Origin of the sequence: Tropicimonas sp. IMCC34011, assembly GCF_003390865.1 — a bacterium.
GTDB lineage: Bacteria > Pseudomonadota > Alphaproteobacteria > Rhodobacterales > Rhodobacteraceae > Tropicimonas_B.
Genome location: NZ_QMEJ01000005.1, coordinates 57,672 through 113,484, shown reverse-complemented (window position 1 = coordinate 113,484; position 55,813 = coordinate 57,672). Strand labels below are relative to the sequence as shown.

Annotated in this window: 52 protein-coding genes, 1 pseudogene and 2 riboswitches (2 of these 55 only partly in view); of the genes and pseudogenes, 19 read left to right on the top strand and 34 right to left on the bottom strand. The window is 67.2% G+C overall.

Going from position 1 to position 55,813, the window contains the following annotated elements; translation table 11 throughout:
- Positions 1–186 carry the 5' end (the start) of an ABC transporter permease gene (locus DQG15_RS14905; protein WP_116086574.1) on the bottom strand. Its footprint begins 582 nt before the window's first position, so the window shows 186 of its 768 coding nt (coding positions 1–186); the start codon lies at positions 184–186; its stop codon lies beyond the left edge, outside the window.
- 54 nt (positions 187–240) lie between these two features.
- Complete coding sequence (locus DQG15_RS14900; RefSeq protein WP_116086572.1) at positions 241–864, bottom strand: YkoF family thiamine/hydroxymethylpyrimidine-binding protein; 624 nt, start codon at positions 862–864, stop codon at positions 241–243.
- A riboswitch (TPP riboswitch) is annotated at positions 858–969 on the bottom strand. Its footprint overlaps the gene before it by 7 nt.
- A gap of 180 nt (positions 970–1,149) precedes the next feature.
- Positions 1,150–1,282: riboswitch (FMN riboswitch) on the top strand.
- 68 nt (positions 1,283–1,350) lie between these two features.
- Here DQG15_RS14900 and DQG15_RS14895 point away from each other — a divergent pair.
- Together DQG15_RS14895 and DQG15_RS14890 are read left to right on the top strand one after the other, a co-directional pair.
- Entirely contained in the window at positions 1,351–1,815 is a 465-nt protein-coding gene (locus DQG15_RS14895) for a 6,7-dimethyl-8-ribityllumazine synthase (protein WP_116086570.1), read from the top strand.
- 119 nt (positions 1,816–1,934) lie between these two features.
- Positions 1,935–2,543 (top strand): exopolysaccharide biosynthesis protein, encoded by a 609-nt coding sequence (locus DQG15_RS14890; RefSeq protein WP_116086568.1) that lies wholly within the window; start codon positions 1,935–1,937, stop codon positions 2,541–2,543.
- 99 nt (positions 2,544–2,642) lie between these two features.
- Here DQG15_RS14890 and DQG15_RS14885 read toward each other — a convergent pair whose 3' ends face one another.
- The 5 genes from DQG15_RS14885 to ectA all read right to left on the bottom strand — a co-directional run bounded on the left by DQG15_RS14885 (position 2,643) and on the right by ectA (position 7,193).
- The gene (locus tag DQG15_RS14885) at positions 2,643–3,083 is read right to left on the bottom strand and encodes a Cu(I)-responsive transcriptional regulator (RefSeq protein ID WP_116086564.1); all 441 of its coding nucleotides are present in this window, start codon (positions 3,081–3,083) and stop codon (positions 2,643–2,645) included.
- Between the two features lie 346 nt (positions 3,084–3,429).
- Entirely contained in the window at positions 3,430–4,887 is a 1,458-nt protein-coding gene (locus tag DQG15_RS14880; protein WP_116086562.1) for an aspartate kinase, read from the bottom strand.
- A 3-nt stretch (positions 4,888–4,890) separates the two neighbouring features.
- On the bottom strand, positions 4,891–5,289 hold the full coding sequence (locus DQG15_RS14875) for an ectoine synthase (protein ID WP_116086560.1): 399 nt from the start codon (positions 5,287–5,289) through the stop codon (positions 4,891–4,893).
- Between the two features lie 6 nt (positions 5,290–5,295).
- Positions 5,296–6,582, bottom strand: coding sequence for a diaminobutyrate--2-oxoglutarate transaminase (gene ectB / locus DQG15_RS14870; RefSeq protein WP_116086558.1), 1,287 nt, complete (start codon positions 6,580–6,582; stop codon positions 5,296–5,298).
- A 59-nt stretch (positions 6,583–6,641) separates the two neighbouring features.
- Complete coding sequence (gene ectA / locus DQG15_RS14865; RefSeq protein WP_116086556.1) at positions 6,642–7,193, bottom strand: diaminobutyrate acetyltransferase; 552 nt, start codon at positions 7,191–7,193, stop codon at positions 6,642–6,644.
- Positions 7,194–7,428: 235 nt separating this feature from the next.
- Here ectA and DQG15_RS14860 point away from each other — a divergent pair, with 235 nt between their 5' ends.
- The gene (locus DQG15_RS14860; protein ID WP_116086554.1) at positions 7,429–7,935 is read left to right on the top strand and encodes a MarR family winged helix-turn-helix transcriptional regulator; all 507 of its coding nucleotides are present in this window, start codon (positions 7,429–7,431) and stop codon (positions 7,933–7,935) included.
- A 4-nt stretch (positions 7,936–7,939) separates the two neighbouring features.
- Here the strand turns inward: DQG15_RS14860 and DQG15_RS14855 are convergent, their stop codons facing one another.
- Positions 7,940–8,926, bottom strand: coding sequence for a D-glycerate dehydrogenase (locus DQG15_RS14855; protein ID WP_116086552.1), 987 nt, complete (start codon positions 8,924–8,926; stop codon positions 7,940–7,942).
- Positions 8,927–9,026: 100 nt separating this feature from the next.
- On the opposite strand from DQG15_RS14855, the gene DQG15_RS14850 reads away from it, so the two are divergent.
- The 3 genes and pseudogenes from DQG15_RS14850 to DQG15_RS18665 form a co-directional block, all read left to right on the top strand.
- A complete protein-coding gene (locus DQG15_RS14850) occupies positions 9,027–9,620 on the top strand; it encodes an SH3 domain-containing protein (RefSeq protein ID WP_232830874.1) in 594 nt (197 codons plus the stop codon).
- A 104-nt stretch (positions 9,621–9,724) separates the two neighbouring features.
- Positions 9,725–10,279: a membrane integrity-associated transporter subunit PqiC gene (locus DQG15_RS14845; RefSeq protein ID WP_116086550.1), complete on the top strand. Its 555-nt coding sequence runs from the start codon at positions 9,725–9,727 to the stop codon at positions 10,277–10,279.
- Positions 10,276–10,511 (top strand): annotated as a pseudogene (locus tag DQG15_RS18665) (hydantoinase/oxoprolinase N-terminal domain-containing protein); the annotation flags it as partial. The gene DQG15_RS14845 and the pseudogene DQG15_RS18665, both read left to right, overlap by 4 nt.
- Positions 10,512–10,714: 203 nt before the next feature.
- On the opposite strand, the gene alc reads toward DQG15_RS18665, so the two are convergent.
- Positions 10,715–11,734, bottom strand: coding sequence for an allantoicase (alc, locus tag DQG15_RS14835; RefSeq protein ID WP_116086548.1), 1,020 nt, complete (start codon positions 11,732–11,734; stop codon positions 10,715–10,717).
- Between the two features lie 221 nt (positions 11,735–11,955).
- Between alc and DQG15_RS14830 the strand changes: the two genes are divergently transcribed.
- On the top strand, positions 11,956–13,191 hold the full coding sequence (locus DQG15_RS14830) for a urate hydroxylase PuuD (protein WP_116086545.1): 1,236 nt from the start codon (positions 11,956–11,958) through the stop codon (positions 13,189–13,191).
- Positions 13,192–13,215: 24 nt separating this feature from the next.
- Here the strand turns inward: DQG15_RS14830 and arsJ are convergent, their stop codons facing one another.
- From arsJ to hppD, 6 genes are all read right to left on the bottom strand, one after another.
- Positions 13,216–14,481 (bottom strand): organoarsenical effux MFS transporter ArsJ, encoded by a 1,266-nt coding sequence (gene arsJ, locus DQG15_RS14825; RefSeq protein WP_116086543.1) that lies wholly within the window; start codon positions 14,479–14,481, stop codon positions 13,216–13,218.
- Complete coding sequence (locus tag DQG15_RS14820; RefSeq protein ID WP_116086541.1) at positions 14,478–15,476, bottom strand: ArsJ-associated glyceraldehyde-3-phosphate dehydrogenase; 999 nt, start codon at positions 15,474–15,476, stop codon at positions 14,478–14,480. The genes arsJ and DQG15_RS14820 overlap by 4 nt, the downstream gene beginning before the upstream one ends.
- Positions 15,473–16,294, bottom strand: a complete 822-nt coding sequence (locus tag DQG15_RS14815) for a helix-turn-helix domain-containing protein (RefSeq protein ID WP_116086539.1) — start codon at positions 16,292–16,294, stop codon at positions 15,473–15,475. The genes DQG15_RS14820 and DQG15_RS14815 overlap by 4 nt, the downstream gene beginning before the upstream one ends.
- 101 nt (positions 16,295–16,395) lie before the next feature.
- On the bottom strand, positions 16,396–17,808 hold the full coding sequence (locus DQG15_RS14810) for an FAD-binding oxidoreductase (protein WP_116086537.1): 1,413 nt from the start codon (positions 17,806–17,808) through the stop codon (positions 16,396–16,398).
- A gap of 87 nt (positions 17,809–17,895) precedes the next feature.
- Entirely contained in the window at positions 17,896–18,255 is a 360-nt protein-coding gene (locus DQG15_RS14805; protein WP_116086535.1) for a Rieske 2Fe-2S domain-containing protein, read from the bottom strand.
- 28 nt (positions 18,256–18,283) lie between these two features.
- Complete coding sequence (hppD, locus tag DQG15_RS14800) at positions 18,284–19,390, bottom strand: 4-hydroxyphenylpyruvate dioxygenase (protein ID WP_116086533.1); 1,107 nt, start codon at positions 19,388–19,390, stop codon at positions 18,284–18,286.
- Positions 19,391–19,743: 353 nt separating this feature from the next.
- Between hppD and DQG15_RS14795 the strand changes: the two genes are divergently transcribed.
- Positions 19,744–20,619: a helix-turn-helix transcriptional regulator gene (locus tag DQG15_RS14795; RefSeq protein WP_116086531.1), complete on the top strand. Its 876-nt coding sequence runs from the start codon at positions 19,744–19,746 to the stop codon at positions 20,617–20,619.
- A gap of 43 nt (positions 20,620–20,662) precedes the next feature.
- On the opposite strand, the gene DQG15_RS14790 is transcribed toward DQG15_RS14795, so the two are convergent.
- Entirely contained in the window at positions 20,663–22,801 is a 2,139-nt protein-coding gene (locus DQG15_RS14790; protein ID WP_116086529.1) for a TonB-dependent siderophore receptor, read from the bottom strand.
- Between the two features lie 361 nt (positions 22,802–23,162).
- Here DQG15_RS14790 and DQG15_RS14785 point away from each other — a divergent pair, with 361 nt between their 5' ends.
- The 7 genes from DQG15_RS14785 to fosX all read left to right on the top strand — a co-directional run bounded on the left by DQG15_RS14785 (position 23,163) and on the right by fosX (position 30,147).
- Positions 23,163–24,158, top strand: coding sequence for an iron-siderophore ABC transporter substrate-binding protein (locus DQG15_RS14785; RefSeq protein WP_116086527.1), 996 nt, complete (start codon positions 23,163–23,165; stop codon positions 24,156–24,158).
- A complete protein-coding gene (locus tag DQG15_RS14780; protein ID WP_116086525.1) occupies positions 24,155–25,195 on the top strand; it encodes an iron ABC transporter permease in 1,041 nt (346 codons plus the stop codon). Before DQG15_RS14785 ends, DQG15_RS14780 begins: the two co-directional genes overlap by 4 nt.
- Positions 25,196–26,245, top strand: coding sequence for an iron chelate uptake ABC transporter family permease subunit (locus tag DQG15_RS14775; protein WP_116086523.1), 1,050 nt, complete (start codon positions 25,196–25,198; stop codon positions 26,243–26,245).
- On the top strand, positions 26,227–27,054 hold the full coding sequence (locus DQG15_RS14770) for an ABC transporter ATP-binding protein (protein ID WP_116086521.1): 828 nt from the start codon (positions 26,227–26,229) through the stop codon (positions 27,052–27,054). Before DQG15_RS14775 ends, DQG15_RS14770 begins: the two co-directional genes overlap by 19 nt.
- Positions 27,051–28,133, top strand: a complete 1,083-nt coding sequence (locus DQG15_RS14765) for a siderophore-interacting protein (RefSeq protein ID WP_116086519.1) — start codon at positions 27,051–27,053, stop codon at positions 28,131–28,133. The genes DQG15_RS14770 and DQG15_RS14765 overlap by 4 nt, the downstream gene beginning before the upstream one ends.
- Before the next feature lie 52 nt (positions 28,134–28,185).
- Positions 28,186–29,652 (top strand): MDR family MFS transporter, encoded by a 1,467-nt coding sequence (locus DQG15_RS14760; protein WP_116086517.1) that lies wholly within the window; start codon positions 28,186–28,188, stop codon positions 29,650–29,652.
- Positions 29,653–29,745: 93 nt separating this feature from the next.
- Positions 29,746–30,147 (top strand): FosX/FosE/FosI family fosfomycin resistance hydrolase, encoded by a 402-nt coding sequence (fosX, locus tag DQG15_RS14755; RefSeq protein WP_116086515.1) that lies wholly within the window; start codon positions 29,746–29,748, stop codon positions 30,145–30,147.
- Positions 30,148–30,371: 224 nt separating this feature from the next.
- Here the strand turns inward: fosX and DQG15_RS14750 are convergent, their stop codons facing one another.
- The 8 genes from DQG15_RS14750 to DQG15_RS18750 all read right to left on the bottom strand — a co-directional run bounded on the left by DQG15_RS14750 (position 30,372) and on the right by DQG15_RS18750 (position 38,533).
- The gene (locus tag DQG15_RS14750) at positions 30,372–31,184 is read right to left on the bottom strand and encodes an ABC transporter permease (RefSeq protein ID WP_232830873.1); all 813 of its coding nucleotides are present in this window, start codon (positions 31,182–31,184) and stop codon (positions 30,372–30,374) included.
- A 92-nt stretch (positions 31,185–31,276) separates the two neighbouring features.
- Positions 31,277–32,215: an ABC transporter permease gene (locus tag DQG15_RS14745; protein WP_116086511.1), complete on the bottom strand. Its 939-nt coding sequence runs from the start codon at positions 32,213–32,215 to the stop codon at positions 31,277–31,279.
- The gene (locus tag DQG15_RS14740) at positions 32,212–33,654 is read right to left on the bottom strand and encodes an alkaline phosphatase family protein (protein WP_116086509.1); all 1,443 of its coding nucleotides are present in this window, start codon (positions 33,652–33,654) and stop codon (positions 32,212–32,214) included. The genes DQG15_RS14745 and DQG15_RS14740 overlap by 4 nt, the downstream gene beginning before the upstream one ends.
- Positions 33,651–34,358, bottom strand: a complete 708-nt coding sequence (locus DQG15_RS14735) for a glycerophosphodiester phosphodiesterase (RefSeq protein WP_116086507.1) — start codon at positions 34,356–34,358, stop codon at positions 33,651–33,653. The genes DQG15_RS14740 and DQG15_RS14735 overlap by 4 nt, the downstream gene beginning before the upstream one ends.
- Positions 34,355–35,191, bottom strand: a complete 837-nt coding sequence (locus tag DQG15_RS14730) for an ATP-binding cassette domain-containing protein (protein ID WP_116086505.1) — start codon at positions 35,189–35,191, stop codon at positions 34,355–34,357. Before DQG15_RS14730 ends, DQG15_RS14735 begins: the two co-directional genes overlap by 4 nt.
- Positions 35,188–36,222 carry an ABC transporter ATP-binding protein gene (locus DQG15_RS14725; RefSeq protein WP_198665168.1) on the bottom strand — a complete coding sequence of 345 codons (1,035 nt, stop codon included), beginning with the start codon at positions 36,220–36,222 and terminating at the stop codon, positions 35,188–35,190. Before DQG15_RS14725 ends, DQG15_RS14730 begins: the two co-directional genes overlap by 4 nt.
- Before the next feature lie 2 nt (positions 36,223–36,224).
- Entirely contained in the window at positions 36,225–37,790 is a 1,566-nt protein-coding gene (locus tag DQG15_RS14720; protein WP_198665167.1) for an ABC transporter substrate-binding protein, read from the bottom strand.
- 350 nt (positions 37,791–38,140) lie between these two features.
- Positions 38,141–38,533 (bottom strand): helix-turn-helix domain-containing protein, encoded by a 393-nt coding sequence (locus DQG15_RS18750; RefSeq protein ID WP_116086501.1) that lies wholly within the window; start codon positions 38,531–38,533, stop codon positions 38,141–38,143.
- Between the two features lie 83 nt (positions 38,534–38,616).
- Here DQG15_RS18750 and DQG15_RS14710 point away from each other — a divergent pair, with 83 nt between their 5' ends.
- On the top strand, positions 38,617–40,104 hold the full coding sequence (locus tag DQG15_RS14710) for an amidohydrolase family protein (RefSeq protein WP_116086499.1): 1,488 nt from the start codon (positions 38,617–38,619) through the stop codon (positions 40,102–40,104).
- Between the two features lie 115 nt (positions 40,105–40,219).
- On the opposite strand, the gene DQG15_RS14705 is transcribed toward DQG15_RS14710, so the two are convergent.
- The 6 genes from DQG15_RS14705 to DQG15_RS14680 form a co-directional block, all read right to left on the bottom strand.
- Entirely contained in the window at positions 40,220–40,981 is a 762-nt protein-coding gene (locus tag DQG15_RS14705) for an SDR family NAD(P)-dependent oxidoreductase (RefSeq protein ID WP_116086497.1), read from the bottom strand.
- A complete protein-coding gene (locus tag DQG15_RS14700; protein ID WP_116086495.1) occupies positions 40,978–41,880 on the bottom strand; it encodes an NAD(P)-dependent oxidoreductase in 903 nt (300 codons plus the stop codon). The genes DQG15_RS14705 and DQG15_RS14700 overlap by 4 nt, the downstream gene beginning before the upstream one ends.
- Complete coding sequence (ilvD, locus tag DQG15_RS14695) at positions 41,877–43,589, bottom strand: dihydroxy-acid dehydratase (protein WP_116086493.1); 1,713 nt, start codon at positions 43,587–43,589, stop codon at positions 41,877–41,879. Before ilvD ends, DQG15_RS14700 begins: the two co-directional genes overlap by 4 nt.
- Positions 43,590–43,622: 33 nt before the next feature.
- Positions 43,623–45,248 (bottom strand): TRAP transporter large permease subunit, encoded by a 1,626-nt coding sequence (locus tag DQG15_RS14690; protein WP_232830872.1) that lies wholly within the window; start codon positions 45,246–45,248, stop codon positions 43,623–43,625.
- A complete protein-coding gene (locus DQG15_RS14685; protein WP_116086491.1) occupies positions 45,245–45,793 on the bottom strand; it encodes a TRAP transporter small permease subunit in 549 nt (182 codons plus the stop codon). The genes DQG15_RS14690 and DQG15_RS14685 overlap by 4 nt, the downstream gene beginning before the upstream one ends.
- Positions 45,794–45,858: 65 nt before the next feature.
- Positions 45,859–46,938, bottom strand: a complete 1,080-nt coding sequence (locus DQG15_RS14680) for a TRAP transporter substrate-binding protein (RefSeq protein ID WP_116086489.1) — start codon at positions 46,936–46,938, stop codon at positions 45,859–45,861.
- A 198-nt stretch (positions 46,939–47,136) separates the two neighbouring features.
- On the opposite strand from DQG15_RS14680, the gene DQG15_RS14675 reads away from it, so the two are divergent.
- Positions 47,137–48,033 carry a LysR family transcriptional regulator gene (locus DQG15_RS14675; RefSeq protein WP_116086487.1) on the top strand — a complete coding sequence of 299 codons (897 nt, stop codon included), beginning with the start codon at positions 47,137–47,139 and terminating at the stop codon, positions 48,031–48,033.
- 15 nt (positions 48,034–48,048) lie between these two features.
- Here the strand turns inward: DQG15_RS14675 and DQG15_RS14670 are convergent, their stop codons facing one another.
- The 4 genes from DQG15_RS14670 to DQG15_RS14655 all read right to left on the bottom strand — a co-directional run bounded on the left by DQG15_RS14670 (position 48,049) and on the right by DQG15_RS14655 (position 53,616).
- Entirely contained in the window at positions 48,049–49,014 is a 966-nt protein-coding gene (locus tag DQG15_RS14670; protein WP_116086485.1) for an ABC transporter permease, read from the bottom strand.
- Entirely contained in the window at positions 49,011–49,964 is a 954-nt protein-coding gene (locus DQG15_RS14665) for an ABC transporter permease (RefSeq protein WP_116086483.1), read from the bottom strand. Before DQG15_RS14665 ends, DQG15_RS14670 begins: the two co-directional genes overlap by 4 nt.
- A complete protein-coding gene (locus DQG15_RS14660) occupies positions 49,961–51,799 on the bottom strand; it encodes an ABC transporter ATP-binding protein (protein WP_116086481.1) in 1,839 nt (612 codons plus the stop codon). The genes DQG15_RS14665 and DQG15_RS14660 overlap by 4 nt, the downstream gene beginning before the upstream one ends.
- A gap of 77 nt (positions 51,800–51,876) precedes the next feature.
- On the bottom strand, positions 51,877–53,616 hold the full coding sequence (locus tag DQG15_RS14655) for an ABC transporter substrate-binding protein (RefSeq protein ID WP_198665166.1): 1,740 nt from the start codon (positions 53,614–53,616) through the stop codon (positions 51,877–51,879).
- Positions 53,617–54,042: 426 nt separating this feature from the next.
- On the opposite strand from DQG15_RS14655, the gene DQG15_RS14650 reads away from it, so the two are divergent.
- Positions 54,043–55,287, top strand: coding sequence for an amidohydrolase family protein (locus DQG15_RS14650; RefSeq protein ID WP_116086479.1), 1,245 nt, complete (start codon positions 54,043–54,045; stop codon positions 55,285–55,287).
- 94 nt (positions 55,288–55,381) lie between these two features.
- A protein-coding gene (locus tag DQG15_RS14645; protein WP_116086477.1) for a prolyl oligopeptidase family serine peptidase crosses the window boundary here: on the top strand, positions 55,382–55,813 show its 5' end (the start). It continues 1,593 nt past the right edge of the window; only the first 432 of its 2,025 coding nucleotides appear in the window; it begins with the start codon at positions 55,382–55,384; the stop codon falls past the right edge of the window.

The following is a 55,813-nucleotide window of genomic DNA, read 5'->3' as shown; positions in this document are numbered from 1 at the left end:
GACCGAAAGGGTGGAGAGCGCGTGCCCGGAGATCGGGCCGCGCTCCGTCCAGAGCGCCCGGACGATGTCGGACGGTGCCGGAAGGACCAGCGGCGAGACCTCCGAGGCCGCGCAGTAGCCTTCCCATGCGAGAAGGACGGCCAGCGCCAGAAGGAGGGGCGGCAGGATATGTCTGAATGCGGCCATGATGGATCGCGCCGGGAAGGGGCCGCCCCTGTCAGGGACAGCCCGTTCCCGCGCTCAGGCCGCGGAGGCTTTGGGGCTGGGGCTGTTCGCCGATGCCGTCAGGTCGATCGTGACGTGACCCTCGGCCGGCCCGAAGCGCAGGAACGCCTCGCGGATCGCGGCGAAGACAGCGCCCGCATCGCCCCGAAGCCGGGTGCAGAAGTTCTTCGACTTGAGGAAGACGCCGGTCTCCTTGAGGAAATCGATGCAGCCGTAGATCTCGTCCATGTGCCGATCCTGCCCCAGCACGTAGAGCGAAAACTGCACGTCGATGGGCGCGCCGAGATCGGGCGCGTCGGCCACCGCGGCGGCGGCGATCCGGCGGCGTTCCTCGAGCGACTTGTCCTGCGCCTCGACCAGCGCCTCGCAATGGCAGGAGGGATCGTCCGGCTCGCCGGGGCAGCCGCGGGAGAGGGTGACATGCATGGTCACGTGCTCGCCCGAGCGGGTCGCGGCGGCGAAGAGATCGCGCATCGCGCCCGTCAGCGCCTCGGGCGGGCCGACCATGAGGGTGGACATGTCGTCCGTCTCGATCCTCAGATCCTCGCGGTAGGGATCGAGCGCCCCGAGGGAGGACATGATGACGTCCACGAAACCGGACGTCATGGGGTAGAGGGACACTTGCGCGCCAATGAACATCTTAGAGACCTCGCTCCGCTGGAATTACCCAGATCAGCTTTGAAGGGTTCGTGCGGCATCCCGCACATCTCAGCCCCGCTTGGCGGAGCACCCCCGGTGGATACGGGGCGGAACATGAACTCGTGTAAAGGGAGTGTAAAGGGGGCGCGCAGGAGGGCGCAAACGCCGGACGTGAGCCTCCGCGCCTGAGACCGAGCGTCGCGGTCGGCCCTTGGAGCGTCGCTCTGCACACGTTCTGCGCGGCTCTGCTCTCTTGCGTGACGCGGGGGCCATCCCTAATCTTCCTGTCATTCTCAGGGCGGGGTGAGATTCCCCACCGGCGGTGACAGCCCGCGAGCGCCTCCGAGGTTTCGGAGGGTCAGCAGATCCGGTGAAATTCCGGGGCCGACGGTCATAGTCCGGATGGGAGAGAATGAGGCCACCGGCTTGTCCGGCCGTCTTGTGACGCTCTGGGATTTTGGCTTGTGACAAGGATCCGAGAGAGCAATGACAAAATCCCTCACCTTCGCCTTCATCAAGGCCCGCTGGCATGCGGACATCGTCGACCGGGCCCATGACGGGTTCGTCCAGCGCCTCGCCGAGCTCGACGCCTCCGCCGAGGTCCGCGCCTTCGACGTTCCGGGCGCGTTCGAGATGCCGCTTCTCGCGCAGCGCCTTGCCGCGACCGGCGAGTACGACGCCATCGCCGCCGCCGCGCTCGTGGTCGATGGCGGCATCTACCGGCACGATTTCGTCGCGCAGGCCGTGGTCTCCGGATTGATGGACGTTCAGCTCAAGGCGGACGTGCCCGTTCTGTCCGTCTCGCTGACGCCGCACCACTTCCAGCCGACCGAAGAGCATGTCCGGTTCTTCTCGGAGCATTTCGTCAAGAAGGGCGCCGAGGCTGCGGACGCGGCCTTCGCCATTTCCCGGACGAGGCTCGCCGGGGGCGCGGCTCGCGAGGCTGCGTAAGCGGACCCGGCGCCGGGCCTGCGATCCCGGCGCCTCCCCGTCCGAATGTCGACCCATTCGGAACCTCCGGGGACCGCGGCAGGTTCGGCCAGTCGACGACGCGCGAGGCAGGAGACGGGATGACCGAGAACACACATGCGGTCGAGGACATCTTCGACCGACTGGACGACGCCGCCAAGCAGTCTGACTCCGTGTCCGTGGGCCGGCTCGTGGAGGCCTTCGGCGGACGCGGTTGGGGGCCGCTCCTGTTCATCCCCGCCATCGTCGAAGTGTCCCCCATCGGAGGCATCCCCGGCGTTCCGACCTTCCTGGCCCTGATCATCGCGCTCTTCGCGGTTCAGATCCTGGCAGGGCGGGACAGCATGTGGCTGCCCTCCTTCATTTCCAACCGCTCCGTGTCGTCCGACAAGATGCAGGGCGCGATGGACAAGATGCGCCCCTTGGGCCGCTGGCTCGATCGATGGTTCGGCCCGCGTCTTTCTTCGCTGACGACCCGCTGGGTCCGGCGTATCTCGGCCGCGGTGATCCTGATGCTCTGCGCGATCGTGCCGCCGCTCGAACTCGTTCCGTTCGCAAGCACCGCTCCCATGGCGGCGATCGCCATGTTCGGCCTGTCGATGACATTGCGGGACGGTCTTCTGATGGCCATCGGCTTCGTACTCTCTCTCGGCGCGGCAGGCATCTGCGCCTACTTTCTCCTCGGATCCGGCATGGGTTTCGGAGGCTGAGGATCACAGCACGAAGACCCCGCCGCCACGAACCTGGCAGCCGCGACACGAAGGCGGACCGTCCGGCCGGAAAATGGCGGCGGGACGGTCGGGGTCCGATTAGGCCTCTTCGCGGCTGCGGACTGGCCGGGCCGAAGTCCGGGGCGACTGTCCTGGCTGATCCGCGATCCCGTCGAGGATCGGGCAATCGGGCCTGTCGTTTCCCTGGCAGCGGGACACGAGGTCACCCAGCGTTCGGCTCAGGGCCTGAAGTTCCTCGATCTTCGCGGCGATCCGCTCCAGATGCGCATCCGCAACGCGCTTGACGTCGGCGCTGGCGCGGTCCCGGTTCTCGTAGAGAGACAGAAGGGACCGGCAATCCTCGATTGAAAAGCCGAGTGAGCGGGCGCGAGCCAGAAAGGTCAGCTTGTGTGTGTCGGACCCGCTGAAATGGCGGTATCCGTTGCTGCTGCGGCCGGGCGATACAAGCCCGATATCCTCATAATACCGGATCGTCTTCGCCGGCAGCCCGCAAAGGGCCGAAGCGTCCTTGATATTCATCAACTGCTCCATACAACTTCACGTATACGGCGAGTCAACTCTGCTTCGGGCAAAAGTTCCCTGCCGATCCTGTGAGGTGGACGCGAAGTCCGGATTCGCGCGAGATGTCGCAAGCGAACACTTTATGCTGTTGAGGTAAACCTCAACTACTGGGTGATGCGATCCGGCAGGCAGATCATCCAGAAGATGCAGGCCCTCGCCCTCGCGCCAGTGACTACCGCTGCCCTCTCCCCAAGCCTGAGCCGGCGCGTGTCCCCTGGCGGCCCGCCGGCGCCCCTGCTGAACGCGAAACGGGCCGCTCCATCGCTGGAACGGCCCGTGTTTCAATCAGGCGGGATCGTACCGGTCAGGCGACCTGCAGGACCTTCTTGTCACCGGACTTCGGCACGGCGGCGCTGTCCTGCGTGCCCTCGATCAGTTCGGCGTGAAGCGCGGCCACCGCCGGCTCGAGCGCGTCGCGGTCCATGATGAACTGCACGTCCACGTTTCGCGGGCCCTGCGAGGCGCCGATGGTCTCCTGCCCCGCACCCGCAATCGCGGTCAGGCCGCGGGTCAGGACGGAAAGTCCGTTCATGTCCCGCCCGATGACGGACACCATGGAGAGCGGCCGCGAGGAAATCTTGGCGGAGGGGTAACGCGCCTCCAGATCCCGCTCGACCGTACGCATCACCGACAGCGAGGCGTCGACGTAGTGCGTGATCGTGTTGGCGTTCGAAACCTTGGACACGATCCTCACCTGATGCTTCGTCAGCACGTCGAGGATGGCCGCGTCGTAGCCCTTCACACCGACCATGTCCTGCTCGAACAGTTCGAGGGCGACGATGTCGATGCCGGTCACGATTTCAGCCGCAGGCGTTTCCGCGGGCTGATCGTCGATCAGCGTGCCCGGGTCGTGGGGCTCGAACGCATTCGTCACCCGCAACGGCACATTGGCCTGACGCAGGGTTTTGGCGGCGTTCGGATGGATCGCCTCCATCCCCATGTTGGAGAGCTGGTCGGCGACGTCGTAATTCGTCCGGCCAAGCTTGCGCACCTTGTCCGCGCCGACCAGCCTTGGATCGGCGGAGGAGAGGTGGAACTCCTTGTGGATGATCGCTTCGCGCGCGTCGATGAGCGCAGCCAGGCGGGAGAACGTGACCTCCGAATAACCCCGGTCGAATTCGCGCATCAGACCTTCGGTGCACTGGGCATAGCCGGTCACGATCGGCATCTCGGTCGAAGGATCGACGCCGTCCATGGCGGACGTCAGGCGCTCCTCGAGGGTACGCTCCTTCTGATCGCGCCAGCCGGTCAGGTCGACGAGCCGGGCATTGACCCCAGCCCGCTTGAGCAGAAGCTGCATGACCATCGCCGAATGCGCCTCACCAAGACCCGAGAGCAGCTCGCGGATCTCGAGCAGGTGTTCGGACAGGCGGAAGTGGCCATACGAGCAGAGGCGCTGCAAGTCGATCAGGCAGTTCCGTGCGCCATCGACGCGTTCGCGGACGAAGGCGTTGGCCGTCTCGAGGTCGCCCGAATTCGTCAGCAATTCGGAATGCGCGGCGACCATGGCCTCCTCGACCTTCAGCAGCGCGTCCTGCCAGCCGGGTCCGCCGGATGCATGGGCGAACTTGGCGAAGACGCCGGGATCACCGGTCTTCTTGTGCTCCAGCAGCAGGTCGGTGATGCCGCCGAAGGCGGAGACGACGAAGATGCGGCCGTAGAGGTCGTCCCCGTCTCGAGAACCGACGATCAGCGTATCGCGGATTTCGTCGAGGCGGGACATCGACGTCCCGCCGATCTTTTCAACGGTATGGGAAGACATGGCTCAGGCAGATTCCAGATCTTCAGGGGCGGCGTAGGATCCATCCTCGCGGTGGACCTCGGTGCCTGTGACGGGCGGATTGAAGCAGCACGCCATGACGAGCTCCTCCTCGGAGCGCAGGATGTGCCGGTCGTGCAGGTTCAGAGCGTACATCACGCCGGGGGTGATCTCATGCGTCTCGTTCGTGCCGAGATCGGTGATCGAGCCCTTGCCGGAGATGCAATAGACGCTCTCGAAGTGGTTCTTGTACTCGAACGTGTGCTCCGAGCCCGCCTTTAGCGTCGTGATGTGGAACGAGAACCCCATCTTGTCGTCGGCAAGCAGCATCCGGACTGACGTCCACTCAGCGTCGCTGACGGCGCGGTCGGTGTCTTTGAGGTCGTGGAAGTTGCGTACGATCATGTCGGATTACTCCGCGGCAATGGTGTGGGAGGCGGTGCAGGTCTCGGTGGCGGCCTCGAGCGTGGCGAGGCCGGCCTTGAACTGCTCCATGGGCGTGGTGAGCGGCGCCAGGACCTTGACGACTTCGTCATCGCCGCCGGAGGTCTCGATGATCAGGCCGTTGCGGAACGCCTCGGCGCAGATCTTCTCGGCAAGCTCGCCGGACGTGACATCGACGCCCTGCATCATGCCGCGGCCCTTGAGATAGGCGCCGGGGATGCGGTCCGCGATGCGCTGTAGGCTCTCGGTCAGGACCTTGGCCTTCTCGGCGATCTCGGACTTGAAGCTGTCATCGGCCCAGAACTTCTCCAGCGCGACGCGTGCGGTGACGAAGGCATGGGTGTTGCCACGGAAGGTGCCATTGTGCTCGGCGGGCTTCCAGATGTCATCTTCAGGGCGGATCAGCGCGATCGCGAAAGGCAGGCCGAACCCGGACAGCGACTTCGCAAGCGTGATCATGTCCGGCTCGATGCCCATCTCGTCGAAGGAGAAGAAGCTGCCGGAGCGGCCGATCCCGGCCTGGATGTCGTCGACGATCAGCTTGGCGCCATGCTTCTTGGCCAATTCCGCGATGCCGCGCACCCATTCGGGGCTGGCCGCGTTCAGACCACCTTCGCCCTGAATCAGCTCGACGAGGAACGCCGCCGGGGCATCCACGCCGCTGGAGGGGTTCGACAGCATCGCATCGAGGATGGCGAGCGTGTCGATATCACCGAGAGACCGCTCATAGGGCATCCGCGTGATGTCGTTGAGCGACACGTCGCCGGAGCCCTTCCGTTTGCCCGCATTGGCCGTTGCCGCAAGCGCTCCCAGCGTCATGCCGTGAAAGCCGTTGGTGAACGCGATGACGTTCTTCCGACCGGTGGTCTTGCGCGCGAGCTTAAGGGCGGCCTCGACGGCATTCGTCCCGGTGGGACCGACCATCATGACCTTGTGGTCCATCCCCCGCGGCTTGAGCACGAGACGCTCGAAGGTTTCGAGAAAAGCGGCCTTCTCGTCGGTGTACATGTCCAGCGCATGGGCGATGCCGTCACCGGTGATGTGCTCGATCAGCGCCGTCTTCATGTCCGGGTCGTTGTGCCCGTAATTCAGCGAGGAGCAGCCGGAGAGGAAGTCGGTGTATTCCCGTCCCTCGGCATCTGTCAGCGTGGAGCCCTTGGCCTTGGTGAACGTGGTGTCGAAGGAGCGGCAATAGCTCCGCACATCGCTCTCGCGACGATCAAAAACGGGGTCGTGGGTCCTAGCCATAGTCATGGGGACCTCCTTTCGGACTTTGATGATGTTCCGGCGGCGGTAGCGGTGCGGTGTCGCCGTTAGGCGACGGCGCGCAGCTCGCTCCTCTTCCGGGGAATCGTGATCGAAAGCATGTGCTCAGTGGCCGCCTGGCCATCGAAGTGAGCTTCCTTCTCGAAATGCGGCTCATGGGTCAGCTCGCCACCGATCGAACGGGCAAAGCTGCGAAAAAGGCCCCATGAGGCATCGTTGGATTTGGTGATGGTCGTCTTGAGCAGATCGACTTCCTCGCAGACGTCGCGGGAGATCAGGTGCTTGAGCATGCGCTTGCCGAGGCCGAGACCGCGGGCCTGCTCGCCAACGGCGACCTGCCATACGAAGAAGGCGTTCTCGCCGGGAATGATGTGACCGGAGATCCAGCCGACGATCTCACCGTCGAGTTCGGCGACGACGCACGTATCGCTGAAGTGGTCCGCCTGAATCAGGTTGCAGTACATCGAGTTCTCGTCGAGCGGCTTGCAGGCGCGCACGAGGTTCCAGATGTCGGACCCGTCTTCAGCTTCGGGCTTACGGAACACGGGCTTCCGAGTGTCCGCATCCTTTTCAGTTTCACGTGACATGTCCTTGGGCATGGCGCCGTCTCCATTTGCTTCGAGGGGTGAACTACCATCTCCGCGAAAAAGTTCAAGCTATCGAAGTAAACTATGTAAATTTTTTAACTAGACTTTACGTTCAGAGCGGCGTTCCGCCCGGTAAACCTTCAGCCAGAAACGAAGTATTAACCGGTTTTTGCTTAGCTTTCTCGAAGTTCAGCACGATTTGCTTCGTCTATTGAAGTACCTTTGCGAAATGTGGCACGTTTGTTCGATGTCAATGTCGATCCCCGACCGGACGGATGCGAGTCTCATCGCGTTGCGCCGGATTCTGCGTGCCACCGAAATCTATGCGCGAGACCTCGCGCAATCGGCGCAGCTTACGCCGTCGCAGCTTCGTTTGCTCCAGGTCGTGTCCGGCACGCCCGGCTCCTCAACGACGCCCACCGCGATCGCGATGCAGATGGGCGTGAGCCAGGCGACGATCACCGCGCTGATCGACAAGCTCGCGAAGCGCGATCTCGTCCGGCGGCAGCAATCCCAGACCGACCGGCGCCAGACCAATGTCACCATCACGGACGAAGGCAACGCCGTGGTGGACAACATCCCGGACGCCCTTCAGCAGCGCTACGTCAACGCGTTCACGGCGCTGGAGGACTGGGAGCAGGCGCAGCTCATCGCGTCGCTGGAGCGGGTCGCCGCGATGCTGGACGCGCAGGAGATCGACGCGTCTCCGATCCTGACCGCCGGAGACATTTCCCATAGCGCGAAGGTGCGCTGACGCCTCAGAGCGTCGAGGGCAGGACCATGTCCGGCGGGCGATGCCCGTCTGCGAAAGTCCTGATGTTGACGATCACCTTCTCGCCCATCTCGATTCGCCCCTCTCGCGTGGCTGAGCCCATATGCGGCAAAAGAACGACGTTGGGCAGCTCCCTCAGGCGCGGGTTCACGCCGGCGCTGCGCTCGTGCACGTCGAGGCCCGCCCCCGCGATCTCCCCTGTCCTCAGCATCCGGGTCAGCGCGTTCTCGTCGACGATCTCCCCGCGGGAAGTGTTCACGATGACCGCATCGCGCTTCATCAGCCTCAGCCGCCGCTCGTTCAGGAGGTGCCAAGTGGACGGTGTGTGCGGCACGTTGATGCTGACGATGTCCACGCGTGACAGCATCTGATCGAGGCTCTCCCACCACGTCGCCCCCAGCTGCGTCTCCGTCTCGCGGTGCAGGCGGCGGCGGTTGTTGTAATGCACCTCGAGCCCGAAGGCATGCGCCCGCCGCGCGATGGCCTGCCCGATCCGGCCCATGCCAAGGATGCCGAGCTTGCGCCCGCCCAGGCGGCCGCCGAGAAACGCGGTCGGGGACCAGCCGTGCCACTCCCCCGTCCGCATCGCCGCGAGCCCCTCCGGAATGCGCCGCGTGACGGAGAGAATCAGCGCCATCGCCATGTCCGCGGTATCTTCGCGGGAGACCCCGGGCGTGTTCGACACGACGATGCCGCGCTCATGCGCCGCCCCCACGTCGATATTGTCGACGCCTGCCCCGTAATTGGCGATCAGTCTGAGCCGCTTGCCCGAGCTTGCCAGAAGTTCGGCGTCGATCCGGTCGCCGATCGTGGGCACCAGCACATCCGCCCGCGCCATCGCGGCGGCCAGCGCATCGCGGTCCATCGGACCATCCTCATCGGGCAGATCGAGGTCGAAGAGTTCGCCCATGCGCGCCTCGACCGGTTCCGGCAGGCGTCGCGTGACGACAACACTCAGGCGCTGGTGCGGCATTCGGCGGCTCCCGATCTTTTCTGCATCTGTCCGTCTGTGCCAGAGTTGCACATAACAGGAGGCGCGGGACAAGCGCCCGTACGAGGGGACAGACGCAGTGATGAGACAGACGTATCTCGATCGATTCCGCCGCAGCATCAGGCCCGCATTCGGCGCGCCGCTGGCCATGGTTGCGCTGATGGCGTCCATGGCCGCCACCCTGCCCGCCGGCGCGCAGGTGCCCGGCAGCGGAGAGACAGTGATCGAGGCCTCGGCGACGCAGGAGCGCCGCGGCTCGGTGACGAACCTGCCGATCCCGCGCTATGTCTCGCTGAAGGCCAGCGAGGGCAACGTGCGCCGGGGCCCGTCGCTGAATCATCGGATCGACTGGGTGTTCAAGCGGCGCTCCATGCCGCTCCAGGTGACCGCGGAATACGGCCATTGGCGCCGCATCCAGGACCGCGACGGGGCGGGCGGCTGGGTTCACTACTCCCTTATCTCGGGCGTGCGCACCGGTCTCGTCGACGAGGACATGGTCCCGCTCTTCGCGCGCGCCGATACCGGCGCCCCGATCCTCGCCCGCCTCGAAGCGGGCGTCATCGCCCGCCTGATGGAATGCGACGGCACGTGGTGCCGGGTGAATGCCGGCGGCTATCGCGGTTGGCTGACGGAGAGTTCCATCTGGGGTCTCGATCCCGGCGAACAGCTCGACTGATTCCGCCGCCTCACGCTCCCGGCATCTCCGGCCCTGCCTGCCCTTGTAGGCGGCAGGGCATCCACTATGCTCGACCGCTGATCCACCCGGAGGCTTCAACCGTCATGCGTCACGCCGCTCTTCTGGCCTTCGTGGCCCTTCTCGCTGCCTGCGGCGCCGATCCCGTGCGGTTCGCCGCGCCGCCCGCCGCCTCGGGTGAGCGGGTCGCCATCGGCTTCTCCTCCATCGAAGTGCGGGAGGTCTCGATGCCGGCCTACGCGCAGGGCGAGGAAATCTGGCGCGAATCGCCCGAGGGCGCGCTTGTCAGCGACCCCGCCGTGCTGTGGGCGGACCTTCCGCCCCGCGCTGTGACGCTGGAGCTTGCCCGTCAGCTCTCCGCTCTGACCGGCGCCCGCATCGCCGCCGAGCCGTGGCCGTTCCGGGACTACCCCGGCGCCGTGCTCGAGGTGCGGGTGGACGAGTTCGTCCCCGGCGCTGACGGACGCTTCCGCCTGTCCGGGCAGTATTACGTCGCCGCCGAAGAGGGTGGCCGGGACCGCACCGGCACCTTCGCGACCGCCGCGCCCCTCTCCCCGGAAGCCGGCCCGCGGGAGATCGCGGCGGCGCGCGCCGTCGCCGTTCGGGACCTTGCCCGCCTGATCGCCGAGAACGGCCTCTGAACCGCGCACCGGACGGGTCCCTTGCCACGTCCAAGCTGCTCTCGGAGAACCCCGAGCACTACGAGGATGCCGCCGTCGAGGGCATCGGGCCCTGGGGCTCGGCGTCGGGGAGCCGATCCCGGAGGGCCGCGTCGGCACGGTCAAGATGGGCGCCACCGTCGCCACGAACGCGCTTCTTGAGCGCAAGTGCACGCCGACGCTTCTTCTGATCACCGAGGGTTTCCGGGACCTGCCGGTCGCCTGCAGCCGGAACGCGGTGGAACTGCCGGACGGGAGCGTCCGCGACCTTGCCGGCAATGACCGGGCGGACCTCCCCGCGGGCGCCGTCTTCGTCATGGAGACCCCCGGTGGCGGCGGCTGGGGAGAGCCCGACTAGACAGGGTGCGGTGTCCTGCGCAGAGAGCCCCCCGATCGGTCGCGCGGCCTGCCCGAACCTCAGCTCCTGACTGGCCGTCCGAAGATGCGCAGCCGGGACACGCCGCCATCGGGAAGGATGTTGAACCTCACATGGGTGACGGGGCCCATCTCGTGCAGCTCGCCTGCGAACCGGTGCTCGGCGTCGGGCCCGAGCTTCACCTCCGGCAGCAACGTCTTCCAGAACATCGAGTCGGTCACCAGCGCGTCGGTGAGACCGTCGCCGAAGCTGGTGAGGTCGGCTGCCTGCATGGAGCAGCGGTCGGGGTAGTTGCCCTTGAAGTGCGCCGTGTCGACGAGAAGTTCCTCGATCTTGCCGCGCGCGCCGAGGGCGATCACAGCCCAGTCGTAGCCGGGTTCGCGGCGGCGGCGCGTCTCCCAGCCGTCGCCCATGTCCCGGCCACGGCCGGGCGCGAGAAGGCGGTTGTAATCGCCGTAATGCGCGTCCGAGAAGGCAAGGATACGGCCGCCGTTCAGGGCCGCGCAAAGGTCGATGCGCTGGCCGCCCGTGGTATCGTCCAGTTCCGGCACGCCGAAGACCCGGAACCGTGCGACGCCGCCATCGGGGTAGATATGCAGCCGCAGATGGGTCCAGCTTTCGTAGTTCTCGCACCGGAAGAAATGGTGACCGTCCGGGCCGAGGGGGCGGTGGGGCAGGATGTCCGCCCATTTCGTCTCTTCGGTCACGCCCTCGGGCGCATAGGCCGCCTCGACGCGGGCCGCGGGGGCGTAGTTGCCGGTGAAATGCGCGGTGTCGATGTCGAACCCGAGAACGCGGCCGGCCGCCGCGAGCTTCACCGTCGCCCAGTCGTGTCCGCCGTCGCGGCGGCGCTGGCTTTCCCAGCCATCCATCCACTTGCCGTGCTCGTCGAACTTGCCGGGGATGAAGATGGGGGGCGCATCGTCCAGCATGCGGGCAGCCGGGGCGAAGAAATCGTTCGTCGCGTTCTCCACCCGTGCGCCGAGACCGGCGGATGCAAGGTTGATGCCGGTGCGAGCGTAAAGCGGCACATCGGGATTGAGCTTTTCGATCGTGGGCATCTGGGCTCCGGGCACGGGACAACGGGGGGCGACGGACTGGGGGCCGGACGCCGCCATCCCGGCGTCGCGCGGGCGTCCAGTGCCCGATCACGGTGTTAGACGAATGCCCGCTCGCTCGGCAAGTCTCGCGCTCGCCCGGTCTGCCCCGAGGAGGCGTGTTGCCTTCGCCCTGCCCTCCGGCGCATCCTCCTGCGGCAGAACGATAACGGGAGACGCAAGGTATGGTGGGCGGCGCATTCTATCTCGACTGGCTCGAATTCGCCGTGCGCTGGACGCATGTCATCGTCGCCATCGCGTGGATCGGCTCGTCCTTCTACTTCATCGCCCTCGATCTCGGCCTCAGGCGGCACGACGCCCTGCCGAAGGGCGTCGGCGGCGAGGAATGGCAGGTCCATGGCGGGGGCTTCTACCATATCCAGAAATACATGGTCGCGCCCGGCCACATGCCGGAGGACCTGACCTGGTTCAAATGGGAGAGCTACGCGACCTGGCTCAGCGGCGCAGCGCTCCTGATCGTCGTCTACTGGCTCGGCGCCGAACTCTATCTCATCGATCCTGCCGTCGCCGATCTCGCCGTCTGGCAGGCCGTCCTGCTCTCGGGCGGCTCGCTGGTGATCGGGTGGCTCATCTACGATGCGCTGTGCAAATCACCTGTCGGGCAGAGCCCCACCGGGCTGATGCTGCTTCTCTTCGTGCTGCTTGTCGCGATGTCCTGGGGCTACACGCAGATCTTCTCGGGCCGCGCGGCGCTCCTCCATCTTGGAGCGTTCACAGCGACGATTATGTCCGCCAACGTCTTCCGGGTGATCATCCCGAACCAGCACATCGTCGTCGGCGATCTGAAAGCCGGCCGCACGCCCGATGCGAAGTACGGCAAGATCGCCAAGCAGCGCTCGACGCATAACAATTACCTGACGCTGCCCGTCCTGTTCCTGATGCTGTCGAACCATTACCCGCTCGCCTTTGCCAGCGAGTTCAACTGGATCATCGCCAGCCTCGTCTTCCTGATGGGCGTGACCATCCGGCACTTCTTCAACACCCTGCACGCGACCGGCAAGGGCCCTGCCTGGACCTGGGCCGCGACCGCGATCCTCTTCGTCATCATCGTCGCGATTTCGGTCTATCCGATCCTGAAGGACGACCAGTGGGAGGAGACGGCGATAACGCCGCGCGCCGAGCGCTTCGCCGCCGCGGAGCATTTCGATGCCGCCTTCACCGCGATCCAGGGGCGCTGCGCCATGTGCCACGCGCCCGAACCCTCCTGGCCCGGCATCGCCGCACCGCCCAAGGGGGTGAACCTCGTCACACGCTCCGCCGTCGCGACGCTGGCGAGCGATATCTACCTGCAGGCGGGCGTCACCCATGCGATGCCGCCGGGCAACCTGTCGCAGATGGAGGACGAGGAGCGCGCGCTCATCCGCGCGTGGTACGAGGAAGGCGCCTACGGGGAGGGCTGAGGCCTCCTCTCGTCAGGCCCCCGGTCAGGCCGGCGCAGGCATCCGGTGGCCCACCAGCCGCCCTGCCCCGACGCGGCTGAGAAGGACGAGCAGCGCAGCCGACCCGAGGCAGAGCGGCAGGCCGCCGATCTGGTAGGTCAGCCCGGACAGCATCGTGCCGAGGAGCCGTCCTGCCGCGTTCGCCATGTAGTAGAACCCCACATCCATCGTCACCCGCTCCGAACTGGTGAAGGCGAGGATGAGGTAGGAATGGAGCGAGGAGTTCACCGCGAAGACCGCGCCGAAGGCGAGCAGCCCCGCCACGAGAGCAACGGTCAGCCAAGGCGACGGGCCGGGCGAGAGGAAGACGAGCGCGGCGAGGAGCGCGGGGATCACGGCCAGCCATCCCGCCCAGCGCCGCGCCTCCCTCACCAGGTCCCGCTCCGGCCGCGTCGCCGCCTCGAGGAGCCGGGGCGCGGCGCCCTGCACGCCGCCGTAGAGGATCGTCCAGACCGCCATGAAGCTGCCAATGAGGAAGAACGCGGCGCGGTTGCCGTCCTCCGAGCCGTCCGACAGGACAGCGTAGAAGTAGATCGGGATACCGACGACGAACCACACGTCCCGCGCCCCAAAGAGGAACAGTCGCGCGGCGGAGAGCCAGTTCACGTCCCGGTCCTTGGACAGGATATCGGACACCTTCGCCCCCTTCCGCCCCCGCGGCAGCCCGGTGGGCATCTTCAGCGCCAGCGCCACGAGGATCAGCGCCAGCACGGCGGCCATGGCGAGCACCGATTGCACGAAGCCGAGTGTGGCGAGAAGGCCCGCGCCGGTGAGAAATCCCACGCCCTTCACGGCGTTCTTGGATCCCGTCAGCACGGCGACCCAACGGAAGAGACCGCCCCGCCCCGTCGGCGCCAGCGTCTTCACCGCCGATTTCGCGCTCATCTTGGAGAGGTCCTTGGCGACCCCCGAGGCCCCCTGCACCGCCATGACGTAGGCGACCGAGGGCCAGAGCGCCCATCCCGGATCGAGGGCAGCCAGCGCGAGGAGGGCCAGAACCTGGATCGAAAGGCCGGCAAAGAGCGTCGACGTCAGCCCGAAGCGCGCGGCGATCCAGCCCGCGGACAGGTTGGTCACGATCCCCGCCACCTCGTAGAGCAGGAAGAGCCAGGCGAGCTGCACCGGAGAAAAGCCGAGCGTGTGGAAATGCAGAAGGACGAGCATTCGCAGGGCACCGTCCGTCAGCATGAACGCCCAGTAGGCCGCCGTCACGGCGATATAGGCGGACAGGCCCTCGGGCCGGGCGCTCACAGGCTGGCCCCTACCATCCGCGCGACATCCGCGAGGCGGTGCGCGTAGCCCATCTCGTTGTCGTACCACACGTAGAGTTTCACCTGCGTCCCGGCGACCACCATCGTGGACGCCGCATCGACGATGCCGGACCGCGTGTCGTTGACGTAATCGGCGGAGACGAGCGGACGCGTCTCATAGCCGAGAATCCCCGCGAGCGGCCCTTCGGAGGCGGCGCGGAGCATCTCGTTCACCTCTTCGGCGCTCGTCTCCCGCGCCACTTCGAAGACGCAGTCGGTGAGCGACGCGTTGAGGAGCGGCACGCGGACGGCATGGCCGTTGAGCTTGCCCGTGAGCTCCGGAAAGATCTGCGTGATCGCGGTGGCAGAGCCCGTTGTCGTCGGGATCAGCGAGTTGAGCGCGGAGCGGGCGCGGCGGAGATCCTTCGCCGGCCGGTCCACCATCGTCTGCGTGTTGGTTACGTCATGGATCGTGGTGATGGAGCCGTGGCGGATGCCGAGGCCCTCGTGGATCACCTTCACCACCGGAGCGAGGCAGTTCGTCGTGCAGCTCGCGGCGGTGACGATGCGGTGGGCGCCCGGATCGTATGTCCCGTCGTTCACACCGTAGACGATGTTCGCAGCGTTCCCGTCCTTCACCGGCGCACTGACGACAACCTTGCGCACCCCCGCCTCGAAATAGGGCGCGAGCTTGGCCTCGCTCTTGAAGACACCGGTGCAGTCGATCACCACGTCGACGCCGCCGAGCGGCAGATCCTCGATCCGGCGCTCCCGGTGGACCGGCAGCCGCCGCCCGTTCACGATCAGGCTCTCGTCGTCGGCGGAAAACTCGGCAGGCCAGCGGCCGTGGACGCTGTCGAACTCCAGCAGGTGCGCGTGCATCGCGGGATCCCCCGCCGCGTCGTTAATCCAGGCGATCTCGGCTCCGCTTTCGAGCAGAGGCCGCAGGGCGAGCTTTCCGATCCGGCCGAGGCCGTTGAGCGCGTAGGTGGTCATGCCGGAACCGGCTCCTTGGCGAGAGTGTCGAGGTGGTGCTGCCGCGACAGCCGGTCCAGCGTGTCGAGCGGCAGGGCGGCGAAGGCGAAGATGCGGCGGCGGAGACCCTCATGGACCTCCCGGAAGGCAAGATGACGTTCGGCCTCGGTCCCCTGCGCGAGGACCGAATCGGGCATCCCCCAATGCGCGGCGACAGGATGTCCCGGCCAGGCCGGACAGTCTTCGTTTGCGGCCCGGTCGCAGACGGAGATCACGAAATCCATGCGCGGCGCGTCCACCTCACGGAAAATCGCCGCGTCCTTGGGATGAAGGGCGGAGACGTCGTGGCCACCCTTCCGAAGGAGATCCAGCGCCATCGGATGCGCCTGCTCACGAGGCCGGGTGCCGGCGGAAAAGGCGGTGAAGCGGTCCCCGGCCTCCTCGCGCAGGATCGCCTCGGCCATCAGGGACCGGGCGGAGTTGCCGGTGCAGAGAAAGAGGACGTTGTAGCCACCGGCGGGCGCAGGCGCACGCACTGAGAGGTCGGCGCACCGGTCGGCCCGGCCCCGGCAGCAATCCTCCACGAGGTAGGAGACCAGCGCGCCGGCTTCTGCTGTCCTCGCGCTGTAGAGGAGCGACCTCCCCTGCCGCGTCTGATCGATCAATCCGGCCTGTCGCAGCGTGCTGAGGTAAGCGGAGAGGGTGTTCTGCCTGACCGCCAGCGCCTCCCCGAGCTCACCGGCAGGAACGGCGTCCGGATACCGGCGCATGAGCAGGCGGAAGAGCGCAAGGCGCTGCGGATGCGCGAGAGCGCTGAGCTGATCCAGAATCATTTCCATATTTCTCGATATGTCGAAATATGGACCAGCTGGCAAGTCTCGATGGAGCATGCCCCGTCATAGACGCGCCCTGCGACACCGTGATGACAGACGGCGGAAGATCAGCTTACGAGAACACCCCGCCCGAGGCGCCCGCGGGGATCGAGCGCCTGCCGGATGGTTCGCATTGCCTCGAGCTGGGCCGGATCCTTACGCTTCGCCAGCGTCCCGGTCTTCACCCGCCCGATGCCGTGCTCGGCGCTGTAGGATCCTCCCATGTCGGCGAGGATATCGAGGAGTTCGCCGGTGGCCTTATCTGCCCGGCCCTCGTCCCATGACCCGCCATCCGCGGCGGAGAGGGAGTAATGGATATTCCCGTCCCCGAGATGACCGACAACGAGCGGCTGAAGCCCTGCCGCCTCGGCGACCTCTCCGGCGCGGCGCAGGAAATCCGGAACGCCGGACAGGGGAAGAGCGGCGTCGAGCACCGTGAAGGGCCCCCGCGCGACGATCGACTCGAGCACAGCCTCCCTCAGACGCCAGAGATCGCGGCGCTGCTGCTCGGAGGTTGCGAAGAAGCCGTCCTCGATCTGTCCCTCCTCCATGAGCGCCTCGATCTCGGACAGCATGATCCGCTGAAGCGCGACCTCGCCGGTCTCGTCCTCCTCGGCATCGGCAGGCCGCGTGGAGGCAAGCTCGACGAGTATGCCGCACTCCGCCGTCTGCTCCAGCGGCGCGCGCAGGGACGGGTCGTGCTCCCGGATCGCTTCCACCATCGGCCCCGGCATGTACTCGAACGCCTCGACGAGACCGCCGCTGACATCCTGCAAGCGGTTCAGGACATCCAGCGCCCCTTCGACCCGGGGCAGCGCAAGGAAGGCGGTGCTGCGGACCCGTGGCGTCGGCACGAGCTTCAGAACGGCGCCGGTGATGATCCCGAGCGTCCCTTCGGAGCCGATCAGAAGGTTCTTCAGGTCATAGCCGGTATTGTCCTTGCGAAGTCCGGTCAGGCCGTGGACGACCTCCCCCGACGGCAGAACGGCCTCGATCCCGAGACAGAGATCCCGCGCGTTGCCGTAGCGCAGGACATTGGACCCGCCGGCATTGGTCGCGAGCGCCCCGCCGATCATCGCCGAGCCGCGCGCGCCGAACATAAGCGGATAATCGAGCCCGTGCTCGGCGACGGCGTCCTGAAGCGTCTCGATGACGAGACCGGCATCGACCGTCGCGGTGCGCGCAGCGGGATCGATGGCACGGATCCGCGTCATGCGCTTGAGCGAGAGGACGATGCCGTCGCCCGCCTCGTCAGGCACGCTGCCGCCCGAGACGGAGGTGTTGCCGGACTGCGCTATGATCGGAAGATCGAGCGCTTGGGCCGCCTTCACCACCGCCGCGACCTCCGCGGTATCCCCCGGAAGGAGCACGGCGCGGGCGCTGCCCTGCCATTGACCGGTCCAGTCCCTCAGATGCGGCGCCATGTCCTCCGCGCCGGTCAGCACATTCGCCGCGCCGACGATCTCCGCGAACTCCTTCATGGTCGCGATCTCCTCCTCCGAATGTCACAGACGTGTCTTCCCCGAACGGGCCCCCGAGGTCCATCCCCCGCCCGGGGCCCGCACGCTTCAGCCTTGAGCGACGATCACCTCGCCGCCGCGGATCTCGATCGGAACAGGGATGAGGGCGCAGCCCGCGCCATAGCCGCCGGTCCCCTCCCCTGTCGACGCATCGAAGCGGGCGTCGTGGTTCGAGCAGCGAAGCGAGACGCCGTCCGGCGACAGGATGCCGGACGAACGCCAGTCGAGCGGGAGGTGCTGATGCGGACACGCGTTCACGTAGGCCCGCAGGCCGCCCGCAGACCGCACGAGAAGAACCGGAAAGCCGCCGAGATCGCAGCCGAGAACCGGCCCCGTCACCTCCGCTTCGAGGCAGATGCGGGAACCGGGTTCAGGCGCGGAGGGTATGGCCCGCCATGCGTCGCTCACGTCTCGCGTCGCCCCTCGGGGCCCGCGATCACTCACCGGCCTTCAGGACGCCGCGCTGGATCTGGTCTTCCTCGATCGACTCGAACAGCGCCTTGAAGTTGCCTTCGCCGAAGCCGTCGTCGCCCTTGCGCTGGATGAACTCGAAGAAGATCGGGCCGATCACGGTCTTCGAGAAGATCTGCAGCAGGACTCGTGTCGTACCGCCGTCGACGACGCCCTCCCCGTCGATCAGGATGCCGTGCTTCTGCATGCGCTCGAGCGGCTCCGCGTGGTCCTGCACTCGCGCGTGCGACATCTCGTAGTAGGTCTTGGGGGGCGGCGGCATGAACGCGATGCCCTTCTCAGCGATCTGGTCCGTCGAAGCGTAGATGTCCTCGGTCGCGACGGCGATGTGCTGGATGCCTTCGCCCTTGTATTCCTTGAGGTATTCCTCGATCTGGCTGTTCTCGTCGGCGCTCTCGTTGATCGGGATCCGGATCTTGCCGCAGGGCGAGGTCAGCGCGCGGGAAAAGAGCCCGGTCTGCTTTCCCTTGATGTCGAAGAAGCGGATCTCGCGGAAATTGAACGCCTTCGAATAGAAGTCGTACCAGGTCGACATGTTGCCGCGGGCAACGTTGTGGGTGAGGTGATCGAGGTAGTAGAAGCCCGCGCCCTCGGGCTTGGGGTCGCGCTCGCCGAGCCAGTCGAACTCGGCCTCGTAGCAAGAGCCGCCCTCGCCGTAGGTCTCGACGAAGTAGAGCAGCGAGCCGCCGATACCGATCACGGCCGGAACGTTCAGCGTCTTGTCGGAGCCGGTATATTCCTCCGCGCCGTAATCCACCGCGCATTTCAGGGCGTGCTGGGCGTCGACCACGCGCCAAGCCATGGCCGGGGCGCAGGGACCGTGCTCGCCGACGAAGCGCGCGGCATGGGTGTCAGGCTCGCGATTGACGATGTAGTTGATATCGCCCTGACGATAGAGGGAAATGTCGCGGGTCTTGTGACGCGCGACCTCGGAATAGCCCATCTGCTCGAACAGGGCCTCGAGCTTGCCGGTCTCGGGATGGGCGAATTCGACGAACTCGAACCCGTCGGTGCCGGCAATGTTGACGTCATCGATTTTCGCCTTGGGGGCGTCATGCGGAAAGGGACCCATGGCGGACTCCTCCTGATCTGAAGTCGCGCTGACGTGCCCTTACGCGACGAACGAGATCCCGGCCCGCGGGGCCCGGCGCCGTGCTGCGAGCCTTGGGAAGGGTCGCGTGGTTCCGGACGCATCGATGATGCATCCCGTCTGCCCTCTCGTCAACACTCCGCCCGGAAGGGCGCCGAAGCGGCGGGTCCGCGCCGCGCCGCCGCGTCCGCAGGCCGTCCACCTTGTCATTGGCGCAGGCGCGGGGCAGTACTCCCCCCGCGTAGCCGGACTGGACCCGGGAGCGAGCGCCCCATCCGGCGCCCCCGCGGTTCAGCAGCCATCTTGCAGGTGACAGTGCAGACAGAAGACGGCCCATGCGATACCGCCATGACTTCACCGGGGTGACCGAGCAGATCCACTGTACCCTCCCGGTGCGCTGGCATCTGTTCGAGACCGTCCTCGGCGTCTACTGGCAGGCTGAAGGCACCGCCGAAAGCCGCGGCTATTACCTTTCGGCGAACCCGCGCCTCAGCATCTTCTTCGGGGATGTCAGCTCCATAGAGGTGCAGGGCGCAGGCTCCACGCGGCCGATGGCTCGGGCGATGTACGTGCCCGCGGGCATGCCGCTCCGGACCGCCTTCACCAAACCCCTCGCGCTGTCGCATCTCGACATCCACATCGATGCCGGTTGGGCCGTTCAGTTCCTGTCCTCCGCGATGCCGCGGGCCAGCGCGATCCGGCTTCTGGAGCATCCGGCGGAATGCGACGACCTCGGCGATCTCGAAGCGGTCGCGCGGCTTCTGGTGAGCGAACTGGACAACCCCTCCCGCCCCGACATCTATGCCCAGAGCCTCGCCGGAAGCCTGATCTGCGGCATCCTCGACATCGGGAGCGGCGCGGACGATCCCACCAGCGGACGGCTGACAGCGGCGCAGATGCGCAAGATCACGGCGCGGTTCGAGGCGGGCGGGCGGCACCGGATGTCCATCGCGGAGATGGCGGCAACGGTGAACCTCTCCGAGAGCTGGTTCTCGCGGGTCTTCAAGGCCACCACCGGCGTGACGCCCCACCAGTGGCAACTGACCCAGCGGATCGAACGCGCCCGGACGATGCTGTCCGAAACGACGCTCAGCGTCACGGATATCGCGGACCAGCTCGGCTTTTCGGATCAGGCCCACCTGACGCGGGCCTTCCGGCAGGAGGTGGGCGAGACGCCGGCGGCGTGGAGACGGCGGCGCCTCGCAGCATGAGCGGCCGGTCCCTCCCCGGGCGGGAGGGGACCGGCGATGCGCCTTACCAGGTCCGCCGGAGCGTGGCGGTGATGGTGCGGCCGTTGTTGTAATAATCGGCGGTGCCGCGTCCCACGACGTACTGCTCGTCGAGAAGGTTGCTGACGTTGATCTGAAGCGCGGTGTCCTCGGAGAAGTCGTAGGCCAGCGAGGCATCGAGATACGTCTGCTCGGGGCTCGAGCCGCCGGTGTTGTATGCGTTGTACTCGTACTCGCCGATATACCGGGCGCCGAGGCCGAGTTCGAGATCGCCGCGCATCCCTTCGCCGGGAATGGAGTAGGTCAGCCAGGTGGACGCGATGTGATTGGGAACGGTGGCGAATTCGTTGCCGCTCACGTCCGTTGTACGAACGGCGCCGCGCACGAATTCCGATTCCTGGTAGGCGTAGGAGGCGGCGAAGCCGAGGTTGCTCGCCAGCTCCCCCTTCGCCTCCAGTTCGAAGCCGCGCACGTTCGACTCGCCGATGGTCTGCCGCTCGATCACGCCATCGTCGAGGACCACGGGCACCACCACGTTGTTCTTCGTCAGATCGTAAATCGATGCGGTGAAGAGCGCGTTCACACCGGCAGGCTGATACTTGACGCCGATCTCGTACTGCTCGCCGCGCTCCGGCTCCGAGCCGATCGAGGGCGGCGCCACTGATTCCACGTAGCTGGCATAGGCGGAGACCTCGTCGCTGACCTTGTAGGTCAGCGCGGCGCGGTAGGAGGTTTCGGCGAAGTCGCCACCTGTTTCGACCGCGGCGCCGGAGGAGCGATCGGTCTTCTCGATCTCCAGCCAGTCCCGGCGGACCCCGGCCGTCACCACGACGCGGTCCGAGAAGGACAGGTTCTGCTGGGCAAAGACCGAGCGGGTGAAATAGTCGGTCTCCTGATCGGATTTCAGTTCATACCCCGTCGGCGCACCGCTGTAGCTCGGGTCCTCGGTGTCGATCTGGGTGTAGGGGTCGTAGGCCGAGCTGCTGGAATTGGACGCATCGCGGAACTCGACACCGGCAAGGGTGCTGCTGTCGATGCTGCCGAAGCTGGCATCGTATTGCACGATGGCGTTGCCGATCCATTCCTCAGAGGAGCTGTCGCCGGCGAAGTAGTACCGGTTCACGAGGCTGCCCACGCGACCCGCATTGTCGTTCACGTAGACGTAGCCGAACCCGTCGTCGAGATCGCTGTAGCGCAGGTTCGCGCGCAGCTTCAGGCCGCCTTCGAACTCGTGCCGGAACGCCGCCGAGAGGGTCGTGCGTTCGACGTCCTGATCGTTGAAGTCCGGTTCGCCGAAGAACTCGTCCCGGTCGTATTCGCGGTCGAGCGGGTATCCCCCGCTGTTCGGCGTCGTGTCGCGCTTGAGGTAATCGGCGGTGAAGGTCAGCTCGGTATAGGCGGTGGGCGCCCATGTCAGGGCTCCGAGGAAGAACTGCTCGTCGTCGCGCGAATAGTCGTATTCCCGCTCCCCGTCCTTCACCTTGCCGACAAGCCGATAGGCCAGTGTCTCACCCGGATCGATCACGTCGCCGAAGTCGAAGCCGATCTCGGCCTGGTCGTGCGTGCCGTAGCTGCCGTACAGCTCACCGAAGCGCTCGAAGCGGGGGGACTTGGTGACGAAGTTCAGCGTGCCGCCCGGATCGGAGGTGCCGAAGAGGGTGGAGTTGCCGCCCTTCACGACTTCGAGCCGCTCGTAGGCATAGGGTTCCTCGCGCACGCCGCGCATGGTCCCGAGATTGAGGCCGTCCCGGTAGGTCGAGGCCTGGAAACCACGGACGAGGTAGTAATCGTTGCGGTCGTCCGTGCCGTAGTAGTCGCTGACGATGCCGGAGGTGTATTCCAGCACATCCTCCACGGTATCGGCGCCCCGCGCCTCGATCTCCTTCTCGGTCACGACGGAGACGGAGGCGGGCGTGTCGAGGATGCTGGTCGCGACCTTGCCGCCCGTCCAGAGCTCGGTGGCCACGATCGAGCCGGCATCGTCATCGATGCGAGCGCCGGCATCGACGATGATGGGAGAGAGGCGGAAGGCGTTCTCGGTCTCGTCGGCGTTCTCCTGCGCCGAGAGGGCCGAGGGAAGGGCGACGAGAGCGCTGCACCCCATGAGCAGGGTTCCGAGCGAGGCGGAGACGAGGTGGCGATGCGACGCGGACACTGATGCCATATTCTGACGTTCCCGGGTTATAATGTTGGGTCTTAAAAGCCGGCTGGCCTCGGGCTGGCTGGCAGCGACGGTGCGTGGCGCGAGGACGCGCACATGCAAACGACGCCAGGCCGCGGGGATCCGCGGCCGGTACGGACGGGGGGCCGGCCCCCTACAGGGCACCGGCCGCTGACGGCGGCAGTGACACGAGGGCAGCGGTGAGGTCTTGCACGATTCGACTGTTTTTGTCGGATACCGCGGAAACCTGACTGAAAGACATGGTATTTCATGGAAAGCGGCCGGTCCCGGCCTTGACCGCATCCGGGAGAGGTGGAAAGGCGACCGAAACGCTCACCTTTATCCGGACCGTCGGAGTGCCACCATGCCGCGCGACTTCCCGCTCAAAACCCTTCTTCTGCTGGGACTGACGCTCCTGTGGGCGACCGCTCCCACTTTGGCCGCCGCCGACGAGTTCCCTGTCACGATCGAGCATTCCTTCGGAACGACCACGATCGAGGCGGCGCCGAAGCGCGTCGCCACGGTGGCCTGGGCGAACCACGAGGTCCCTCTTGCCCTCGGCATCGTACCGGTGGGGTTCGCACGGGCGAACTTCGGGGACGATGACGGCGACGGCGTGCTTCCGTGGGTTTCGGAGCGGCTGGAGGAGTTGGGCGCCGACACGCCCGCGCTCTTCGACGAGGGGGACGGGATCGATTTCGAGGCGGTCGCGGCCAGCCGGCCGGACGTGATCCTCGCCGCCTATTCGGGCCTGACCCGATCCGAGTACGAGACGCTGAGCCGCATCGCCCCCGTGATTCCGCACCGAGACGGGGCCTGGGCGACGGATTGGCGCGAGGTGATCCGCCTCAATGCCGCTGGCCTCGGCCGCTCGGACGAGGGCGAGGCACTCATAGGCCGGATCGAGGGGCGGATCGGCGAGATCGTCGCGGAGCATCCCGAGATCGAGGGCAAGACGGCGATGTTCGTCACCCATCTCGACGCGCGGGACCTCAGCGTGATCCGCTTCTACTCCGCGAATGACACGAGGGTGCAGTTCCTCGAGGACCTCGGCCTGCGCTCCCCCCGAAGCGTCGTGGAGGCCAGCGAGCCCGGAAGCTTCTCGGGCGAGGTGAGCGCGGAGCGGATCGACGAGTTCGGGGACGTCGACATCTTCATCACCTATGGCGGCGACACGCTCCTCGAGGCCGTGGAGGCCAATCCGCTGACCTCGCGCATGAAAACCGTCGAAAACGGCGCCATCGTCCTTCTCGGCAACGATCCCGTCGGCACCGCCGCGAACCCGACGCCGCTCTCGATCGAGTACGTGCTCGAGGATTACGTGGCGCGACTCGCGGACGCGGCGCGCAAGGCGGAATGACGGACGCCGCCCTGCCCCGGCGGGATCTTACCGTCCTGCGGCGGACGCGGCAGGTGCGGCTCTGGTGGCTGCTCGCAGTCGTCGCCGCCCTTGGCCTCGCATGCCTGATGTCGCTCGGCCTCGGGGCGCGCGACGTGACGCTGGAGGAGATCCTCGGCGGAGTTCGGGGACGGACGGGCACGATCGCAGAAGCCGTCGTTGCGGTGCGGGTGCCGCGCACAATCCTCGCGGCGCTGGCCGGCGGTGCCCTCGGCCTCGCGGGCGCGGTCATGCAGGGCGTGACCCGCAACCCGCTCGCCGATCCCGGGATCCTCGGCGTGAATTCCGGCGCGGCGATGGCCGTGGTCATCGGCATCGCGTGGTTCGGAATTGCGGCGCCGGGGGCGTTCATCTGGACCGCGATCCTGGGCGCGGGCCTTGCAGCCTCTTTCGTCTACGCCGTCGGCTCCCTCGGCCGCGGCGGCGCGACGCCGCTGAAGCTCGCGCTCGCTGGAACGGCGACGAGCATCGCGACGGCCTCCTTTACCACCGCGATCATCCTGCCCCGGAACGACATCGCGGGCGGCGTCAGGTCCTGGCAAGTCGGCGGGGTCGGCGGAGCGACCTTCGAGGCGATCTGGCCCTGCCTCCCGTTTCTCGCCGCCGGCGCCCTCCTCTGCCTTCTGTCCGCGCGCAGCCTGAACCTCCTCGCGCTGGGGGACGATGCGGCTGCCGGTCTCGGCGCACGGGTAGCGTATGCACGCGCCTCCGCAGCGCTCGGGGCGGTGCTCCTCTGCGGTGCGACCACGGCGATCTGCGGACCCATCGGCTTCGTCGGGCTGGTGGTGCCGCATCTGTGCCGCGTGTTGGTCGGGGTCGACCACCGCTGGCTCCTGCCCTTCTCCGCGCTGATCGGGGCGGGCCTGCTGACACTAGCGGACGTGCTCGGACGCATCGTCGCGCGCCCCTCCGAGATGGATGTCGGCATCGTCACCGCCTTCATCGGCGCACCGGTCTTCATCTGGATCGTCCGTCGCCGCCGCGTGAGGGATCTCTAGATGGACGCCACGCTTGCCCCCCGCATCGCGGCCCAGCGCCGCGCGCGCCTGAACGAACGGCGGCGCGTGATGACGTGCCTCGGGATCCTCCTTCTCGCGGGCGCCGGGATGACCCTCTGCATCGGGCAATCGTTCACGCCACCCCTCGACGTGCTCCGGGTGCTTGGCGGACAGGACGTTCCGGGCGCGGGCTTCGTGGTCTGGGACCTGCGGCTGCCGCGCACGATCCTGTCGGTGCTCACGGGCATGAGTTTCGGGCTCGGCGGCGTCGTCTTTCAGACCATGCTGCGCAACCCGCTCGCGAGCCCTGACATCATCGGCATCAGTTCGGGCGCCAGCGCCGCGGCCGTCGTCGCCATCGTGGTCCTGGGCTGGAGCGGAGTGGCGGTGTCCGCCGCCGCGGTGACGGCGGGCCTCGGCGTGGCGCTCGCGATCTATCTTCTGGCCTGGCGCGACAGGGTCTCGGGCGCGCGGCTGATCCTGATCGGGATCGGCATCTCCGCGATGCTCGACAGCGTGATCTCCTATGTCCTCTCGCGAGCGCCGGCCTGGACGCTTCAGGACGCGCTGCGCTGGCTCACGGGGAGCGTCAACGGCGCCACGCTGGAAGACGCCCTGCCGGTCCTCGCCTCCCTGGCGCTGTTCGGAGGCACGCTGTTCGGCCTGCGCCGCAATATCGAGGCGATCCGGCTCGGGGACGACACCGCTGCGGCCCTCGGCGTTCCACTGGCGCGGGACAAGGCAATGGTGGTGCTCGCCGCCGTTGGGCTCATCGCCGTCGCCACCGCCGTCTCCGGTCCGATCGCCTTCGTCGCCTTCCTCTCCGGACCGATCGCCGCGCGGGTGGTCGGACCGGGGCCAGCCCCTCTCCTCCCAGCGGCCCTCATTGGCGCGCTCTTGGTGCTCCTCGGCGACTTCGCCGGCCAGCATCTCCTGACGGCGCGCTACCCCGTGGGCGTGATCACAGGTGCGATCGGCGCCCCCTACCTTGTCACCCTGATCATCCGTGCGAACGGAACCGGAGGCTCCGCATGGACGTCCCGTCCCTGACCGCCGGCGGCCTGCGGGCCGGCTACGGCACACGCCCCATCCTGAACGATCTGTCGCTGAATCTGCCGGCAGGCGGGATTTCCGCCATCGTCGGCGCCAATGCCTGCGGCAAGTCCACCCTCCTGCGGTGCCTCTCCCGGCTCCTGAGGCCCGACGCCGGAGAAGTGCTGCTGGACGGACGGTCGGTGCGGGACATCCCGACGAAACACCTCGCGCGGAAGCTCGGGCTCCTGCCGCAATCGCCGCTCGCCCCGGACGGGATCACGGTGGCGGACCTCGTCAGTCACGGGCGCCATCCGCACCAGGGTGTCCTCTCCCGCTGGAGCCATGCCGACGACGTCGCCGTCGCCGATGCGCTCGAGGCCACGCGCACCGCCGAGCTCGCGGACCGACCCGTGGACGAGCTGTCCGGTGGGCAGCGGCAGAGGGTCTGGATCGCCATGGCCCTGGCTCAGGAGACCGGGATCCTGCTCCTCGACGAGCCGACGACGTTCCTCGATATCGCCCACCAGGTGGAGGTGCTGGACCTCCTCGTCGATCTCAACCGCAGCCGCGGGACGATGATCGTCATGGTCCTGCACGACCTCAACCTCGCCGCGCGCTACGCCGGGCACCTCGTCGCCATGCTGGACGGACGCATCGAGGCCGCCGGCGCCCCGGAGAAGGTGCTGACCGAAACGATGGTCGAGCGGGTCTTCGGGCTGCGAAGCGTCGTGATCACCGATCCGACCTCGGGCAAGCCGATGATGCTCCCGGTCGGACGGCACGGCATTGCCCCGCAGGACGCGCGCGAGGAGGCCGTGACATGAGCGGCGAGGCGACGGCCACGGCCCGGATCGCGGGGACCTGCCCGGATGATCTTCTTTCGCGGATCGCCACGTTGGCGCGGCAGTCGGAGCTGGACGTGTCCGTTGCGGACGGGACCCTGCGGGTGACGCTGCATTCGGCAAAGGTCGACCTTGCGCAGGATGGCGGGGGCCTCTTCATCGACATCCGCGCACGGGACGCCGCGACCCTCTCGGCGATCCGGGAGTTCCTCCTTCACATGCTCGACCATGCCGCGCCCGGCCTCACGGACCTGGCGAGCTGGCAGGGCGATATCGCCCGGAACCGGGCGCCGCTGAACTTCTCCCTGGCGACCGTCCGGCGGACGTGGCGCGCGGCTCCGAACTTTCTGCGCATCGAGCTCGACTGCCCGGACACCCCGCGCCTCGCCACGGGGGGCGGGATGCACTTCTCCCTGCTGCTCCCTCCCGGAGGACGCGCGCCGGTCTGGCCCCGTCTCGACGGGGGCGGGCGGACGGTCTGGCCTCGCGGACAGGATGCACTGCACCGCGCCGCCTATACCTTCGTCGATCTCTGGCCCGAGGCGGGCCGCTTCACCTTCGATCTGTTCGAGCATGAGGGCGGGCGGGCAACGGCCTGGGCGAAGGCCGTCCGCCCCGGTGAGACCGTCGGGATCACCGGCCCCGGCAGCGGCGACTTCCCTCCCGGCGCGAACCTCCTGATCGCAGGCGATGAAACGGCCTTCCCGGCGATCCGGCGCATCCTCGAACGGTCGGACCCGGCACGGCAGGGCGACGTGCTGATCGAGGTCGGCGGGGCGCAAGACATCTGCGCTGTTCCCGCCCCGGGCGGCATGCGCCTGCGATGGGTCAGGCGGGATTGCGGCGAGACGCTCTGGGATCACCTTCGCGACATGAGTCCGCCCGCCGGGCCGGACCGCTACGTCTGGATCGCGGCCGAGAAGGACCTCGTGCGCAAGGCCAAGGCGCGGTTCAAGGGAGAGTTCGGCCTCGGTCCGGACGAGGGGTACTTCGCCTATTACTGGACCGCCGCCCCCTCCCGCACGCCGAACGATCTGGACGCGGAGGCCGGCGCGTCCTAGTCCGCCCCATGACCGCCGTCTGCGGACAGGCCGCTTCTTTCGAGGACACATCATGCATACCGAGGCCCTCCCCGCCGACACCCCGGCCGAGGACAGCGCGACCGATACCGCGACGCGGGATCGGCTCGTCATCGCGCTGCTTCTCGTCTCCGCCTTCACGGTCATCCTGAACGAGACGATCATGAGCGTGGCGCTGCCGCGCCTGATGGTCGACCTGAAGGTGACCGCGAACGCGGCGCAGTGGCTCACCACGGCCTTCCTTCTGACAATGGCGACCGTCATCCCGGTGACCGGCTTCCTGCTGCAACGCTTTCACACGCGCTCGGTCTTCTTCGCGGCGATGAGTTTCTTCAGCCTCGGGACCTTCCTCTGCGCGATCTCGCCAAGTCTCGGTCCCCTGATCGTCGGGCGCGTGGTGCAGGCGATCGGCACCGCAATCATGATGCCGCTGCTGATGACCACCGTGATGACGCTGGTTCCGCCGGCGGTGCGTGGCAAGACCATGGGCAACATCTCCATCGTGATTTCCGTCGCGCCCGCCATCGGGCCGACGATCTCCGGGATCATCCTCAGCTTCCTCGACTGGCGCTGGATGTTCTGGCTCGTCCTGCCCATCGGGCTCGGGGCGCTGGCGCTCGGGTATTCGAAGCTGGTGAACGTCACGACGCCGCGGAAGGTGCCGCTCGACATCCCCTCCGTCGTCATGTCCGCGATCGGCTTCGGCGGCCTCGTCTACGGGCTGTCGAGTATCGGGGAAGGCCACGGCGAGGGCGGCCCGGTTCCACTCTGGGCGCCGCTGGCGGTGGGGGGCGGCGTGCTGGCCCTCTTCGTCTGGCGGCAGATCAGGCTCGCGCCGCGGGATCGCGCGCTCCTCGATCTGCGGACGTTCCGCGTCCGGGTCTTCACCGTCTCCGTCATCATGATGGGCTTCGCTATGATGTCCCTCTTCGGGATGATCATCCTCCTGCCGATCTACATGCAGAACGTGCTGGGGCTGTCCGCACTCCAATCGGGTCTCATGCTGCTGCCCGGCGGTCTGACGATGGGGCTCCTCGCGCCCTTCGTCGGCAGAATGTTCGACCGGCTCGGCGCCCGGAAGCTGGTGATCCCCGGCGCCGTCGCGGTCAGCGCGGCGCTCTGGCTGATGGCCTCGCTCGGACAGGACAGCGGCTTGCCCACGGTCCTTCTGTCCCACATCGTCCTCAGTGTCGGCCTCGCCCTGCTCTTCACGCCGCTCTTCGCCTCAAGTCTCGGCTCGTTGCCGAAGCCGCTCTACTCCTACGGCAGCGCGCTTCTGGGCACGACGCAGCAGATCGCGGGCGCGGCCGGCATCGCGCTGTTCGTGTCGGTCATGTCGCTCCGGATCGGGGCGCGTCTCGCCGAGGGGGCCGACATGGTGGCCGCGACCGCCGCCGGCGTACGGGCGGGCTTCCTGTGCGGCGCGGCGATATCGCTCGCGATGATCGCGGCAGCCTTCTTCGTGCGCCGCCCGCCCGCGGTGCCACCGACCGACGTCTGACGCCCCTCGGGCACCGCGGGGATGCGGACGTTGTGTGACGGCCCGGATCTCTTAAGGTTGCCTGGAAATCAACGCTCTTGCCGGAGTTGAAGATTGATCGAAGGACTGAGCCACATCACCTTCATCGTCAGCGATCTCGACAAGATGGAAGAGCTGCTGACCTCCGTTCTGGACGCGAAGAAGATTTACGATAGCGGGGACAAGACCTTCTCTATCTCCAGGGAGAGGTTCTTCGATATCGGCGGCGTCTGGGTGGCGACGATGGAGGGCGAGAGCCTGTCGGATCGGACCTACAACCACGTCGCCTTCAAGATGGCCCCAGATGAGTACGACGACCGACTCCGGCGCATTCGCGCCCTTGGCCTGGATGTTCGGGAAGGGCGGTCGAGAGTCGAAGGGGAAGGCCATTCGATCTACTTCTACGACTACGATAACCACATGTTCGAGCTGCATAGCGGAACGCTCGAGGAGCGTCTGCGCCGCTACCGGGAATGATACGGCACGTGAAGTGACGAACAGGGCTCCGTCCAGCCCCTCGCCGCGCGCTGCATGAGCTTCTGCCGCTGGCGGGCGCCAGGCAGGAGTTGAGAAGCGGACCTCCCTGACGAAAGGGGCAATCTCGGCTCTAGGCCGTGATGCCCTCCCCTGTTTCCTCCGTCCCGCGATAGATCACGCCCGCCACATCCGGCAGGTCGGGACTTGTTCCAGCCGGCAGCTTCCTACTCCGCGCGCGAGAGCGACGGGTCGAGCGCATCGCGGACCCAGTCGCCGACGAGGCTGATCGACAGCGTCGTCAGGAAGATCACCGCCCCGGCGGGCAAGCCGATCCACCACGCCGTCGCGATGTAGTTGCGGCCTTCCCCGAGGGCGAGGCCGAGGCTGGTTCCGGGCGGCTGCACGCCGAGGCCGAGGAAGGAGAGCGATGTCTCCAGAAGGATGATCTCGGGGAAGTTCAACGTCAGCTGCACGGCGAGGACGCCGGCGATGTTGGGCAGGACATGGCGCAGGTAGATCCGTGCCGGGTGCACGCCCAGGGTCCGGATCGCGAAGGCGTAGCCCTCCCCCGACACCGACAGGACGAGACCGCGCACGAGCCGGGCATAGGTCTCCCAGCCGAACAGCCCGACGATGCAGACGAAGAGCACGAAGCTGTTGCCGAAGAAGGCGAGGATCGCGAGGGCGACGATGAGGAACGGGACGCTGGCCTGGAAATCCACCAGCACCATGACGATGTCGTCCACCCAGCCACGGAAATGCGCCGCGACGATCCCGAGGACGGTCCCGGTGACGGCGCCGATCGCAGTGCCGAGGAAGGCGATGAGGATGCTGGTCCGAACGGCGAAGAAGAGGCGGCTGAGGACATCCCGCCCGAGCCCGTCGGTTCCGAGGATGTGCTCCGCCGGTCCGCCGAGGAAGGCCGGGGGCTTCAGGCGGGTCAGAAGGCTCTGCTCGGTATAACCGAAGGGCGCGAGCCAATCGGCGAAGATCGCGACGAAGAGCATGAGCGCGAGCCACGCCAGACAGATCTTCACGAGGAGCGACGGCCGCTGATGCCTCGCGGCTCTCCGGCGGCGGGGGAGAAACCCCCTGCCGCGAGACGGCGTCCCGCCTGCGTCGAGCGCGCTCATGCCCCGGCTCCCGATTGCGTCGCCGCGATGCGCGGATCGAGCCAGCCATAGGCGAGGTCGATGAGCAGGTTGGTCACCACCATGGTGAAGGCGATCAGAAGGACCACGCCCTGCACCACGGCAAGATCGCGCTGCGCAACGGAGTTGACGAGGAGGGAGCCGATGCCGGGATAGCCGAACACCGTCTCCACAACCGTCGCTCCGCCAACGAGCCCGCCGAGGCGCAGGCCCACCACGGTCACGACCGGGATCGCCGCATTCGGAAGCGCGTGGTGCCAGATCCGGGCGGGCCGCTGCACCCCCTTGGCCCGCGCGGTCCGCATGTAGGGCTGGTTCAGCACCTCAAGCATGGCCGAGCGGGTGAAGCGCGCCACGGTTCCGGCAAACGACGTGCCGAGCGTGATCGCAGGCATGACCATATGCTGCCAGGTCCCGATGCCGGAGCTGGGCAGGAGCCGGAGCGTCATCGAGAAGTAGAGGATCAGCAGGATCCCGAGGAAGAAGTTCGGCAGGCTGTGGCCGAGGATGGTGATCCCCATCACCACCCGGTCCACCAGCTTGCCGCGATTGAGGGCCGCGACGATGCCGCCCGGAATGCCGATCAGCAGCGTGATCCCGAGGGCCAGGAGACCGAGCTTGAGCGTCGCCGGAATGCGCTCCGCGAGGATCGTCGCGACGGCCCTGTCATCGCGGAAGGACAGGCCGAAATCGCCCCGGACAACGTTCGCGATGTAGCGCAGGTACTGCTCCGGCAGCGGCCGGTCGAGGCCCCACATGACACGGTAGCTCTCGATGACCTTCGCCGGCACGTCGTCCGCCAGCATGCGCTGGACCGGATCGCCCGACAGGCGCAGGACGACGAAGACGAAGGTCACGGCAAGAAGCAGGGTCATCAGACAGCGCGCGCCCTTGCGCAGAAGGAACGGTGCGGTCATGCGATCTCCTCCGCGCTCGTATCTTGACCCGTTGGCGCTCCCGCCTCGTCCATCCAGCCGCAATCGACGATCCGGCCGTCACCGACCTGCCACCAGGCGAGGTGCTGGACGTGGCCGCGATGCTCCACCGTCTCGACATGGCGCTCGACATCGGGGGCCGGCCCGCCGGCGGCAAGTATTTCGATCATCGCCCGCCCGGTGGTGCCGGTGACGGGAAGGCCCATCACGGACAGGATCGTCGGCGCTATATCGGGCAGCCAGCACGGGACGTCGGAGCGGTGGCCCTGCCGGAAGGCCGGTCCGCGGGCCCCCAGAACGGTGGACAACTCGCCCCGCGTCAGACCGCCATGGATGCCGCCACCCGGCTCGATCCCGGCGGCGAAGAAGGATCGCTCCACCCCGTCCGGCCCGGCCGGCGCCGCGCGCAGGGTGACGCCGATGGTGGGGGTGCGGGGGTGACCCTGGTTCACGGCGGACCACGGCATGGCCCCGTTCACCCGCTGCCCCTCCGCGCCGCCTGCGAAGATCAGACCTGCCCAGGGCCTGTCCCTCAGCCGGTCCACCGCGTCCTGGATCGCACCCGGTCCGGTCTCCTCCAGCCAGAGGCCGCAGAGCGCGCCGGGAACGAGGCGCCCCTCCCAGTCCGGAAAGTCCGCCACGGGATCGACGCGCGCGCTGCCGGTGATCTGGCCATGATCGGACATCACCACGATGTTCTCCGGCCCGTTCCCGGCCTCCCACCACTCGAGGAGCCGTCCGAACGCCGCATCGCAGGCGGCTTGCGCCGCTTGGGTTTCGGGGGACGTCACACCGAAGCCGTGGGAGGTGATGTCGGGATCGGAGAGCCAGAGGATCGCGAGGTCCGGATCGTGATCCGGGTAGACGATCCGGGTCAGGACATCGACGGCGTGATCCACGCGCGCGCTGTTGGGCGTGCCCGCGGGCGGGATCGGGCCGAGACGGTCCTCCGCCTTGCGCTGAAGCTCCTCGGTGCCCACGGGTGCGCCGTGGACCGAGAAGACCGGGTGGCCCAGCGCATGGGCGCGCGGGCTCATCATCCGGGTCGCTCCGGGGCTTGCCGTGCTCACGATGGCCATGCTGCGTCCGGCGTCCGTCAGGCGCTCCCCGAGGGAACGGCGGTCGATGAGCTGGCCCGCGGCGGCGGCGGCGGAGAGGTCCGCATTGCTGGCCGTCTGAAAGATCCGATCCGGCGTGACGCGGTGGAGGAACTGGTTCGCGACGAGGCCGTGCGCGGCGGGGGCGCAGCCGGTGACGGTGCTGGTCACGGCCACGCGGGTTTCGCTCGGGAAGACGGACCGGGCATTCACGCAGTCCGTTCCGCCGGCAAGGAAGCGGGCGACGTTCGGCATGAGGTCCGCCGTCGCGCGGTCGCGGCGCAGCCCGTCGAAGGTCACGATGAGGCAGCTTTTGGAGGTCATGTCAGGTCCGAAGGCAAGGGGGTGAGGGACGCACGCGCGGCGGCCGGGTCATTGACGAGAACGCCAGCCACGCCGTGCTCCGCGAGGCGGCGGAGGCCGGTGGCGTTGACATCGCCGACGGGGCGTCCGGTTCCGGCTCCGCCAGCGGTGACCCAGACCGGCACGCCGGGCGGGCGATGGGAGGCGGCCACGTCGGCTTCCCAGAGGCGGAGCATGTCCGCCCCGGCCGCGAGGAAGGGACCCGGCTCCGCTCCCCGCGGGGAGAGGGCGAGGATGGGGGCGAGACCGGCCATGCGATGAAGTGCGGCGACGGAATGGAGGCCGAGGACGCATCCGGCTCGATCCTCGTCTTTCAGGATCGCGGCGAGGCGATCGAGCGCTTGCGGGCTCTCGTCCTTCACGTCGAGGAGCAGGCCCGTATCGCCCGGCACCTCGGCCAAGGCCTCAGCGAGATCCGGCACGATCCCGGGATGTGCCGTCCGCAGCGCAGTCAGATCGTCCGACGTCAGATTCGCGATGCACCGGGGATCCCCCGCTAGGCGCAAAAGGTCCGCGTCATGGCAGCAGACGGCGCGCCCGTCCGCCGTGAACCGCACGTCGATCTCCACGAGATCGGACCGCGCGGCCACGGCCCCCTGCCAGGCCCGGACGGTGTTCTCGGGGTTGTCGGCCGAGTGGCCGCGATGGGCGACGATCTTCATCATGCCGCGGTCTCCGGTGCGAGGGAGGCCTCCCGCGCGCGGCGGGCGGCAGGAGTGGCGGCCGGGATCGCGGCGAGGAGGGTGCGGGTATAGGCATCGCGCGGAGTGTCGAAGAGATAGCGGGTCCGCCGGTTCTCCACGATCCGGCCCTTCTGCATCACGGCAATCCGGTCGCCGACATGTCGGGCCACGCCGAGATCGTGGGTGATGAAGATCATCGTCAGCCCGAACTCATCCTTCAGCGACATCAGCAGATTGAGGATCTGCGCCTGCACCGACACGTCGAGCGCGCTCACCGCCTCGTCGCAGATCAGGAGTTCCGGCCGCACGACGAGCGCGCGGGCGAGGACGGCGCGCTGGAGCTGCCCGCCGGACATCTGCTGCGGCACCCGGCGGCCCATCCCTGCGAGCCCCACGCGATCCAGGATATCCTCGATGCGCGCGGCACGCGTGGCCGCGTCGCAGCGCTCGTGGGTGGTCAGCATCTCGCCGATCTGGCTGGCGATGGACGCGCGGGGATCGAGGGCGCCCGAGGGGTTCTGGAAGACGAACTGGACCAGCGCCCGTTCCTTTCGCCACGCCGCGCTGCCGGGCTTGGCAAAGGGCGCGCCGCGAAAGAGGGCCTCGCCGCCGTCCGGGACGTCGAACCCCGCGGCGATACGCGCGAGAGTGGACTTGCCGCTGCCGCTTTCGCCGACGATCGCGCAGACCTCGCCCGGCGCGACGGTCAGACTGACATCGTCGACGGCGGTGGTGATCGTCTCCTTCGAGAAGAACCCGCCGCCGGTTCGGTAGCGCCGTTTGACGCCTTTGAGCGCAAGGATGGGATCGGTCATGCCGAGCCCTCCCCGAGGTGACAGGCCACGCGCGCGCCGGACATGCGGGTCTTGAGTTGGGGGCGGACGAGACAGGGCGGCCCGGCGTGATCGCAGCGGGGCGCGAAGACGCAGCCCGCCGGCCGGGCGGAGGGCGCGGGCACGCTGCCGGTGATGGCCGGAAGCACCGTTCCCGGCTGACCGGTGCCGACGCGGCAGGCCATGAGCGCGCGGGTATAGGGATGGCGGGGCGCGTCGAAGATCTCGTCCACCCCGGCCTCCTCGACGACGCGGCCGGAATACATCACGGCGACGCGGTCGGCGATCTCGGCCACGACGCCGAGGTCATGGGTAACGAAGATCATCGCCATGCCGGTCTCGTCCTGAAGCTCGCGCAAAAGGCGAAGGATCTGGGCCTGGATGGTGACGTCGAGCGCGGTCGTCGGTTCGTCGGCGATCAGGATCCGGGGTCGGCAGGCGATCGCCATGGCGATCATCACGCGCTGGCACATGCCGCCGGAGAGCTGGTGAGGATAGGCGCGGGCCTGTCGCTCCGGGTCCGGAAGGCCGACCCGCTCGAAGAGGGCCAGCACCTCGCGGCGGCGCTCCTTCGGCGAGGCCTCGCCGTGGACGGACAGGATCTCCGCGACCTGTGCGCCGACGCGCTGGATCGGGTTCAGCGCGGCCATCGGGTCCTGGAAGATCATCGCGACATCCCGTCCGCGCACGCCGTTCAGGCGGCGTTCGGGCAGTCCCGAGATTTCACGGCCGAGAACCCGGATCGAGCCCTCAGCTGCCAGCGGCGCGTCGGTCAGGCCCATCATGGCCGTGCAGGTCAGGCTCTTTCCGCAGCCGCTTTCGCCGACGAGGCAGAGCGTCTCTCCCTTCGCGACGGACAGCGACGTGCTCTCGACGAGGTAGACGGAGCCGCGCCGCACCGACAGATCCTCGACGACGAGGGCGGGCGCCCCGGCCTCCGCCGGAGGGGGCCCGGAAAGGGCGGAAACGGGAGCGCTAGCGGCGCTCCCGTCCAGTGTGAGGGTCCCGGTCAAGGTCACTCCACCTCGAGGTTATCGGGACGCAGGTCCATGTAGTAGAACGTGTAGGGCTGCCACGTCAGGTCCTTGCGCACGCCGTAGGTCTCGAGCGGCTGGTAGAGGATCGTCCCCGGCGCGTCGTCGGCCCAGATGTCCAGCATCTCGGTCGCGAGAGCCTGACGCTCCTCGAGATCCGTGGTCACCTCGAGTTCGCGGCCGGCAGCGTTGAAGTCCTCGTTGGACCAGGTCATCCAGGTCTGCTGCGGACCTCCCGGAGGGCCCCAGGCCAGCCAGAGCGCGCCGAGCGGATCGGGGTAGCGCGTGGAGTTGGACCAGTTGCGCATCATCAGGTCGTCGCCGCGGAGGCTGTTCAGGTCCTCGGTGACGTTCAGGCTGACGTTCAGCCCCACATCCTTCCACATCTCGACCATCGCCTGAGCCGCGGGAAGGGCGTTCAGGTAATAGGTCGGGTGGGTGGAATAGACGATCTCCTCGCCGTCGTACCCGGCCTCTTCCAGAAGCGCGCGCGCGGCCTCGGGATCGTAACGAAGGTCGTCCCGGCCGGCATCGTACATGTCGCCATATTCGGGATACTGGTGGCTGTTCGGCACGGTCGCCTGGCCGCCCCAGAGCGCTTCGTTCAGAAGATCGCGGTCGATGGCGAGGTTCATCGCCTGGCGCACCCGCTTGTCTTCCAGCACCGGGTGGTTGGTGTTGTAGACGAGCACGTGCGAGTTCGCGAGCGTGACGCTCCGGGTCTCGATGTCGTCGTAGGAGTTGATCTGCGCGATCTGGTCCGGCGCGATGTTCGTGACGATGTCGAACTCGCCGCTGACGAGGCCGGAGATGCGCGCGGCATCCTCGGGCACGGCACGGAAGGTGACGCTGGCCGCGGTGGGGCGGCCGCCGTAATAGTCATCGAACGCTTCGAGACGGATTTCCTGGTCGGCCTGGAACTCGTCCAGCATGTAGGGGCCGGTGCCGACCGGGAAGCGCGGCAGGCCGCCGGTTTCCCCGGCCTTCTCCCGCCAGTCGTCGGCGTTCACGATCCAGGAGGCCCAGGAGGCGAGGCGCTGCTCGAGAAGCGGATCGGGCTCGGTCGTCGTGAAGCGCACGGTCAGGGGACCTGTCGCCTCGACGCTTTCGAGCGTCGCGAAGTATCCGGCGCCCTCGGGCAGGAGCGTGTCCTCACCGGTGAGACGCTCGGGCGAGAAGGTGAAGGCCACGTCCTCGGCCGTCAGCTCGGCGCCGTTCTGGAACGTCACACCGGGGCGCAGGTGCACCTCGAGGGTCCGGTCGTCCACGCGATCCCAGCTCTCGGCGAGGCCGGGGGTCAGCTCGGCGCCGCTGCCGCCCTCTTCGGAGTTGAAGTCGCGGCGGATCAGGGTGTCGTAGACGGAATACGTGATCCGCGTTCCGACGTTGGAGAGCTCCTTCGCAGGCTCCAGGGTGGGCGGAAGGCCGGCCACGGCGATCGTCAGGTCCGGACGGCTGTCGTCCTGTGCCGTTGCGGCGCCGCCGAACGCCGTCAGGAGCGCCGCAGCGACGACGAGCGTGCGGGCAGGTTTTTCAATGAGCATCATGCTGTCCCCAGGGTTTATTGCGTCGCCTCGGGGGCTAGACCCGTCATGTGACGACCCAGCAAACCATTTGTGAACCTTGTATGATGAACCGTCCGAAAGCAGATTAAACGTTTTAATACGGGCTATAGGTGGAAACAGGTGCCCGCACGGATGACGCAGGCACCTTAGCGTTACCTTAGGGCACCTATGCGTCGCTCCGCATCGTTTGCGATCTCATGCTGTCTCAGTGAAAAAAGCGCTCGGGCAGTCCGATGATGCGGCCACCGGCGTGCAGCTGAAGTCGGGGGGCGGTCGTCCCCGCTCCTGCTGCCGGACAGGCCCCGCCGCCACGCTGCGACAGGGGGGCCGGTTCAGGCGACCGAGGCGTGGCTGTCGTCCACTTTGCTGTCATGGGCCGCCTGGTTGCGCTCGATCTCGGCGCAGTTGAGCGCGGACCATTGGCACAGAGCGAAAAGCGGCTCGACAAGGGTCTGTCCGAGAGGCGTCAGACTGTACTCGACCTGCGGCGGCGTCTTTTGCGCAAAGACCTCGCGGGCGACGAGGCCGTCCCGTTCCAGGCCCCGCAGGGTGACCGTCAGCATCCGTTGGGAGATGGTCTCGATTTCCCGCCGAAGCTGGTTGTAGCGCTTCGGCCGCTCGGACAGCACGAGGACGGTCAGGGCCGCCCACTTGTTGCCGACATGGGACAGGATCGGCGAGATCCGGTTGCAATCCCCGGGAACAGACATGTGCCCTAGCTTCATGAACGTGCCTCCTTGAGCCGCCGTTTTCACACCCTTATCCCCCCTAACATACTATCGGTAACCATGCACCAGGAGGATCATCCATGTGCAAACTCTGCCGCTCGGCCGGCCCGAACCGCCGCTCCTTTCTCAAGTTCGCCGCCGCGGGCGCTGCCGCGACCGCCGCGCTCCCGACATTCCTGTCCGGCCCCGCCGCCGCGCAATCCCTGCCGCAGGGCGTGGGCCAGCAAGGGCGCCGGACATTGATCCGCGGCGGTCACGTGATGAGCATGGATCCGGCGATCGGTGACTTCGAACGCGGCGACGTGCTGCTCGAAGGCAGCCGCATTCTCGAGATCGCGCCCTCCATCGACGCGCCAGATGCCGCCGTCATCGAGGCCGGTGGCCGGATCGTCATGCCGGGCTTCATCGACACCCATCACCACCAGTTCGAAACCGCGCTGCGCTCCTTCCTGCCCAACGGGATCATGTACGCGACGCCCGAACGCGAGGGGGCGCGCAACTATCTCGACGATATCCTCGGCAAACTCTCGGTCGTGTACCGCCCGGACGACGTCTACATCTCCGAACTCTTCGGCGGGATCAGCCAGCTCGATGCGGGCGTGACGACCGTGCACGACGTCTCCCAGATCCACCATTCGCCCGCACATTCGGACGCGGCGATCCGGGGCCTCCGCGATGCCGGGCGCCGGGGCGTGTTTGGCTACTTCGAGGGTTATGGCGCCGATGCGCAATACCCGCAGGACGCCCGCAGGATCCGCGACGAGCATTTCAGCTCGGACGACCAGATGCTGACCATGATCATGGGCGGCGAGGCCTACCTGCCGGACGTGGACCCGCTCGATCTGTGGCGCCTCGGGCAGGAGCTGGACCTTCCGATCGCGCTGCACGTGGTCGGCAGCCTCGGCATGGCCGAGACGATGGACAGGCTGATCCCGCACTTCACCGACAGGCATCTCTTCATCCACATGACCGGGATGAGCGATGCGGCGTGGCAACGGACACGCGAGGTGGGCGCGCATGTGTCGCTCTCCGTGCCGATCGAGATGCAGATGCGCCACGGCATGCCGCCGATCCAGAAGGCGCTCGACATGGGCATCGCGCCGTCGCTGTCGGTGGATGTGGAATGCACCATGACGGCGGACTTCTTCACCCAGATGCGCGGCGCCATGACGCTCCAGCGTGCCTTCGCGAACCAGGCGGCGCTCGAGGGCGCGGAGGATGCGCCGACGCTGCTGACCTCCCGCGACGTGCTTGAATTTGCGACCGTGAATGGCGCGAAGGACCTCTGGCTCGATCACAAGGTGGGCAGCCTCAGCCCCGGCAAGGAGGCGGACATCATCCTGCTCGACGCCGAGGCGCTGAACGTCGCGCCGCTGAACAATGCGCCGGGCGCGGTGGTCAATCTCATGGAACGCTCGAACGTCGAAACGGTGCTCTCCGCGGGCGAGATCCGGAAATGGAAGGGCGAGATGGTCGGCTTCGACCTGCTCGCCCTGACCGACCAGATCACCCGCTCGCGCGACTACCTCTTCGAGACGGCCGGGATCGAGCGGTCCCTCTTCGACTGAGGAGATCGGACGGAAAGCGGGGCGGCGGCATGGGATGGTCCGGGCCGCCGCCCTGCGGTAGTCGAAACGGGGACCGGACGTTGCACTTGCCGCCAGTGCGGCACCGGACCGCCCGTCAGCTGTCGCCGTTGAGATGCAGGCCGCTGTCCAGCGAGAGGACCGTTCCCGTGATCAGGCGGGCGCCGGTGCTCAGCCAGTAGACATCCGCCGCCACGTCCTCCGGCCGGCCGACCAGTTGCAGCGGCGCGCGGCGTTCCTGAAGCTCGACGCGGGCATCGAAGATCCCCTTGTCCATGCGCTCGACGAAGCCGCCGGAGATCAGGGCCGGGCAGACCGCATTGACGCGAACCTTCGGCGCCAGCACCCGCGCGAGGGACATGGTGAGCGTGTTCGTCGCGCCCTTGGACGCGGCATAGGCGATGGAGGACCCGGTTCCCCAGATCGCCCCGTAGGAGGAGACGATCACGACACTGCCGCCCTCCCCCGCCTTCAGCGCCTCGGCGCAGGCGCGCACGATCTGGAAGGGCCCGGCGGTATTGACCGCAGTCGTCATCATGAAGTCGTCCATGGTCAGACCGTCGAGGTCGTGATGCGGCACCATTCGCGTAGTGCCGGCCGAGGACACCAGAGCGTCAATCCCGCCGAAGGTCTCGATGGCGAGGGCGGCTAGCGCACGGCACTCGTCATCCCGGGTCACATCGGAGCGAAGCGCGACGGCCCTGCCCTCCGGAGCCTCCTCCACCAACGCGTCGGCGCCCGCCTTCTCCTCCTCGAGAAAATAGCTCAGCGCGACATTCCAGCCCTCGCGCAGGAAGTGCCGCGTGCAGGCCAGCCCGATGCCGGAGGCGCCGCCTGTGATCACTGCTGTTCGGGTCATGCGCCTGCGTCCTCGTCCGCGTGGGTCAGAGCGTCCTCGTAGAGCCGCACGAGGGCGGAGAGGTCGCTGTCGAAGTCGATGTCGGGATGATCTCCGGCGCGGTCATACACCCGGCGCGCGGCATCGGTGAGGGGGACCTCGGCGCCGATCTCGGCGGCAAGCGCCTGCACCAGCCCGGTATCCTTGCGCATGAGGGAAATCGCACCGAGACGCGGGCTGAAGGACTGCGCCGCCATGCGCGGGCCGAAGATGCGCAGCGGTGCGGAATCTGCGAAGCCGCCGGCAAGCGCCGATGCGAGGGTGTCCACCTCCACCCCCGCCTTGCGGGCGAATGCGGTGGCCTCGGCGATGGCCACCACGTTCGTGGCGGCGATCATCTGGTTGCAGATCTTCATCACCTGACCCGCGCCGGAGGGGCCGACATGAGTGACGCGCTCGGCGACGGCCTCGAAGAGCGGCGCAAGCATCCGGGCACCCTCGGCCGTCCCGCCGGCGAAGACGATCAGCTCGCCGCTCTCGGCCGCCGGGACACCGCCGCTGACGGGGGCATCGACCCATGCAACGCCCTTTTCCTCCGCACGGTTTGCGAAGCTCCGGGCGGCCTCGGCGGAGCCGGTCGAGAAATCGGCAACGGCGCGGGCCGCGATGTCCGTCGCGGAAAAGAGACCGCGAGGACCGAAGGCGACCGTCTCGACCGTCTCGTGGGACGAGAGGCAGAGACCGACAAGCTCCGCGCGGGACATCACCTCGGCCGGATCTGCGGCAGCGACGGCCCCCTTCTCCTCCAGGGCCGACAGCGGGCCCGGCGAGCGGTTCCAGGCGATGACCTCGTGGCCCTCCGCAAGAAGGCGCGAGGCCATCGGCAGCCCCATGTCCCCCAGTCCGACGAAGCCGATCACGAGGTGGTATCCTTCTCCCAGACGACGCCGCCGCTATGGGTCACGGCCCCCTTGTCCGCGGAGCCGACAGTCGCCGCGTACTTCTCCAGAAGGCCGCCCCGCGCCATGTCGGCGCGCGGCGGGCGGGTCTCGCGGCGCCGGTTCAGGGTGCCCTCGTCCACGTCCATGTCCATCGTGCAGGTCCCGGCCGTCGCATCGATCCGAACGATGTCCCCGTCCTGCAGAAGACCGATCGGCCCGTCCGCTGCGGCTTCCGGGCAGATGTAGCCGATGCACATGCCGCGCGTTGCGCCGGAGAAGCGGCCATCCGTGATCAGCGCGACCTTCTCCCCCCTGCCCTGCCCGTAGATCAGGGCCGTGATGCCGAGCATCTCCCGCATGCCCGGTCCGCCGCGCGGGCCCTCGTTGCGGATCACGATGACGTCGCCTTCGTCGTAGTCCATGGTCCGGATCGCCGCGAGACAGTCCTCCTCGCATTCGAAGACGCGGGCCGGGCCTTGATGGGTCAGCTTCTTCAGCCCGGCGACCTTCAGGAGCGCGCCGTCCGGCGCAAGGTTGCCCTTCAGCACGACGACACCGCCGGTGGGGGCGATGGCGGCGGAGGTCGGGCGGACGACCTCGCCATCGGGTGATGGGGTCTCCGTCAGCTCCTCGGCCATGGTCCGTCCGGTGATCGAAAGGCAGTCCCCGTGGAGGTACCCGCCATCGAGCAGCGCCTTGAAGATCACCGGGGCGCCGCCGGCGTAGAACACGTCCCGCGCGAGGAAGCGGCCGCCCGGCTTGAGATCGGCGATGAGCGGCGTGCGGGAAAAGACCTCGGCGACGTCATCGAGATGGAACGCGATCCCCGCCTCGTGGGCGATGGCGGGGATATGGAGCGCGGCATTGGTGGAGCCGCCGGTGGCCGCGACCACGGCGCAGGCATTTTCGAGCGACCGGCGTGTCACGAGGTCCCGCGGCAGCGGCGCATCGCCCTGCACGGCCGCCATCAGGACCTTTCCCGCCCGCCGCGCGAGCGGCGCCCGTGCGGCATAGACGGCCGGCACCATGGAAGACCCCAGAAGAGCGAGCCCGAGGATCTCGGAGACCATTCCCATCGTGTTCGCGGTGAACTGCCCCGCGCAGGCTCCGGCGGTCGGCAGGCAGCTGCGGGTCATCCGGTCCAGCTCCTCCTCGGTGGCCTCGCCGGCGAGCACCTGTCCGATGGTCTCGTAGGTGTCGACGATATTGACGTCCTCGCCGTCGATCTGCCCGGGCAGGGAAGAGCCGCCGTAGAGGAAGAGCGACGGCACGTTGCAGCGAACCATCCCCATCATCAGGCCGGGCATGTTCTTGTCGCAGCCGCCGATCCCGAGGATGCCGTCCCACTGGTGCCCGCGCACCGTCGCCTCGACGCTGTCCGCGATCAGCTCGCGGGAGATCAGGGAGAATCGCATCCCCGAATGCGCCACGCTGAGACCGTCCGACACGGAGACGACAGGGCATTCGTGGGGCGTCCCGCCCGCCGCGAAGACGCCCGTCTTGGCATGCTGGGCCTGGTCCCGGAGCGTGGTGTTGCAGGGGCTCATGTCCCCGCCGGTGTGGATCACGGCGACATGCGGCGCCGCGATATCGTCGTCATCGAGACCGAGCGCGTAGAGGAAGCTGCGCGAGGTGCTGCGGATCGTCCCGTCTCTGACGATCTCCGAACGGAAGCGGGGCGTTTTCATGCCAAACGGCTCCTGTGAGGGGTGTGCGGGCCGTCAGCCCGCCAGAACCGCCGGCAACCACGTCGCGATTCCCGGCCAGAAGAGAACGACGCCGAGGATCACGATCTGGATCGCGACGAAGGGTACGATGCCGCGATAGATCGCACCCGTCGTCACCTCCCTCGGCGCAACCGCCCGGAGATAGAACAGCGCGAAGCCGAAGGGTGGCGTGAGGAAGCTGGTCTGCAGGTTCAGCCCCATGACCACCGCGATCCAGACAGGGTGGAAGAGGACCGACCCGTCGGCGGCGCTGAAGGAGAAGAGCACCGGGGCCATGATCGGCGTGACCACGAAGACGATCTCGAGGAAGTCGAGGAAGAAACCGAGGAGGAACATGATCGCCAGCATGCTGGCGAGTGCGATCCACGGACCGCCCGGCAGGCCGCTGAAGAACTCGTTGACCGTCTGCTCTCCGCCGAGGCCCCGAAACGCGAGGTTGAAGACCTGTGCGCCGATGTAGATCGCGAAGACCATGACCGACATGTGCAGCGAGGCGCGCAGGATGGAACCGAGGGTGGACGGCCCGTCATCCGCCTTCGACGCCCAGATCCGCCAGAGGCTGACGGCACTGCCCCAAACGAAGGCGAGGAGCGCCAGCGAGACGAGGGCGACGTTGACGGTATCGCGCGTGGTGATCGTGGTCCGCGTCAGGCGCAGGTCGGTGTACAGAACGAAGAGGACGACGATCACGGCACCGACGAGCGCGACGATCTGCGGCAGGGAGGACTTGTCCGACAGCCGCTGCCCGGCGAGGAGGATTGCCCCGATGGACCCGATGGACGCGGCCTCGGTGGGGGTCGCGACGCCGAACAGGATGGAGCCGAGAACGGCGATGATGAGGAGGAGCGGCGGAATCAGGAGCATCAGGACCGGGCCCAGCTCAACCTTCTCGCCCTGGTCCACCACGCTCGGTGCGCGCTTGGGGAAGATGAGCGCGACGGCGAGGATGTAGAGCACGTAGACGCCGACGAGGATCAGCCCCGGCACCAGCGCACCGGCGAAGATGTCGCCGACGGAGACAGGATCGGGCGCCCAGTCGCCGACGCTGCGGCGCGCGGTGATGTAGGAGTTGGAGAGCACGTCGCCGAGGATGATCAGGACGAGCGACGGCGGGATGATCTGCCCCAGCGTGCCCGAGGCGGCGATGATCCCGGTGGACAGGCGCGTGTCGTACTTCGCCTTCATCATCGTCGGCAGGGAGATCAGGCCCATGGTCACGACCGTCGCACCGACGATGCCGGTGGAGGCCGCCAGCAGCATTCCGACGATGGCGACCGAAATGCCGAGCCCGCCGGGCATCCTGCCGAAGATCTTCGCCATGGAACTCAGAAGGTCCGCGGCGACGCCGCTGCGCTCCAGCGTGACCCCCATGAAGACGAAGAGCGGCACGGCAACCAGCACCTCGTTCGTCTCGTCCATCAGGCCGTAGATCCGCCCGAAGAGCGCGCGCAGGAAGGAGAGGTCGCCGGTCGCGAAGTAGCCGACCTCGAAGACGACCCCGAGCACGGAGAACAGAAGCCCGACGCCGGCGAGCGTGAAGGCGACGGGGAAGCCCCGAAGCAGCATCACGATGGCCACCGGGAACATCAGCAGGTCGAGATAGGGAATGATGGCGCTCACAGTGAAGTATCCGTGCGGTAGATGGGCGCCGTGGAGCGCCCGGCGAGGCGAGCGCCCGCGCGGATGATGCTCGAGATCGCCTGAAGTGAAACGAGGGCGCAGAAGCCGAAGATCAGCGCCTTGAGCAGGTAGCGCAGCGGGATGCCGTTCGGCTCGATCGAACCTTCCTTCACGGCCCAGGCCATCGTGACGTTCGGCAAGGAGGCCCAGGCGATCACGATGCACAGGGGCAGCACGAACAGAAGGTTGCCGAAGAGCTCCGTCAGGTCCTGCACGCGGGGACTCGCGCGTTCATAGAGGATGTCGACCCGCACGTTGCGGTTCCACAGCATGGAATAGGACGTGCCGAGCAGGATCGCGATGCCATGCAGGTAGACGATGCCCTCCTGCAGCCACACGGCCGGAATGCCGAAGAGGACCGACGTCGAGAAGACGTATCGCGCGACGACGACGGCAAATTGCAGCAGGACCATAACGAGGATGGACCAGCACACGACGCGCCCGATCCGGTCGGTCACCGCATCGATGATGGCGGCAAGTTTCATGGCGGTGCCCTTCTGGGAAGACCGGCGAGGCGCGCGGAGCGTCTCGCCGGAAGGATCGCGGAGGCTCAGATGCCCCAGACGCGGGCGCGGTCGGAGTACATCTGCCCTTCAAGCACCTTGCCGCATTGCGTGGCCTGCTTGATGAACTCGACGTAGGGGCCGTGGACCTTCTCGGACATCTCGTCGCCGGCGGGATAGGCTTCCAGCACCTCGATGGACGCCTTGCCGAGGGCATCGACCACGTCGTTGGGGAAGACCGTCGGCGTCACGCCGTCCGCCATGAGCTGCTCGAGCGCAACGGCGTTGTTGTAGGCGAAGGCCGTTGTCGTCTCGTCCGCCACGGCAGAGACGACGGATTCCGCGATGACCTTCTGGGCGGGGGTGAACTCCTCCCAGACATCCATCCGGAAGATGGTCTCGAGGCCGGCGCCCGTCTCGTGGGGGGCAGGCATGTAGTAATAGGGGGCGACCTTCGCGAGGCCGAGCGCGACGTCGTTCCACGGACCGACGAACTCCGCCGCGTCGACCACGCCGGATTGCAGCGCCGGGAAGATCTCGCTCGGCGGCAGGTTGACCGAGGAGACGCCGACCTTCTGCATGATCTCGCCACCGAGGCCGGCGATGCGCATCTTGAGGCCCTGCAGGTCGTCGAGGCTTTCGATCGGCCGCCGGAACCAGCCGCCAGCCTGCGCCATGGAGCTGCCCGCCCAGAAGGGCTTGAGGTTGAACGGAGCGTAGAGCTCGTCCCACAGGTCCTGGCCGCCACCGTAGCGGATCCACCCGCCCAGCTCGTTGGCCGACAGCCCGTAGGGCATGTTGGTGAAGTACATGGTGGCCGGGATCTTGCCGGCGGCAAAGTAGGGAGCGCTATGGCCCATCTCGGCCGCGCCGCTGGAGACAGCGTCGTTCACGGCATAGGGCGGGACGAGCTCGCCGCCGCCGAAATACTCGACCGTCAGCGCGCCGTCGGTCGCATCGGTCAGGAGCTTTGCGATCTTTTCGGGCGCCGTGCCGAGGCCCGGAAAGCCGCGCGGGAACGTTCCGACCAGTTTCAGGACGCGCTTTCCCTGGGCGATTGCCGGGGCACCGAGGGTCATGGCGCCCGCTCCGAGTGCCGCGCCGGCGAGAAGTGTTCTGCGTTTCATTGGGTAATCATCCTCCCTGTAGACGGAAGCGGCATGGCTCCTCCAGCTCGGCCGCCGCGCATGCCGGGAGGGTAATTCAAACTGCGTCTATCCCGCAACATGCAATTTTCCATGTGCTTTTGTCCCGCTTTATGCAACCGTTTTCAAATAGGCGGCGCCATCCCGACGCATGCCGCCCCCTGAAACGAGGTCATCCCCGTGGTCACGCTGAAGCAACTGGAGGCGCTCTACTGGATCGGCCGGCTCGGCAGCTTCGAGGCCGCGGCCCGGCAGCTCGAGACGTCCCAATCTACCATAACCCGTCGCATACAGGAACTCGAAGCCGTGACGGGCGCCTCTCTCTTCGACCGGACGACCCGCATTCCGACCCTGTCGCGGCAGGGGCAGGATGCCTGCGCGCAGGCCGCCGGGATCCTTGAGAGAACGGAAGACTTCCTCGCCCGACTGACGTCGCCCGGGATGATCGCCCGACGGGTATCCATCGGCGTGACGGAGCTGTCGTCCTTCAGCTGGGTGCCCGGCTTCCTGCGCACCGCCCGCGACCATTTCCCGAAGCTCGAGCTGGATCTGCGGGTGGGCTCGGCGCCGCAGTTGAGGCAGCTGATGTCGCAGAACGAACTCGACATCGCCGTCGTGCCCTCGGCGCTCTTTCCGCAGGAATTCGCGGTCAACAAGGTGGCGACACTGGCCACGTCGTTCTGCGCGGCCCGGGGCGCGTTCGACGCCGAAGGCCCGCTGACGGGCGCCGACCTCGCGCGCATGCCCCTCATCGTGCAGGAGAACACGTTCTTCGATCAGGTCGTCTCCCGCGCCTTCGTCGGGGCGGAGACGAACAGGGTGACGGTGACCGAGGGCCTGCTGCCCCTCATCGCCTTCGTCGCCTCCGGCTACGGGATTTCCGTCCTGCCGGACTTCATCCTCGACACGGCCCCCTTCGACGCGGTGCTGTCGCGGATCGACACGGGCGCTACGCCCGAGCCGCTCGATTACGTCGTGGTCTACCCCCGGGGGACGCGCAGCCCCGTGGTGCTGAACCTGATCGACATGGTGCGGGACGCTTGCGTCTTCGAGCAATTCTTCGCCGTGGAGAGCTGATCGGCTGGCGCGATCTCAGGCAGCGCCGGTCCTGACGCGCGGATCGAGGGCGACGTAGAGCAGATCGACGACGATGTTCGCCACGACGATGAAGAAGCCGGCCAGGAGCACGATGCCGATGATGACCGGCCGATCCTGACTGTTCACCGCCTGCACGGCGAGCGAGCCGATCCCCTGCAGTCCGAAGACCTGTTCGGTGACGATGGCGCCGCCGAGCAGGACCGCGACGTCGGCGCCGAGCTGCGTTGTGAGCGGCGTCAGCACGGCGCGCAGGCCATGCTTGAAGACGACGACCCGCTCCTTCAGGCCCTTCGCGCGCGCGGTCCGGATGTAGTCTTCCCCCAGGACCTCGAGCATCTGGCCCCGGGTGAGCCGGGCATAGATCGCGGCAGATGTCAGCGCGAGGGAGAGCCATGGCAGGAACAGGTGCCAGGCCCAGTCCAGCACGCCGTCGCCGATCGGCTTGTAGCTGCCGGCCGGAAACAGCGTGAACCCCGCCTTGCGGGGCAGGAAATAGAGGCAGTAGAGCGCGGCCATGCCGAGGACGAAGGACGGGAAACTGACGCCGACGAGGATGAACACCTGACCAAGCCGATCCCGCAAGCTGCCCGGCTTGCGCGCCGACATGATCCCGATCGGGACGCCCAGCAGAAGCCACATCACGACGGCCCCCGCGCACAGGGAGATCGTGGCCGGCATCCGCTGCTGGATCAGGGTCAGGACAGGCTGCTGGTTGCGGTACGAGAACCCCAGATCGCCCGAAAGCGAGCGCATGACGAAGTCGCCATACTGCGCGAGAACCGGCTTACCGAGGCCGAGGTTCTCCCGCACCTGCTGCACCTGCGCATCCGAGGCGCGCTCCCCAGCGACAAGACGCGCGGGGTCGCCCGGCGCGACGAAGAACAGGAAGAAGATGAAGGCCGACAGGAGGAACAGGACGAGGGCCGCGAACCCGACGCGCTTGGCGAGGAAACCGATCATTTCGCGTCTCCCTTCGACCGGGACCGCTTCGGCCAGATCCGCCAGCGCATCTTCACCGGCCGGAAATTGGCTTTCGGGTCGAGCGCGTCGCGCAGCGTGTCTCCGAGGATGTTGAACGACAGTGTTGTCAAAAGGAGGATCACACTTGGGAACAGGATCAGCCACCACGCGAACATGTAGATCGAGTTGTTCGCGGCCTCGGACAGCATCCCGCCCCAGCTCGGCGCCGGCGGCACGATCCCGAGGCCGAGGAAGGACAGCGTGGATTCGAAGATGATCGAGGTCGGGATCATCATCGTGGTGTAGATGATGATCGGAACGCTGAGATTGGGCAGGATGTCGATCACCATGATCGACAGGTGCCCCGCTCCCAGCGTCCGGCTCGCCATGACGAATTCCCGTTCTCTCAGGGACATGACCTGACCGCGGATGACCCGCCCCATGATCGTCCAGCTGAAAAACACGATGACGGAGACCGAGAGCGGAATGCTGGTTCCGAAGACCGAGACGAGGGAGAGCATGCACAGAAGGACCGGTATCGACATCACGAAGTCCATCAGCCGCCCAAGGACGACATCCACCCAGCCGCCGAAATAGCCCGCGAGAACGCCAACCGTCACGCCTATGCAGGCCGCCAGCAGGGAGGCGATGACGCCGATCAGGAGCGAGACGCGTGCGCCGTATGCGAGGCGGACGAGAACGTCGCGCCCGAGCTGGTCGGTGCCCATCAGGAACTCCGGGCTCGGCGGCACCGGAAGGCCCTGCGGCGTCAGCCCCGTATCCCTGAACTGCTCGACCGGGGAATGGCCGACGAGATACGCGATGGCGTCCGCCCCGATGGCGAAGAGCGCGAGCACCACGATGAAGGCGAGGGACAGCATGCCCGCCCTGTCGGACAGGACCCGGCGCAGGGTCAGCTCGAAGGAGCCGCGTTGGACGACGTCGCTCATGCGCTCACCTCCTCTTGCATATGGTCCGGGGCGCGCGCGCCGACCATGGCCGCCTCGAGGAGTTGCCGGGTGTAGGGGTGGCGGGGGCGTTCGTAGATCTCGGCGGTCGTGCCTTCCTCGACCACTTCGCCGGCATTCATCACCATGAGCCGGTCGCTGACGTGGCGGACGACCGAGAGGTCATGGGAAATGAAGAGGTAGGACAGATCCCGCTCGATCTGGAGGTCCTGGATCAGGTTCAGGATCTGGGCCTGGATCGACACGTCGAGGGCGGAGACCGGCTCGTCGAAAATCACGATCTTCGGTTGCAGCGCGAGCGCCCGCGCGATGCCGATACGCTGACGCTGGCCGCCCGAGAACTCCGACGGAAAGCGGTTGTAGTGCTCGGGATTGAGACCGACGAGGTCCATCAGATCCCGCACGCGGGATTTGCGCTCCTCGCCGGCGCAGACGCCGTGGATGCGGAACGGATCGCCGATGATCGCGCCGACGCGGCGGCGTGGATTGAGCGAGCCGAAGGGGTCCTGGAACACCATCTGGACGTTCTGCCGGAGACTGCGCCAGTCCTCCGGTCCGAACTCAGCCATGTCGCGACCGAGGATCGAGACGCGGCCCCCGCTCGGAGCATGGAGCCCCGCGATGATCCGCGCGAGGGAGGATTTCCCGCAGCCGCTTTCGCCCACGATGCCGAGCGTTTCGCCGCGCCTCAGCGTCAGGTCGATGCCCTTCAGGACTTCGGTCGTCTTGGCTTTGCCGAAGAAGGAGCCCGAGTGGTAGGTGAGCCGCAGGTCCGCGACGTCGATCACCGGCTCGGGCTCGGGCGCGGCGGCAAGCCCTGCCGGACGGACCGGTTTCGCTGCGGGCGTTTCTTGCGTCCCGGACAGGCCGCCCTCGACCCAGCAGAGGTAGTCCGAGCCGCGCCCGTGCCGCAGCGGGGGACGTTCGGTCCGGCACCTGTCCATCGCCGCGGCGCAGCGCGGGGCGAAGACGCAGCCGGTCGGGGAGTCCAGGAGGCTGGGCGGCTGGCCGGGGATCGAGCTGAGCCGACCGGTCGCCGTGTCATGGGCCGGGGACGAGGCGAGCAGGCCCTGGGTATAGGGATGATCGGGGTTGCCGAGGACGGCGGCGCCCGACCCCGTCTCCATGCGATTGCCCGCATACATCACCATGGCGTTGTCGGCGATGCTGGAGAGAAGGGCGAGATCGTGCGTGACCATGATCACGGCGGTGCCGAGTTCCCTCCGCATCTCGTCGATCATCTCGATGATCTGCGCCTGGATGGTCACGTCGAGCGCCGTCGTGGGCTCGTCCGCGATCAGGAGGGCAGGTTTCAGGGCGACGGCCATGGCGATCATCACGCGCTGCCGCATGCCGCCCGAGAACTGGTGTGGGTAGTCGTGGACCCTCGCTTCGGGGTCCCGGATCCCGACGAGACCGAGCACGTCCACGGCCTCCTTCAGCGCCTCCGCCCGGGTGAGGGAGCGGTGCGCGAGGATCGCCTCGCAGATCTGCTGGCCGACGGAGAAGTAGGGGTGCAGCGCCGAAAGAGGGTCCTGCGAGATCATCGCGATCCGGTCGCCGCGGAGCCGCCTCATCTGCCGCTCCGGAAGGGTCACGAGATCGCGGCCCTCGAACAGGATGCTGCCGCGCCGGGTGGTGTTCGGCAGGAGCCCCATGATCGACTGCGACAGGACGCTCTTGCCGGATCCGCTTTCGCCGACGATGCCGAACATCTCCTCGGCCTCGACGGAGAAGGAGACATCGCGAACGGCATGCAGCTCACCGTCGCCGGTGGGAATGTCGATCGAAAGGTTACGAACCTCGAGAACGGGCATGTAAGGCCTTCGCAGAAATGGTGCGGCCAACCCCCCGCGAGGGAGGCTGGCCAGTATTCAGGTTGGTCCTGTGCGGATCAGCGATCGAGCCAGACGTTGGTCCAGTCCCCCTGCCCGCCGGCGGCGTAGGGCAGGAAATTCTCGACGTCCTCACCGTGGTACATGACCGTCTGGAGCGAGACGAGCGGGATGGTCGGCACGTCCGCCGTGACCATCTCGTCCACCTGCTCCCAGAGCTCGCGGCTTTCCTCGAGATCGGTGGTCACGAGCGCCTGCTCGGCCAGTTCGGTGGCCTCGGGATTGTTGTAATCCGAGAAGTTGAACGTGCCGTGGGTGCCGTCATAGGTGTACTGCGGCGTGTAGATCGAGCGCGCCGCGCCACCCGGCCAATCGGGGGACCAGCCGGAGGGAACGAGGTCCCAGACGCCGTTCTGGGCGTTCTCGAAATTCGTGATCAGGCGGGCGTAGAAGTCCGACGCCGGCGTGGGGATCAGTTCGATCGTGAAACCGGCCTCCTGGAACGCCGCCTGGATGACCTGCGCCACCGCGGGATCCGAACCGAGGTTGCGGAACGGCATCTTCAGCGTCAGCCCGTCCGGGTAGCCGGCCTCGGCGAGAAGCGCCTTTGCTTTCTCGGGATCGCCCTTGTCGTCCGGCGTCGGGAAGAGGTTGAACTCGTGATGCCCGACGACCCCGGCCGGCATGATGCCGTGAAGCGGCGAGGCGAATTCCTCGCCCCCGAACTGCTGGACCACGGCGGCCCGGTCGATCGCGTAGGCCAGCGCCTCGCGGACCTTGAGGTTGCGCAGCGCCCCGTCGTTGTTGTCCGAAACGGTGTTGATCCAGACCATCTTGGACGAACCCTGCGCCACGGCGGAGATCTTGTCGTCGCCTTGCATGTTCAGCATCTGCACGGTCACGGGCGGGACCGGAATGTCGTAGAGCATGTCGCCATCGCCGGACTGGAGCTGCTGCATGGCCGCATCGGCCTGCACACCCGCGATCACGTCGATCTCGTCGACATAGGCGTTGCGAAGCGGATCGCTCTCGGCCTCCCATGCCGGGTTGCGCACGAGATGCACGACGCTGTCGGGCACGTAGCTTTCGACCGTGTAGGGGCCGGAGGCGATGTAGTTCTCGCGGTAATCCGGGCTGTCGGGCTGGTAGTCCAGGACCTCGATCGGAGCCGGGGACGCGGGGACCAGCGTCAGCAGATAGATGAAGTCGTTCGCGGCCTCGGTGAGGCGGAAGATCACGGTATCATCGGACGGGGTCTCGATCCCGGCGATGTCATTGCCCTCGATGTACTCCTTCATCGCCTCGGGCGTCGGCTCGATGTCCGCGAAGCCCTCGCAGAACTCGGTCACGCCCTCGATCAGCCCGTCGAAGAAGCTGATGGAGGGAGAGGGAAGAGAGGGGTTGCACATCCGCTTGAACCCGCGCGCCACATCGGCGGAGGTGATCTGACGAGCGCCGTCCGGCGCGTCCCAGTTGGCGCCGTCCCGCAGCGTGAAGGTGTAGGTCAGGCCGTCATCCGTCGGCGTCGGGATGTCGGTCGCGAGATCCCCGAAAGGCTGGATCTGTTCGTCCGGATCGTCGGACGCCTTGAAGCTGACGAGCTGGCGCTGGACCGCCCGGAAGAAGTTTCCGGTCACGGCGGTCGCGGGCGGCACGGTATCGAAGCGGTCGACCTCGGCGGTGCCGAGGATGCGAAGGGTGCCGCCGGTCTCGGGATCGGCCGCGGCTTGAGACGCGGGAAGCGCGAATTGCAGAGCCAGGGCTCCGAGCATCGTTGTGGCGAGAAGGTTTCTCTTCAAGGTGATGTCCTTTCCGCCGCTACCGGCGCTTCCTGTTGAACGCTTTATTCTGGGCTTCTGCGGCAAGGAATTATTCCCCACCGCGGAAGATGTGCGCATTTGATCAAGACACCTCGAAACTAGGTTTGTCCCCGAAATTTTGTCAAGCGCCATCATCCGCTCTCTCCACGAGGCCCGAGGAGACCATGGCGCGTGACGGGATCGGCAGAGCAGTTCGGCTGCAATCCATTTGAACGGGAACCCCGGAAAAGACTATCTGAAACAGTACCTTACGGCCCTATCGATTTCCCCACCTCTGCACCGCGAACCCCCGGCCGTTGATTGTGATAGTTTGATCAAGGAACTTTACAGGGCATCTGCCTATCGACTAAGCCTCGGGCACGTAGGCCCCGCCTGCGCCTCAGACGCCAATCCGAAAGGCAGGACATGACCACCACGCTCTTTATCAACGCTACCCTTTTCGACGGTGTATCGGACGAGCTTCGTGAAGGGGTCTCCGTCCTCGTCGAGGATGGGCGTATCAAGGAGGTGACGACGGAGCGTCTGACCTCGAGCGACGGCGTGACCTATGATCTCAAGGGCCGCACGCTGATGCCGGGCCTGATCGATTGCCACGCCCATGTCTTCGCGATCAACCTCGTCGCCGAGCGCAACCGCGACATCGCGGTGACCGAGATGACCGCCCGCGCCGTGCCCCGGATTCGCAAGATGCTGGATCGCGGGTTTACCTCCGTGCGGGACGTGGCCGGAGGCGATGTGGGCATCCGGAACGGCGTCGCGAAGGGCTTCATTCCGGGGCCGCGTCTCTTCGTCGGCGGCCCTGGCCTGTCCCAGATCGGCGGCCACGGGGACCACCGCAGCCTCACCGACGACCGCCTCGACATCGACGTCAACGCCTCGGCCTTCAATTTCGATTGCCATATCGTGGAGGGCGAACAGGCGCTGCGCAGCCATGTTCGCAACGAATTGCGCAAGGGCGCCGACCACATCAAGGTCCTGGCGTCCGGCGGTGTCGGCTCCCCCACCGATGCCATCGACCAGATTCAGTACTCCGAAGGTGAAATCCGCGCGGTCGTCGAGGAGGCGGAGGTGCGCGGCAAGTACGTCTGCGCCCACGCCTACGAGAGCAAGGCGATCGCACACTCGATCCGCGCCGGCGTGCGGACCATCGAACACGCCAACCTGATCGACGCCGAGACGGCGAAGATGGTGGCGGACGCGAATGCCTTCATCGTTCCGACGCTCGTCGCCTACGAAGTCACGGCCGAGCATGGGCAGGAGCTCGGCCTCTCGCCCTACGTGATGGAGAAGCTGAACTACGTGAACGAGTCCGGGCTGAAGATGCTGGGGCTGGCGAGCGATGCCGGCGTCCGCCTCGGCTTCGGGACGGACCTGATGGGGGAAATGGAGTTCGCGCAACTTCAGGAATTCACCATCCGCGCCCGCGTCCAGCGCCCGGTGGACGTGCTCAGATCCGCAACTTCGGTGAACGCCGAGATCGTGCAGAAAGAGGGCGAACTCGGCGTCATCGCGCCCGGAGCCATCGCCGACATCCTGGTGGTCGACGGCAACCCGCTGGAGGACATGGCGATCATCGCCGAGCCCGAGAAGAACCTGCGGATGATCATGAAGGACGGCGCGATCTACAAAACGGACCTCGCCGCCGCGTGAGACGCTTCCCCCCGTCGGGGGAGCGGCGGGCCCAAGGCCAGCATCGCAAGGTTAGTCGCGCGTAACGCGTGCGCTCGAACAAGCAGGACGACCCATGACTTCCATGACCATCGACGCCTTCTACTCCGAGCCGAGCGTGATCGGCACCAAGCCCATCGGAGCGAGCTGGTCGCAGGACAGCCGGACGCTGACCTTCCTGTGGAGCGACAAGGGGGCCCGCGCGCGTGATCTCTGGTCCTGGTCCGACGGCAAGCTGACGCGCCTGACCGATATCGCGGAAGAGCACAAAGATACGCCGGCCGGACTCTCCGAGGCCCTGCTTGCGGCTGACGGCACCGCTCTCGTGATTCTGGCCGGCAAGCTCTACCGGGTCGAGGGCGGCGCGCTCCGCCCCGTCGCCGCGGACCTTGCAAACATCTCGAGCCTCTCGCGCAGCCCGGACGGCAGGACGCTGGCCTTCGTGTCGGACGGAGCCCTCTATGCGCTCGGTGCGCCGGATGCGGCGCCGACCCTCCTTCACGAGGCC

What these genes read in the sequence shown, in the direction of transcription:
- DQG15_RS14900 (WP_116086572.1), bottom strand. Translation starts at nt 864, where the DNA reads ATGTTCATTGGCGCGCAAGTGTCCCTCTACCCCATGACGTCCGGTTTC.
- DQG15_RS14895 (WP_116086570.1), top strand. Translation starts at nt 1,351, where the DNA reads ATGACAAAATCCCTCACCTTCGCCTTCATCAAGGCCCGCTGGCATGCG.
- DQG15_RS14890 (WP_116086568.1), top strand. Translation starts at nt 1,935, where the DNA reads ATGACCGAGAACACACATGCGGTCGAGGACATCTTCGACCGACTGGAC.
- DQG15_RS14885 (WP_116086564.1), bottom strand. Translation starts at nt 3,083, where the DNA reads ATGAATATCAAGGACGCTTCGGCCCTTTGCGGGCTGCCGGCGAAGACG.
- DQG15_RS14880 (WP_116086562.1), bottom strand. Translation starts at nt 4,887, where the DNA reads ATGTCTTCCCATACCGTTGAAAAGATCGGCGGGACGTCGATGTCCCGC.
- DQG15_RS14875 (WP_116086560.1), bottom strand. Translation starts at nt 5,289, where the DNA reads ATGATCGTACGCAACTTCCACGACCTCAAAGACACCGACCGCGCCGTC.
- ectB (WP_116086558.1), bottom strand. Translation starts at nt 6,582, where the DNA reads ATGACTATGGCTAGGACCCACGACCCCGTTTTTGATCGTCGCGAGAGC.
- ectA (WP_116086556.1), bottom strand. Translation starts at nt 7,193, where the DNA reads ATGCCCAAGGACATGTCACGTGAAACTGAAAAGGATGCGGACACTCGG.
- DQG15_RS14860 (WP_116086554.1), top strand. Translation starts at nt 7,429, where the DNA reads ATGTCAATGTCGATCCCCGACCGGACGGATGCGAGTCTCATCGCGTTG.
- DQG15_RS14855 (WP_116086552.1), bottom strand. Translation starts at nt 8,926, where the DNA reads ATGCCGCACCAGCGCCTGAGTGTTGTCGTCACGCGACGCCTGCCGGAA.
- DQG15_RS14850 (WP_232830874.1), top strand. Translation starts at nt 9,027, where the DNA reads ATGAGACAGACGTATCTCGATCGATTCCGCCGCAGCATCAGGCCCGCA.
- DQG15_RS14845 (WP_116086550.1), top strand. Translation starts at nt 9,725, where the DNA reads ATGCGTCACGCCGCTCTTCTGGCCTTCGTGGCCCTTCTCGCTGCCTGC.
- alc (WP_116086548.1), bottom strand. Translation starts at nt 11,734, where the DNA reads ATGCCCACGATCGAAAAGCTCAATCCCGATGTGCCGCTTTACGCTCGC.
- DQG15_RS14830 (WP_116086545.1), top strand. Translation starts at nt 11,956, where the DNA reads ATGGTGGGCGGCGCATTCTATCTCGACTGGCTCGAATTCGCCGTGCGC.
- DQG15_RS14820 (WP_116086541.1), bottom strand. Translation starts at nt 15,476, where the DNA reads ATGACCACCTACGCGCTCAACGGCCTCGGCCGGATCGGAAAGCTCGCC.
- DQG15_RS14815 (WP_116086539.1), bottom strand. Translation starts at nt 16,294, where the DNA reads ATGGAAATGATTCTGGATCAGCTCAGCGCTCTCGCGCATCCGCAGCGC.
- DQG15_RS14810 (WP_116086537.1), bottom strand. Translation starts at nt 17,808, where the DNA reads ATGAAGGAGTTCGCGGAGATCGTCGGCGCGGCGAATGTGCTGACCGGC.
- hppD (WP_116086533.1), bottom strand. Translation starts at nt 19,390, where the DNA reads ATGGGTCCCTTTCCGCATGACGCCCCCAAGGCGAAAATCGATGACGTC.
- DQG15_RS14795 (WP_116086531.1), top strand. Translation starts at nt 19,744, where the DNA reads ATGCGATACCGCCATGACTTCACCGGGGTGACCGAGCAGATCCACTGT.
- DQG15_RS14790 (WP_116086529.1), bottom strand. Translation starts at nt 22,801, where the DNA reads ATGGCATCAGTGTCCGCGTCGCATCGCCACCTCGTCTCCGCCTCGCTC.
- DQG15_RS14785 (WP_116086527.1), top strand. Translation starts at nt 23,163, where the DNA reads ATGCCGCGCGACTTCCCGCTCAAAACCCTTCTTCTGCTGGGACTGACG.
- DQG15_RS14780 (WP_116086525.1), top strand. Translation starts at nt 24,155, where the DNA reads ATGACGGACGCCGCCCTGCCCCGGCGGGATCTTACCGTCCTGCGGCGG.
- DQG15_RS14775 (WP_116086523.1), top strand. Translation starts at nt 25,196, where the DNA reads ATGGACGCCACGCTTGCCCCCCGCATCGCGGCCCAGCGCCGCGCGCGC.
- DQG15_RS14770 (WP_116086521.1), top strand. Translation starts at nt 26,227, where the DNA reads ATGGACGTCCCGTCCCTGACCGCCGGCGGCCTGCGGGCCGGCTACGGC.
- DQG15_RS14765 (WP_116086519.1), top strand. Translation starts at nt 27,051, where the DNA reads ATGAGCGGCGAGGCGACGGCCACGGCCCGGATCGCGGGGACCTGCCCG.
- DQG15_RS14760 (WP_116086517.1), top strand. Translation starts at nt 28,186, where the DNA reads ATGCATACCGAGGCCCTCCCCGCCGACACCCCGGCCGAGGACAGCGCG.
- DQG15_RS14745 (WP_116086511.1), bottom strand. Translation starts at nt 32,215, where the DNA reads ATGACCGCACCGTTCCTTCTGCGCAAGGGCGCGCGCTGTCTGATGACC.
- DQG15_RS14740 (WP_116086509.1), bottom strand. Translation starts at nt 33,654, where the DNA reads ATGACCTCCAAAAGCTGCCTCATCGTGACCTTCGACGGGCTGCGCCGC.
- DQG15_RS14735 (WP_116086507.1), bottom strand. Translation starts at nt 34,358, where the DNA reads ATGATGAAGATCGTCGCCCATCGCGGCCACTCGGCCGACAACCCCGAG.
- DQG15_RS14730 (WP_116086505.1), bottom strand. Translation starts at nt 35,191, where the DNA reads ATGACCGATCCCATCCTTGCGCTCAAAGGCGTCAAACGGCGCTACCGA.
- DQG15_RS14720 (WP_198665167.1), bottom strand. Translation starts at nt 37,790, where the DNA reads ATGATGCTCATTGAAAAACCTGCCCGCACGCTCGTCGTCGCTGCGGCG.
- DQG15_RS18750 (WP_116086501.1), bottom strand. Translation starts at nt 38,533, where the DNA reads ATGAAGCTAGGGCACATGTCTGTTCCCGGGGATTGCAACCGGATCTCG.
- DQG15_RS14710 (WP_116086499.1), top strand. Translation starts at nt 38,617, where the DNA reads ATGTGCAAACTCTGCCGCTCGGCCGGCCCGAACCGCCGCTCCTTTCTC.
- DQG15_RS14705 (WP_116086497.1), bottom strand. Translation starts at nt 40,981, where the DNA reads ATGACCCGAACAGCAGTGATCACAGGCGGCGCCTCCGGCATCGGGCTG.
- ilvD (WP_116086493.1), bottom strand. Translation starts at nt 43,589, where the DNA reads ATGAAAACGCCCCGCTTCCGTTCGGAGATCGTCAGAGACGGGACGATC.
- DQG15_RS14685 (WP_116086491.1), bottom strand. Translation starts at nt 45,793, where the DNA reads ATGAAACTTGCCGCCATCATCGATGCGGTGACCGACCGGATCGGGCGC.
- DQG15_RS14680 (WP_116086489.1), bottom strand. Translation starts at nt 46,938, where the DNA reads ATGAAACGCAGAACACTTCTCGCCGGCGCGGCACTCGGAGCGGGCGCC.
- DQG15_RS14670 (WP_116086485.1), bottom strand. Translation starts at nt 49,014, where the DNA reads ATGATCGGTTTCCTCGCCAAGCGCGTCGGGTTCGCGGCCCTCGTCCTG.
- DQG15_RS14665 (WP_116086483.1), bottom strand. Translation starts at nt 49,964, where the DNA reads ATGAGCGACGTCGTCCAACGCGGCTCCTTCGAGCTGACCCTGCGCCGG.
- DQG15_RS14660 (WP_116086481.1), bottom strand. Translation starts at nt 51,799, where the DNA reads ATGCCCGTTCTCGAGGTTCGTAACCTTTCGATCGACATTCCCACCGGC.
- DQG15_RS14650 (WP_116086479.1), top strand. Translation starts at nt 54,043, where the DNA reads ATGACCACCACGCTCTTTATCAACGCTACCCTTTTCGACGGTGTATCG.